This is a genomic window from Ruegeria sp. AL12 (assembly GCF_056540885.1).
Genome location: NZ_JBQFXN010000010.1, coordinates 1 through 54,231, shown reverse-complemented (window position 1 = coordinate 54,231; position 54,231 = coordinate 1). Strand labels below are relative to the sequence as shown.

Annotated in this window: 61 protein-coding genes, 1 tRNA gene and 1 pseudogene (1 of these 63 only partly in view); 32 read left to right on the top strand and 31 right to left on the bottom strand. The window is 57.5% G+C overall.

From position 1 onward, the window contains the following. Both ACR0C6_RS18590 and ACR0C6_RS18585 read right to left on the bottom strand, forming a co-directional pair. A protein-coding gene (locus tag ACR0C6_RS18590; protein WP_152457047.1) for a F0F1 ATP synthase subunit A crosses the window boundary here: on the bottom strand, positions 1-275 show its 5' end (the start). 484 nt of this gene lie to the left of the window's left edge; 275 of the gene's 759 nt are visible here — the first part of the coding sequence; it begins with the start codon at positions 273-275; its stop codon lies beyond the left edge, outside the window. Positions 276-277: 2 nt separating this feature from the next. Next, positions 278-610, bottom strand: coding sequence for an AtpZ/AtpI family protein (locus ACR0C6_RS18585; RefSeq protein WP_152457046.1), 333 nt, complete (start codon positions 608-610; stop codon positions 278-280). A 231-nt stretch (positions 611-841) separates the two neighbouring features. Between ACR0C6_RS18585 and ACR0C6_RS18580 the strand changes: the two genes are divergently transcribed. After that, positions 842-1,177: an ArsR/SmtB family transcription factor gene (locus ACR0C6_RS18580; protein ID WP_152457045.1), complete on the top strand. Its 336-nt coding sequence runs from the start codon at positions 842-844 to the stop codon at positions 1,175-1,177. Here the strand turns inward: ACR0C6_RS18580 and ACR0C6_RS18575 are convergent. From ACR0C6_RS18575 to ACR0C6_RS18565, 3 genes are all read right to left on the bottom strand, one after another. Continuing rightward, positions 1,174-1,587 (bottom strand): universal stress protein, encoded by a 414-nt coding sequence (locus ACR0C6_RS18575; RefSeq protein WP_171232703.1) that lies wholly within the window; start codon positions 1,585-1,587, stop codon positions 1,174-1,176. The two genes, ACR0C6_RS18580 and ACR0C6_RS18575, sit on opposite strands and share 4 nt — an antisense overlap. A gap of 126 nt (positions 1,588-1,713) precedes the next feature. Next, the gene (locus ACR0C6_RS18570) at positions 1,714-2,628 is read right to left on the bottom strand and encodes a DMT family transporter (protein ID WP_480620626.1); all 915 of its coding nucleotides are present in this window, start codon (positions 2,626-2,628) and stop codon (positions 1,714-1,716) included. Next, on the bottom strand, positions 2,625-3,503 hold the full coding sequence (locus ACR0C6_RS18565; protein WP_152457042.1) for a LysR family transcriptional regulator: 879 nt from the start codon (positions 3,501-3,503) through the stop codon (positions 2,625-2,627). The genes ACR0C6_RS18570 and ACR0C6_RS18565 overlap by 4 nt, the downstream gene beginning before the upstream one ends. Positions 3,504-3,623: 120 nt before the next feature. Here ACR0C6_RS18565 and ACR0C6_RS18560 point away from each other — a divergent pair, with 120 nt between their 5' ends. Together ACR0C6_RS18560 and ACR0C6_RS18555 are read left to right on the top strand one after the other, a co-directional pair. Continuing rightward, positions 3,624-4,205: an FMN-dependent NADH-azoreductase gene (locus tag ACR0C6_RS18560; RefSeq protein ID WP_171229153.1), complete on the top strand. Its 582-nt coding sequence runs from the start codon at positions 3,624-3,626 to the stop codon at positions 4,203-4,205. Positions 4,206-4,275: 70 nt separating this feature from the next. Beyond that, positions 4,276-5,013, top strand: coding sequence for an aspartate/glutamate racemase family protein (locus tag ACR0C6_RS18555; protein WP_480620624.1), 738 nt, complete (start codon positions 4,276-4,278; stop codon positions 5,011-5,013). On the opposite strand, the gene ACR0C6_RS18550 is transcribed toward ACR0C6_RS18555, so the two are convergent. Next, positions 5,014-5,544, bottom strand: a complete 531-nt coding sequence (locus ACR0C6_RS18550) for a prolyl-tRNA synthetase associated domain-containing protein (RefSeq protein WP_171229155.1) — start codon at positions 5,542-5,544, stop codon at positions 5,014-5,016. Positions 5,545-5,823: 279 nt separating this feature from the next. Here ACR0C6_RS18550 and ACR0C6_RS18545 point away from each other — a divergent pair, with 279 nt between their 5' ends. Continuing rightward, positions 5,824-6,348, top strand: coding sequence for a hypothetical protein (locus ACR0C6_RS18545; RefSeq protein WP_171229156.1), 525 nt, complete (start codon positions 5,824-5,826; stop codon positions 6,346-6,348). Here ACR0C6_RS18545 and ACR0C6_RS18540 read toward each other — a convergent pair. Beyond that, positions 6,345-7,232, bottom strand: coding sequence for a sulfotransferase domain-containing protein (locus tag ACR0C6_RS18540; RefSeq protein WP_480620622.1), 888 nt, complete (start codon positions 7,230-7,232; stop codon positions 6,345-6,347). The two genes, ACR0C6_RS18545 and ACR0C6_RS18540, sit on opposite strands and share 4 nt — an antisense overlap. Before the next feature lie 251 nt (positions 7,233-7,483). Here ACR0C6_RS18540 and ffh point away from each other — a divergent pair, with 251 nt between their 5' ends. From ffh to ACR0C6_RS18480, 12 genes are all read left to right on the top strand, one after another. After that, positions 7,484-8,980, top strand: a complete 1,497-nt coding sequence (gene ffh / locus ACR0C6_RS18535; RefSeq protein WP_480620620.1) for a signal recognition particle protein — start codon at positions 7,484-7,486, stop codon at positions 8,978-8,980. Beyond that, positions 8,977-9,534 (top strand): GNAT family N-acetyltransferase, encoded by a 558-nt coding sequence (locus ACR0C6_RS18530; RefSeq protein ID WP_480447445.1) that lies wholly within the window; start codon positions 8,977-8,979, stop codon positions 9,532-9,534. Before ffh ends, ACR0C6_RS18530 begins: the two co-directional genes overlap by 4 nt. Next, a complete protein-coding gene (locus tag ACR0C6_RS18525; RefSeq protein WP_171120321.1) occupies positions 9,531-10,082 on the top strand; it encodes a GNAT family N-acetyltransferase in 552 nt (183 codons plus the stop codon). Before ACR0C6_RS18530 ends, ACR0C6_RS18525 begins: the two co-directional genes overlap by 4 nt. Beyond that, positions 10,079-10,618, top strand: coding sequence for a GNAT family N-acetyltransferase (locus ACR0C6_RS18520; protein ID WP_480447444.1), 540 nt, complete (start codon positions 10,079-10,081; stop codon positions 10,616-10,618). Before ACR0C6_RS18525 ends, ACR0C6_RS18520 begins: the two co-directional genes overlap by 4 nt. Beyond that, on the top strand, positions 10,615-10,911 hold the full coding sequence (locus tag ACR0C6_RS18515; protein WP_152457032.1) for a chorismate mutase: 297 nt from the start codon (positions 10,615-10,617) through the stop codon (positions 10,909-10,911). Before ACR0C6_RS18520 ends, ACR0C6_RS18515 begins: the two co-directional genes overlap by 4 nt. Positions 10,912-10,951: 40 nt before the next feature. After that, positions 10,952-11,341: a 30S ribosomal protein S16 gene (gene rpsP, locus ACR0C6_RS18510; protein WP_010437590.1), complete on the top strand. Its 390-nt coding sequence runs from the start codon at positions 10,952-10,954 to the stop codon at positions 11,339-11,341. 12 nt (positions 11,342-11,353) lie between these two features. After that, positions 11,354-11,989 carry a 5,6-dimethylbenzimidazole synthase gene (gene bluB / locus ACR0C6_RS18505; protein WP_480620617.1) on the top strand — a complete coding sequence of 212 codons (636 nt, stop codon included), beginning with the start codon at positions 11,354-11,356 and terminating at the stop codon, positions 11,987-11,989. A 6-nt stretch (positions 11,990-11,995) separates the two neighbouring features. Next, positions 11,996-12,145, top strand: coding sequence for a hypothetical protein (locus ACR0C6_RS18500; protein ID WP_480447442.1), 150 nt, complete (start codon positions 11,996-11,998; stop codon positions 12,143-12,145). Then, positions 12,138-12,641, top strand: coding sequence for a ribosome maturation factor RimM (rimM, locus tag ACR0C6_RS18495; protein WP_152457030.1), 504 nt, complete (start codon positions 12,138-12,140; stop codon positions 12,639-12,641). The genes ACR0C6_RS18500 and rimM overlap by 8 nt, the downstream gene beginning before the upstream one ends. Then, entirely contained in the window at positions 12,641-13,456 is an 816-nt protein-coding gene (locus tag ACR0C6_RS18490; RefSeq protein ID WP_171642307.1) for a hypothetical protein, read from the top strand. The genes rimM and ACR0C6_RS18490 overlap by 1 nt, the downstream gene beginning before the upstream one ends. Continuing rightward, the gene (gene trmD, locus ACR0C6_RS18485) at positions 13,453-14,256 is read left to right on the top strand and encodes a tRNA (guanosine(37)-N1)-methyltransferase TrmD (protein ID WP_480620615.1); all 804 of its coding nucleotides are present in this window, start codon (positions 13,453-13,455) and stop codon (positions 14,254-14,256) included. The genes ACR0C6_RS18490 and trmD overlap by 4 nt, the downstream gene beginning before the upstream one ends. 139 nt (positions 14,257-14,395) lie before the next feature. Then, positions 14,396-14,821: a hypothetical protein gene (locus ACR0C6_RS18480; RefSeq protein ID WP_117869920.1), complete on the top strand. Its 426-nt coding sequence runs from the start codon at positions 14,396-14,398 to the stop codon at positions 14,819-14,821. Here the strand turns inward: ACR0C6_RS18480 and ACR0C6_RS18475 are convergent. Further along, positions 14,818-15,618 (bottom strand): glycoside hydrolase family 25 protein, encoded by an 801-nt coding sequence (locus ACR0C6_RS18475; protein ID WP_171229166.1) that lies wholly within the window; start codon positions 15,616-15,618, stop codon positions 14,818-14,820. The genes ACR0C6_RS18480 and ACR0C6_RS18475 overlap by 4 nt on opposite strands. 370 nt (positions 15,619-15,988) lie before the next feature. Here ACR0C6_RS18475 and rplS point away from each other — a divergent pair, with 370 nt between their 5' ends. The 3 genes from rplS to ACR0C6_RS18460 all read left to right on the top strand — a co-directional run bounded on the left by rplS (position 15,989) and on the right by ACR0C6_RS18460 (position 16,998). Beyond that, positions 15,989-16,372 carry a 50S ribosomal protein L19 gene (gene rplS / locus ACR0C6_RS18470; protein WP_152457026.1) on the top strand — a complete coding sequence of 128 codons (384 nt, stop codon included), beginning with the start codon at positions 15,989-15,991 and terminating at the stop codon, positions 16,370-16,372. Positions 16,373-16,383: 11 nt separating this feature from the next. Beyond that, positions 16,384-16,605 (top strand): 50S ribosomal protein L31, encoded by a 222-nt coding sequence (gene rpmE / locus ACR0C6_RS18465; protein ID WP_050605278.1) that lies wholly within the window; start codon positions 16,384-16,386, stop codon positions 16,603-16,605. 165 nt (positions 16,606-16,770) lie between these two features. Next, a complete protein-coding gene (locus ACR0C6_RS18460) occupies positions 16,771-16,998 on the top strand; it encodes a hypothetical protein (protein WP_152457025.1) in 228 nt (75 codons plus the stop codon). Here ACR0C6_RS18460 and ACR0C6_RS18455 read toward each other — a convergent pair. Both ACR0C6_RS18455 and ACR0C6_RS18450 read right to left on the bottom strand, forming a co-directional pair. Next, positions 16,995-18,602, bottom strand: a complete 1,608-nt coding sequence (locus ACR0C6_RS18455) for an MFS transporter (RefSeq protein ID WP_480620612.1) — start codon at positions 18,600-18,602, stop codon at positions 16,995-16,997. The two genes, ACR0C6_RS18460 and ACR0C6_RS18455, sit on opposite strands and share 4 nt — an antisense overlap. A 77-nt stretch (positions 18,603-18,679) precedes the next feature. Continuing rightward, positions 18,680-19,567, bottom strand: coding sequence for an AEC family transporter (locus ACR0C6_RS18450; protein WP_480620610.1), 888 nt, complete (start codon positions 19,565-19,567; stop codon positions 18,680-18,682). A 217-nt stretch (positions 19,568-19,784) separates the two neighbouring features. Here ACR0C6_RS18450 and ACR0C6_RS18445 point away from each other — a divergent pair, with 217 nt between their 5' ends. Further along, a complete protein-coding gene (locus tag ACR0C6_RS18445; RefSeq protein WP_152457022.1) occupies positions 19,785-20,594 on the top strand; it encodes a division plane positioning ATPase MipZ in 810 nt (269 codons plus the stop codon). Positions 20,595-20,627: 33 nt separating this feature from the next. On the opposite strand, the pseudogene ACR0C6_RS18440 reads toward ACR0C6_RS18445, so the two are convergent. The 11 genes and pseudogenes from ACR0C6_RS18440 to ACR0C6_RS18390 form a co-directional block, all read right to left on the bottom strand. Then, positions 20,628-20,864: pseudogene (locus ACR0C6_RS18440) on the bottom strand (XdhC family protein); the annotation flags it as partial. Positions 20,865-20,981: 117 nt separating this feature from the next. Then, positions 20,982-21,434 carry an SRPBCC family protein gene (locus tag ACR0C6_RS18435; RefSeq protein WP_480447436.1) on the bottom strand — a complete coding sequence of 151 codons (453 nt, stop codon included), beginning with the start codon at positions 21,432-21,434 and terminating at the stop codon, positions 20,982-20,984. Between the two features lie 103 nt (positions 21,435-21,537). Further along, positions 21,538-22,323 carry an XdhC family protein gene (locus tag ACR0C6_RS18430; protein ID WP_480447435.1) on the bottom strand — a complete coding sequence of 262 codons (786 nt, stop codon included), beginning with the start codon at positions 22,321-22,323 and terminating at the stop codon, positions 21,538-21,540. Then, positions 22,320-23,507: a vWA domain-containing protein gene (locus tag ACR0C6_RS18425; protein ID WP_171229171.1), complete on the bottom strand. Its 1,188-nt coding sequence runs from the start codon at positions 23,505-23,507 to the stop codon at positions 22,320-22,322. Before ACR0C6_RS18425 ends, ACR0C6_RS18430 begins: the two co-directional genes overlap by 4 nt. Further along, positions 23,504-24,379 (bottom strand): AAA family ATPase, encoded by an 876-nt coding sequence (locus ACR0C6_RS18420; protein WP_480620608.1) that lies wholly within the window; start codon positions 24,377-24,379, stop codon positions 23,504-23,506. Before ACR0C6_RS18420 ends, ACR0C6_RS18425 begins: the two co-directional genes overlap by 4 nt. Before the next feature lie 59 nt (positions 24,380-24,438). After that, positions 24,439-26,865: an aerobic carbon-monoxide dehydrogenase large subunit gene (locus ACR0C6_RS18415; protein WP_480620606.1), complete on the bottom strand. Its 2,427-nt coding sequence runs from the start codon at positions 26,863-26,865 to the stop codon at positions 24,439-24,441. Next, a complete protein-coding gene (locus ACR0C6_RS18410; protein ID WP_171229174.1) occupies positions 26,862-27,356 on the bottom strand; it encodes a (2Fe-2S)-binding protein in 495 nt (164 codons plus the stop codon). Before ACR0C6_RS18410 ends, ACR0C6_RS18415 begins: the two co-directional genes overlap by 4 nt. Positions 27,357-27,367: 11 nt before the next feature. Beyond that, positions 27,368-28,222 (bottom strand): FAD binding domain-containing protein, encoded by an 855-nt coding sequence (locus ACR0C6_RS18405; RefSeq protein WP_480620604.1) that lies wholly within the window; start codon positions 28,220-28,222, stop codon positions 27,368-27,370. 148 nt (positions 28,223-28,370) lie between these two features. Next, complete coding sequence (locus tag ACR0C6_RS18400; RefSeq protein WP_480620602.1) at positions 28,371-29,345, bottom strand: MHYT domain-containing protein; 975 nt, start codon at positions 29,343-29,345, stop codon at positions 28,371-28,373. A 438-nt stretch (positions 29,346-29,783) separates the two neighbouring features. After that, on the bottom strand, positions 29,784-31,034 hold the full coding sequence (locus ACR0C6_RS18395; RefSeq protein WP_171329921.1) for an adenylate/guanylate cyclase domain-containing protein: 1,251 nt from the start codon (positions 31,032-31,034) through the stop codon (positions 29,784-29,786). Between the two features lie 60 nt (positions 31,035-31,094). After that, positions 31,095-31,547 carry a MarR family winged helix-turn-helix transcriptional regulator gene (locus tag ACR0C6_RS18390; RefSeq protein ID WP_171120356.1) on the bottom strand — a complete coding sequence of 151 codons (453 nt, stop codon included), beginning with the start codon at positions 31,545-31,547 and terminating at the stop codon, positions 31,095-31,097. 57 nt (positions 31,548-31,604) lie between these two features. Between ACR0C6_RS18390 and hmgA the strand changes: the two genes are divergently transcribed. The 7 genes from hmgA (at position 31,605) to ACR0C6_RS18355 (ending at position 38,511) form a co-directional block, all read left to right on the top strand. Continuing rightward, complete coding sequence (gene hmgA / locus ACR0C6_RS18385; protein WP_170344769.1) at positions 31,605-32,960, top strand: homogentisate 1,2-dioxygenase; 1,356 nt, start codon at positions 31,605-31,607, stop codon at positions 32,958-32,960. A gap of 217 nt (positions 32,961-33,177) precedes the next feature. Continuing rightward, the gene (fahA, locus tag ACR0C6_RS18380; RefSeq protein ID WP_480620600.1) at positions 33,178-34,434 is read left to right on the top strand and encodes a fumarylacetoacetase; all 1,257 of its coding nucleotides are present in this window, start codon (positions 33,178-33,180) and stop codon (positions 34,432-34,434) included. Between the two features lie 87 nt (positions 34,435-34,521). Beyond that, the gene (locus tag ACR0C6_RS18375) at positions 34,522-35,472 is read left to right on the top strand and encodes an MBL fold metallo-hydrolase (protein ID WP_039541551.1); all 951 of its coding nucleotides are present in this window, start codon (positions 34,522-34,524) and stop codon (positions 35,470-35,472) included. A gap of 135 nt (positions 35,473-35,607) precedes the next feature. Then, a complete protein-coding gene (locus ACR0C6_RS18370; RefSeq protein ID WP_480620598.1) occupies positions 35,608-37,218 on the top strand; it encodes an FAD-dependent oxidoreductase in 1,611 nt (536 codons plus the stop codon). A 5-nt stretch (positions 37,219-37,223) separates the two neighbouring features. Continuing rightward, a complete protein-coding gene (locus ACR0C6_RS18365; protein ID WP_171120365.1) occupies positions 37,224-37,421 on the top strand; it encodes a DUF2783 domain-containing protein in 198 nt (65 codons plus the stop codon). Positions 37,422-37,432: 11 nt separating this feature from the next. Continuing rightward, entirely contained in the window at positions 37,433-38,071 is a 639-nt protein-coding gene (gene maiA, locus ACR0C6_RS18360; protein ID WP_480620596.1) for a maleylacetoacetate isomerase, read from the top strand. Positions 38,072-38,157: 86 nt separating this feature from the next. Then, a complete protein-coding gene (locus ACR0C6_RS18355) occupies positions 38,158-38,511 on the top strand; it encodes a DOPA 4,5-dioxygenase family protein (RefSeq protein ID WP_152457005.1) in 354 nt (117 codons plus the stop codon). Here ACR0C6_RS18355 and ACR0C6_RS18350 read toward each other — a convergent pair. Then, positions 38,490-40,118: an acyl-CoA synthetase gene (locus ACR0C6_RS18350; RefSeq protein WP_480620594.1), complete on the bottom strand. Its 1,629-nt coding sequence runs from the start codon at positions 40,116-40,118 to the stop codon at positions 38,490-38,492. The genes ACR0C6_RS18355 and ACR0C6_RS18350 overlap by 22 nt on opposite strands. 221 nt (positions 40,119-40,339) lie before the next feature. Here ACR0C6_RS18350 and ACR0C6_RS18345 point away from each other — a divergent pair, with 221 nt between their 5' ends. Further along, a complete protein-coding gene (locus ACR0C6_RS18345; protein ID WP_480620677.1) occupies positions 40,340-41,731 on the top strand; it encodes an aminotransferase family protein in 1,392 nt (463 codons plus the stop codon). A gap of 90 nt (positions 41,732-41,821) precedes the next feature. On the opposite strand, the gene ACR0C6_RS18340 is transcribed toward ACR0C6_RS18345, so the two are convergent. From ACR0C6_RS18340 to ACR0C6_RS18320, 5 genes are all read right to left on the bottom strand, one after another. Further along, a complete protein-coding gene (locus ACR0C6_RS18340; RefSeq protein WP_480620592.1) occupies positions 41,822-42,997 on the bottom strand; it encodes a S41 family peptidase in 1,176 nt (391 codons plus the stop codon). Positions 42,998-43,123: 126 nt separating this feature from the next. Continuing rightward, complete coding sequence (rplT, locus tag ACR0C6_RS18335; RefSeq protein WP_152457001.1) at positions 43,124-43,489, bottom strand: 50S ribosomal protein L20; 366 nt, start codon at positions 43,487-43,489, stop codon at positions 43,124-43,126. A gap of 14 nt (positions 43,490-43,503) precedes the next feature. After that, positions 43,504-43,704, bottom strand: coding sequence for a 50S ribosomal protein L35 (gene rpmI, locus ACR0C6_RS18330; RefSeq protein WP_010443552.1), 201 nt, complete (start codon positions 43,702-43,704; stop codon positions 43,504-43,506). Positions 43,705-43,887: 183 nt separating this feature from the next. Beyond that, complete coding sequence (locus ACR0C6_RS18325; RefSeq protein WP_171229184.1) at positions 43,888-45,438, bottom strand: alanine/glycine:cation symporter family protein; 1,551 nt, start codon at positions 45,436-45,438, stop codon at positions 43,888-43,890. Between the two features lie 13 nt (positions 45,439-45,451). Next, positions 45,452-45,889, bottom strand: coding sequence for a universal stress protein (locus ACR0C6_RS18320; protein WP_171229185.1), 438 nt, complete (start codon positions 45,887-45,889; stop codon positions 45,452-45,454). Positions 45,890-46,087: 198 nt separating this feature from the next. On the opposite strand from ACR0C6_RS18320, the gene ACR0C6_RS18315 reads away from it, so the two are divergent. Then, positions 46,088-46,549 carry an Lrp/AsnC ligand binding domain-containing protein gene (locus ACR0C6_RS18315; RefSeq protein ID WP_480620590.1) on the top strand — a complete coding sequence of 154 codons (462 nt, stop codon included), beginning with the start codon at positions 46,088-46,090 and terminating at the stop codon, positions 46,547-46,549. 12 nt (positions 46,550-46,561) lie between these two features. On the opposite strand, the gene pyk is transcribed toward ACR0C6_RS18315, so the two are convergent. Next, entirely contained in the window at positions 46,562-48,007 is a 1,446-nt protein-coding gene (gene pyk / locus ACR0C6_RS18310) for a pyruvate kinase (protein WP_480620588.1), read from the bottom strand. A 142-nt stretch (positions 48,008-48,149) separates the two neighbouring features. Between pyk and ACR0C6_RS18305 the strand changes: the two genes are divergently transcribed. The 3 genes from ACR0C6_RS18305 (at position 48,150) to ACR0C6_RS18295 (ending at position 49,616) form a co-directional block, all read left to right on the top strand. Then, positions 48,150-48,887 carry an N-formylglutamate amidohydrolase gene (locus ACR0C6_RS18305; RefSeq protein WP_480447420.1) on the top strand — a complete coding sequence of 246 codons (738 nt, stop codon included), beginning with the start codon at positions 48,150-48,152 and terminating at the stop codon, positions 48,885-48,887. An 87-nt stretch (positions 48,888-48,974) separates the two neighbouring features. Beyond that, entirely contained in the window at positions 48,975-49,214 is a 240-nt protein-coding gene (locus tag ACR0C6_RS18300) for a DUF6868 family protein (protein WP_152456995.1), read from the top strand. Between the two features lie 87 nt (positions 49,215-49,301). Next, positions 49,302-49,616, top strand: coding sequence for a DUF1244 domain-containing protein (locus ACR0C6_RS18295; protein WP_152456994.1), 315 nt, complete (start codon positions 49,302-49,304; stop codon positions 49,614-49,616). Between the two features lie 127 nt (positions 49,617-49,743). On the opposite strand, the gene ACR0C6_RS18290 is transcribed toward ACR0C6_RS18295, so the two are convergent. From ACR0C6_RS18290 to ACR0C6_RS18280, 3 genes are all read right to left on the bottom strand, one after another. Next, a complete protein-coding gene (locus ACR0C6_RS18290; protein ID WP_480447419.1) occupies positions 49,744-50,343 on the bottom strand; it encodes a carboxymuconolactone decarboxylase family protein in 600 nt (199 codons plus the stop codon). A 368-nt stretch (positions 50,344-50,711) separates the two neighbouring features. After that, complete coding sequence (locus ACR0C6_RS18285; RefSeq protein ID WP_480620586.1) at positions 50,712-53,360, bottom strand: AsmA family protein; 2,649 nt, start codon at positions 53,358-53,360, stop codon at positions 50,712-50,714. Positions 53,361-54,043: 683 nt separating this feature from the next. Then, positions 54,044-54,120 (bottom strand) — tRNA-Met (locus ACR0C6_RS18280). Positions 54,121-54,231: the final 111 nt, after the last annotated feature.

Below are 54,231 nucleotides of genomic sequence, written 5' to 3'. Positions count from 1 at the left end.
CCTTCCTTGCCGCAGATGTCTTCCAGCATCTTGTAGATGAAGCCATAGGCCAGCTCGGCCACCGACTGCATACGGGTCGGAACGATGGCGCGTTTCGAGGTGGGCAGTACCAGCAGAGCGATTATGGCCAGCACTGCAAAGAACAACCACAGGGTCACGTTGGTGACCGTGAACATGCCTACTGCACCGTCGCCGAACAGCGGCTTGACAATGAACTGATCCATCGGGTGGAATACCAGGCTGCTGCCTTCTGCTGCGGTGGTCTCGGTTGCCACGTTCAGTCCCTCTCGTCCTTCTCGGCAGCCGTTGCCGCCGTTTGTTTCTCTTGAACCTCTTTCGCGCTGCGGAGCATAACCTTCACGCCCGCGACAAGGCCCAGCAATGTAAACAGCACCAGAAAGATCGGGATCGTCCCGAGCAGGCTGTCCAGCCCGTATCCGATGCCAAATCCGATCCCCAGACCGGATACCATTTCGATGACCATCCGCCAGGCAAGCTCACCACCGGACACGTCAGCATCCGCACGAGGCTTTGGCGCTTTGGCCTTTTTCGCCGCTTCGATCTTGGCCTCAAGCTGCGCCATACGCTGCTTTTGGTCATCATCGGTCACGGGCGTTTCCCTCGTACAATCTTGGGCATGGTGCTAAGGCGCGAAGCGCGCAGAGTCAACGACCTTGAATGCCCTCATTGACGCAGCCTAAAGCATTGAAAATTTGATGATTTTCAGAAGTCACAGGGCGTGTCATTAGTTTCGAGGGCCACCGTTGTGCCGCCAAAGCCCAGAATCCGCATATTCAACCAAATGGTTGACCAATCCCGGCGGCTATGGTTGAGCGGACTCATGTCCAACGATCTCGACACCGTCTTTGCAGCCCTCGCCGACCCCACCCGCCGCGCCATTCTGGCGATGCTGCTGGAGGATGACATGGCGGTGACGGATGTGGCCGAACCGTTCGAGATGTCGTTGGCGGCGATCTCCAAACACCTGGTCATACTGACCAAGGCCGGTCTGATCAGTCAGGAAAAACGCGGGCGGGTAAAATGGTGCAAGCTGGAACCCGACGCCTTGCGCGCCGCTTCGGTCTGGATGCAGGGATTCGGACAATTCGAGCCCGTCAATCTGGACGCGTTCGAACGGTTTCTGGAAACTGAACTGCCAAAGTCGGGCGAGGCCTAGCGCACCACAAAGACTGACATGCTGGCGTGTTTCGCCAGATAACCGGCGTGGCTGGAAAAAATATAGTCGGTGATCCGGGGCGCGTGGGTGCCGACAATGACCAGATCTGCGCCGATCTCCTCGGCCGCGCGGGTCAGATCGCTGTCCACCTCAGCGGCAACGTCGACCGAGTGGATTTTGCGCATCGAAACGTCTGATCCACTTTCTGCGGCCAACTGTTCGGTGAACCCCGCCAATTCCTTGTCGATCTCGGCCTCGGTTTCCGAGGATTCACCCATATGGGCCCCGGTGACGCTGACCAGAGTGATTTTGGCGCCCTGCCACTTTGCAACCTGCCCGGCAACATCGGCTGCTTTGCGAACTTCGGGCGGTAGATGCCGGTCAACCGGCAACATGATATGTTTGAACATGATCTCCTCCATTTGCCTGCCAAAGAGGTTATGGAAGGGCCCACAGGGGTGCCTTGATCTGGCTCAACAAATTCCACCACTGGAATGCATCTAGGGTCTGCTGGGTTTTTCAAGCGAAGACGTGGCTTATTCCATGGCGCGGCGCACTTGCACCGAGGGCGGGACTTCCTCTTTCAACAACATCAGCAGGGCGATGATTGTCAGCGCCACACCACCCAGGATCAAACCGGTTGGCACGCCTTTGCCCAGCGCAATCTCCCACAGAATGACCCAGCTGGGAACCAGGTAGGTATAGGCCATGACCTTGGCCGACGGCAGCCGCAAGGAAGAAAACTGCACCAGCACGAAGCTGGCTGCCGTTGCAAAGAACGAAATGTAGAACAGGCCGATCCAGACAATAGCGGGAAGCCCGGCCCAATCGGTTGCCATCAGGTCCGACCAGCCGAACGCGACCAACAACAGACACCCGGCGACCAGCGTTCCGAAGGTGAATACCACGGCGGGCTCTCCTCGGTTCAGCTTGCGGATCATGGGCGTATAGATCGCATGGGCGACGCAGCCCCAGAAATAGATGATTTCGCCGCCACCGATTTCAAAGGCGCGGAACATTTGCCAATCGGCCCGGAAAATCACCCAAAGCGCCCCCACGGCGCCAATGGTCAAGGCCAGCGCCATGCGCGGAGTCGTGATTTGGCGCAACAAGACCCACCCCGCCATGGCAGAGACAACTGGTGTCAGGGTGAACACCGCTGCCGCACTGACAGGTGGGGCGGTTTGCAACCCATAGAACATCAGGACGAAATAGGTGGCGAACAAAGCCCCAAGCACCAGATAGCGCCAAGGGGCCTGCGCGGCGCTGCGCGGCAGGCCGGTTGTCGCCAGTGCGGCCAAACCAATCACGGCAGCAGCAATCGCAAAGCGAACCGCATTCAGGGCGGCTGGCGCGATTTCGTTGGCGATCATGGACCCCAGCGAAAAGCTGCCTGCCACAAGGGCTGAAAAGACAAGCATGGCCAGATGGCCACGCATCTGCGGGCTCATGGCTGCCAGCCTTTGGCTTCTTCTTTCAGAAAGCTCAGAAAGGCCTGTACCTTGGTGGTGCGGTGCAAGTCCACGTGGGTCACCAGCCACAGATTGCCGAACCATTCCGGCAGCGGATCAATCACCTCGACCAGATTGTCGTGGCGGGCAGCCTCCCAACGGGCCATGAAGCCGATGCCGGCACCGGCCAGAACCGCCTCGCGCATGCAGAAGTTGTTGGTACAGCGGAAGGTGATGCGGTCGGCGGGTACCGTCGCGCGCAGCCAGCGTGTGAACGGCGCGCGGCTGGTTTCGTCATCGGAACTGACGAAGTGATGGCGTGCAAAATCTTCGATTCCGGATGGCTTGCCGAACCGTTCGATGTACGAGGCGCTGGCATAAAGACCAACTTCCTCTTGTCGGAAAGGCTGGACGACATTGTCGGGTTGATCGGGGGCCGATCCGGCGCGGATCGCCACATGCGCCTCACCGTATTCCAGCCGGAACAGCCGATCGCCCGTCAGGTATCGCACGATCAGGTCCGGATGCATCTTTTGAAACGCGGTGAGCGTCGGCACCACCAACGGGGCAAGAGACCCCAGGGAAGTCACGACCAATTCACCCGAGACATCGTCTCCGCGTCCCTTCATCCGGCCCACAAGCTGGTTGAACTGATCTTCGGTCGCCTGGGCCACGCGCAACAGATCGTCGCCTGCTTCGGTCGGCGTATACCCGCGGGCATGGCGCTGGAACAGTTTGACACCCAATCGCGCCTCGATCGCATCTATGTGGCGGATCACGGTGGCGTGGTGAACGCCCAAAACCTCTGCCGCGCCGCTGACCGTCCCCATGCGTGCCACCTGATAGGCGGTTCTCACTTCATCCCAATTATCCATGGCAATGTCGTCACTGTGCAATTTCCAACAATAACTGTTGATGTATCCGAGTTTTGTTCATCAACGCAATAATCATATTGGGCGCAGACCAAGATTCATCTGACCGAAAGGACCAAAACAATGACCAAAACGATCCTTCACATCGACTCATCCGCCCGCCGCGTGAACTCGACCACGCGCGATCTGTCTGACCGTGTGGTCAAGCAACTGGGCGCAGACCGTATCATCCGCCGCGATCTGGCCACCCCCCTGCCCCTGCTGACAGAAGACTGGATCGCCGCCAATTTCACCCCCGCCGACCAGCGCGACGATCTACAGCGCGACCGGCTGGCCCTGTCGGACGAACTGGTCTCCGAACTGCAAGAGGCCGACACCATCGTCATCGGCCTGCCGATCTACAACTTTTCGGTGCCTGCCGCATTCAAGGCCTGGGTCGACCTCGTGGCGCGCGCGGGCCTGACCTTTTCCTACACGGAAAACGGCCCCAAAGGCCTGCTGGAAGGGAAACGTGCCATTCTGGCCATCGCATCGGGCGGTGTTCCTGTCGGATCCGAAGCTGATTTCGCCACCAATTACGCGCGCCACGTTCTGGGTTTCATCGGCATTCATGACGTTGACGTCATCGCCGCGGATCAGATGGCCGTGAACCCGGATGCGGCGCTGGAAAGTGCCCACAAGGCGGTCGCGGAGCTTGCTGCCTGATCGCCTCTGGCCAACGAGCGTGGAAACGTCCAGTCTGCATGCGAGCAAACAGGCAGACTGGATGGGCCACATGAAGAAAATCGGCATTCTGGGCGGTGTGGGCTGGGCCTCGACCGTCGATTATTACCGGGCGATTGCCGAAGGGGCCGGGCGTTATCACGCGGAACGCGGCCATGGTTCGCCTTTGCCGATCCCACCAATGACCATCGAATCCGTTACGCAGGCCAGAACGCGCGCCCTGCGCGGTGTCGCCGGTGATGAGGCAAGCTGGGCGGATTTTGACGCGGTGTTCCGCGACGCCCTGCTGACTCTCGAACGCGCCGGGTGCGATTTTGGCATTATCGCGTCCAACACCCCCCATGCGCGGCTTCACGCGATACGGCAGGGTGTCTCGATGCCGATCCTCAGCATCTTTGACGCAACCGCCGAGGCGACGGCAGGTACCGGCGCATCACGGGCTCTGGTCCTGGGAACAACCGTGACGATGCAGGCCACCAACTATGCGAACCGACTGGCCGCCGAAGGCATTACCGCGAATGAACGGTTGCCCGAACCCGAGATTTCCCAGATGCAGGCCATGATCGACAGTGATTTCTATGGTGGTGCGTCTGACGCGGCCCGCGCCCGTCTGCTGGCGTTTTGCGACAAGCACGCCTGCCCCGGAACCGCCATCCTGCTGGCCTGTACCGAGCTTCCACTGGCTTTCCCCAACCACCTGGACGATCCGGTGTTCGAAGCTGACGGGCATCTGTTCGTCAACCCGTCAGCCGCGCATGTTGCCGCCGCATTGAAAGAAGCGCTGACGTAATCAGGGCAACCACGTGACCGCGCAGCCGGTGCGATCGAAAAAGGCCATCATGTCGGCCCGCGTCAGGGCTACGGTGCGGTCGTTGACAAGGGGGTGCATGTAAATCACCTCGGCCTGCTGTGCCGCCGCATCCATGAAGAACCTGACATCATTCTGAACACCGTTGATCATCGCCAGCGGGCTGACCGCGCCGGGGCGTATGCCGAGATTCTGAAACAGCCGGTCCGCCGAGCCGAAGGACAGGTTGCCTATGCCCAACTCGGCCCCCAAAGCCTTGAGATCAATCTCGCGACTTTGTTCCAAGGTCACCAGATAATTGCGCTTTTTCTTGTCGCGCAGATACAGGTTCTTGACCCTCAGCGCGTTCTCTCCGGGTGTCATGAACTGGTCTTCGACCGCCTTTGCATCCTCGACCGTACGCAATGGCACATGGGTATGAAGGCGATAAGTCAGCCCCCAATCTTCCATCTGCGCAAGCAATGCGTCCGAACTCAGCGGCAAAGTGTCCTGATAGGTGGATGAAGCGTCCATGAAGCCCTCGCTTTTTTGGGATTGCTCATCGCGCAACAAAACTTGGAATTCAAGCGCGAGACATACAATTGCGCGGGTGATACCCGCCCGAATGAAGATCGCGCGCATCACAGGCGCAGTCTGTGTCTGGCATGCCGAACCTGGCCTTGACCCCGCCAACCACACTGCCCGAGATCAAGGACGGCGCTGCCCTGGCCCTGCGCGTTTCAGCCTGATTTCACGCAAGACGGTGATGAAACAAACTGGAACAGGGTGTTGGAACGGTGCTAGCGTACCGCCATGAAAGTGACCCGAAACACCCCGAACCAACTGATCATCGCCAATACGCCCTGGTTCATCGGTATCACGCTGGTCATTTTCATTCTGGCCTTTGTCGGCCCCGGTATTTTTCTGATGAGCACGGGCGGCGAAGGCATCTGGTTCGGCCTGATCTTCGCCCTCGGCGGAGGCGGTCTTGGGTTTGGTGCGTTTTGCGCTTTCGTAAGACGGGTTCAGATCATTCTGGATCGGCACAAAGACAGTATCCTGATCCGCCGCCAATCGGTTTTTGGGTATGAAGCGGTCGAACACAAACTGTCCAACCTGTCCCACGCAGAAATCGAAAGCACGACATCCCGTGGCAAAAACGGCACCTCGACGCTGTATCGCCCGGTCCTTGTTCTTGAGAAAGGCATGAGCGCGGGTCGCCATCCCATTGTCGAAGCGTTTTCCAGCGGCTCCGGCTCTCACCGGTTGGCCGAGGCGGTGAATGACTGGCTTCCATCTAAGACCGGCCAAAACCGTCGTGAAGTCGGGACGAATTAAGAGGCCAGGCCGCGTTCCAGCCACAAGCGTTCTTCGGCTGAGACCAGCCGGGACATGCAGGCGTCATATCGCGCCATGTCCTGCTCGGTCAGCTTGCCTTCCCACTTGTTGCTTGTGCCCGAAGAGAAGAACTGCGCAAAGTCGTGAAACCCACTGGTGAATCCGGGGGTTTGCTCCAGACGTATGGCATTGTTTTTCATCGATCCGAAACTGCCGGCCTCGGCGATGTCCTTGACCAGGTCCGGGTCAATTTCGATGTCCATGATCCGTGCAAGCCGCGCGACCTGTCCCGGAAGATCCCGGCTGAGCTCGGCATAGTGCAGAAAATGGATGTTGGGCAGGTCGCGATACATCCAAAAGGAATGGAAGTGATGAATGATCGATCTGAGGGTCAGGTCATCTGTGCCCTTGGACGACGCGGGCCGGTTCAAAAACATGTCGAAAGCCTCCGACCGATCGTCGGGGAACAGGTAATCAAGCCAGTTATGCTTCATATTCTCGACATGGCGGCGCATTGAAAAATGAACGTCAACCGGATGACGGTGAACAACCAGATATTGCGCATTTGGCGAGAATGCGATTCCATCAAGCGGGGTATGTGTTTTGATACAGCGCCGATGGCTTTGCGCGCTCAGTTCATCCGCCTGCGCGACCCGATCGCGAAAACTGCAATCAAGCCACGGTGAGACCCTGTTGTCGTACACGCCGGGGTCGGCCGTTTCGGTGATGAGCATGCGCACCAGTGTTTGCGTCCAAGTGGTGCCGCATTTGGGTGGTGTGCACACAAAGACGTCGCTGGGCCGTATCTCGAATCCGGACCAGATATCGGTGTTGGTGACTTCGCCGACATAGTCGGTCGTCTTTCGCGGCGGACCGTTCTTCATTGCCCCCTCCCTCTGCTGCATTCACGCAGAATAACCCGCAATGTGACACCCATACAGCTTATCTTGACTCACGCGGCCCAGAGGCGTAAATGACGCCCCAACATCCGGAAGCGTTTGATCTTCCGGTCCCTCGAGTCGTTCAGGGATCGCCCCCCACCAGCGAGTTTCGCCCGTGGGGGCGTTTGTGCATTGACCCGTCTGCCCTTAATCTATGGGGCGCCAAATCAGAACCGGCTAAGGAGGCCGCAGGCATGTTTGAAAATCTATCCGAACGCCTCTCTGGCGTCTTCGACCGGTTGACCAAACAGGGCGCCCTGTCTGAAGAAGACGTCAAAACCGCCCTGCGCGAGGTCCGCGTTGCCCTTCTTGAGGCCGACGTCTCGCTGCCGGTTGCCCGGGAATTCGTCAAGAAGGTGCAGGAACAGGCGACCGGTCAGGCGGTCACCAAGTCGATCACACCCGGCCAGCAGGTCGTCAAGATCGTGCATGACGCTTTGGTTGACACCCTGCGTGGCGAGGAAGACCCCGGTGCGCTGAAGATCGACAACCCGCCTGCCCCGATCCTGATGGTCGGCTTGCAGGGCTCGGGCAAGACGACGACCACCGGCAAGCTTGCCAAGCGACTGAAAGAGAAAGAGGGCAAGAAGGTCCTGATGGCCTCGCTGGACGTCTACCGTCCGGCGGCGATGGATCAGCTGGCGGTTCTGGGCACGCAGGTTGGTGTGGACACTCTGCCGATCGTGCCGGGCCAGAAGCCTGTCGACATTGCCAAACGCGCCAAGCAACAGGCGACGCTGGGTGGTTACGACGTGTACATGCTCGACACCGCGGGTCGTCTGCATATCGACGAGGTTCTGATGGACGAGGTCGAGCAGGTCCGCAACGCCGTTGACCCGCGCGAGACGCTGCTGGTGGTTGACGGCCTGACCGGTCAGGTCGCCGTCGAGGTGGCCGAGGAGTTCGACGCCAAGGTCGGCATCTCGGGCGTGGTCCTGACCCGGATGGACGGTGACGGGCGCGGCGGTGCGGCCCTGTCGATGCGCGCCGTGACCGGCAAGCCGATCCGCTTTGTCGGTCTGGGCGAGAAGATGGACGCGCTCGAAACTTTCGAGCCGGACCGGATCGCCGGTCGTATTCTGGGCATGGGCGACATCGTTGCCCTGGTCGAAAAGGCCCAGGAAACGATGGAGATGGAACAGACCGAGCGCATGATGAAGCGCATGGTCAAGGGTCAGTTCAACATGAACGACCTGAAGATGCAGCTGGAACAGATGATCCAGATGGGCGGCATGCAGGGCATGATGGGCATGATGCCGGGCATGGGCAAGATGGCCAAGCAGATGGATCAGGCCGGTCTGGACGACAGGATCCTGCGCCAGCAGATCGCCATGATCCAGTCGATGACCAAGCGCGAACGCGCCAACCCGCAGATCCTTCAGGCCAGCCGCAAGAAACGCATCGCGGCGGGGTCCGGGATGGAGGTCAGCGACCTCAACAAGCTGCTCAAGATGCACCGGCAAATGTCGGACATGATGAAGAAGATGGGCAAGATGGGCAAAGGCAAGATGTTGAAACAGGCCATGAAAGGCATGTTCGGCAAAGGCGGCCCCAGCCCCGAGGAGATGGCCGCAGGCATGGATCCCAAGGCGCTGGAACAGGCGGCCAAGGCCATGGGCGGCAAGATGCCCGGTCTGGGCGGCGGCATGGGTCTGCCACCGGGCATGAGCGGGTTCGGAAAGAAAAAGTGACCCCCGCACGCTGTACCCAGCCCCCGTCCGGAAAGGCGGCGATGGCGGCAGCGCAATATCGCGCAGCCCTGCCGGTCATTCAGACCCGGCGGCTTGTACTGCGCGTGCCCACACTGGAGGACCTGCCGGTGTGGACGTCGATCTGCAAGGACAGCTTTGGCGACACCCCGCAAGCCGCGTGGACCGAGTTTTCCTATTATACCGCGGGCTGGCTTCTGCATGGTCACGGCCTGTTCACGGTCACGCACAAGGGTGATGATCGGGCAATTGGCTTCGTCGTTCTGGGCTTGGAATGGGACGATCACGAACCGGAACTTGGCTATATGTTCGGCGCTGAACACCGGATGCAGGGCTATGCCACCGAAGCTTGCGCCGCCGTGCGTGATTTCGGATTTGACCTGCTGGGATCGGGGCAGTTCGTAAGCTATGTTTCGCAATCCAACACCCGTTCGAACGCGCTTGCCCAACGACTGGGCGCAGCGCGTGATGCCGATGCAGAAAGCGCCTTTGGGCCAACCCAGCATGTCTGGCGCTACCGCGAGGTGCAGGCATGACATTCGCGATGCCGATCCCGACGCTGGAAACCGAACGCCTGATCCTGCGCGCACCGTCCGAGGCCGATGTCGATGCGGACACTGCCTTCTTTGCAAGCGATGCGGCCAAGTTCGTCGGCGGCCCTCTGCGCAGGGATGAGGTTTGGCGGGTTGTCGCCTCGCTGCTGGGGCACTGGGCCTTGCGCGGCTATGGGTATTGGAGCGTCGATGAAAAAGACACCGGCACCTATGTCGGGCGGATCGGGCTTTGGTTTCCCGAAGGCTGGCCGGAACCCGAAGTTGGCTGGACCCTGTTGAACCACGCCACCGGCAAGGGCTATGCGACCGAGGCCGCGCTGACTGCACGTGCCTACGCCTATGATGTATTGGGCTGGGAAACCGCGATCTCACTGATCGATCTGGACAATCACGCCAGCAAGGCCGTGGCCAAGCGTCTGGGCGCGCAGTTCGAGTATCACTATGACCACCCCAAGTTCGGAAAATCCGAAATCTGGCGGCACCCGGCGCCCTCGGATCTGGTGAATGGCGGAATGGAGGCATACGCATGACCTCTTTCACCATTCCCACCATTGAAACCGAACACCTGATCCTGCGCGCGCCGCATCTGGACGATCTGCCCGCAATGACCGCATTCTTCGCGACCCAGCGCAGCCATATGGTTGGTGGTCCCAAGGACGCGCTTGGAAGCTGGAGCTCTCTTTCGAACAGATTGGGTCATTGGGCGCTGCGCGGTTATGGTCTGTGGCATCTGACTGAAAAGGCCAGCGGCGCATTCGTGGGATGGGCAGGTATGATCTACGTACCCGGCTGGGCGGAGCCCGAGCTGGGCTGGACGCTGATGGCAGAGGCCGAAGGCAAAGGTCTGGGCTTTGAGGCCGCAGCGGCTGCACGCGACTATGCCGCCCGGCATCAGGGCCTTAACGGTGTGATTTCCTACATCGCCCATGCCAATGACCGCTCGCGCGCTTTGGCCGAACGCCTCGGCGCAACGCTGGAGATTGAGAGAGCCGAGCTTTTGGGCAAGCACGCTCAGATCTGGCGCCATCCGCAGATTGACTTGACCACCGAAAGGACCGGCCAATGACCAACCCCGTGACACAGGCTGCCACGCTGTTGAAAGAGCATCGCGAAAGCATCGACAGGCTGGACGCGATCCTCGTCTATACGCTTGGCGAGCGGTTCAAGCACACGCAGGCCGTTGGCAAGCTCAAGGCCGAACACGACCTTCCCCCGTCCGATCCCTCGCGCGAAGCTGCGCAGATCGCACGGTTAGAAGACCTGGCGAATGAGGCCGACCTGGACCCCGATTTCGCCAAGGCTTTCCTGAATTTCATCATTCAGGAAGTCATCCGACACCACAAGAAACACCAGAATTGACTGGGAAATCCCAGTAACGCCATTCAAAGGAGATACCACCATGGCAATGAAAATTCGTCTCGCCCGCGGCGGCTCGAAAAAACGTCCTTTCTATCGCATCGTTGCGGCTGACAGCCGTATGCCGCGCGATGGCCGTTTCATCGAGAAACTGGGTACCTACAACCCGCTGCTGCCGAAAGACAGCGAAGAGCGCGTGAAAATGAACATGGAGCGCATCCAGTACTGGCTGGATCAGGGCGCACAGCCCACCGACCGTATCGCACGTATGCTGGAAGCGGCCGGTGCCCGTGACAAAGCCGAGCGCAACAACCCCAACAAGGGAACTCCGGGCAAGAAAGCCCAAGAGCGCGCCGAAGAGAAAGCCGCCAAGGCCGCTGAAGCAGCCGAAGCCGCTGCTGCTCCGGCAGAAGAAGCTGCAGCAGAAGAATAAGCAGGCGCACGCGTGCGGGATCACCCCTTTACAGACGATTTTCGCACGCAGTTCGACCTGTTGTTGCGGCTCCGGCGGGATGTGCGCCGGTTTTGCACCGACGCGATTGACGAGGCAGTGCTGACGCGCTGCCTCGACGCATTTCGACTGGCCCCTTCAGTGGGGCTCAGCGAACCCTGGCGCGTGATCCGCGTCGAAAGCGAAGCGGCAAGGGCCGCAGCGCTGAAGAATTTTCGCACCGCCAATGACCACGCTTTGGCGGGCTACTCGGGGGACAAGGCGCAGCTATACAGCAGGCTGAAGCTTTCCGGGATGCAGGAAGCGCCCGTGCAACTGGCCGTCTTCTGCGACGACAGCACCGAAAAAGGGCTGGGACTTGGCGCCGGCACGATGCCCGAGATGCGGCGCTACTCTGTCGTGTCCGCGATCACTTTGTTCTGGCTTGCACTTCGGGTCGAAGGGCTGGGGCTGGGCTGGGTTTCCATTCTGGATCCCGACCAGATGAAGCGCGATCTGAATGTTCCTGAAACCTGGCGCCTGATCGGGTATTTCTGTGTCGGTCGGCCGGAACAGATGTCGGATACACCTGAACTGGAACAGGTCGGCTGGGAAACCCGGGCGCAGGGCCTGACGATCGAAACACGGTAAGGCCACATGATCGGATTGATACGACTTCCCATTCTGCTGTTGATCGCCTTTATTGTGGGCGTGTTCTTCGAGCGCAACAACCAGCGCGAAGCCTGCAACGGGCTTGGCGAATGGAGAAACGGGATATGTTTGACGACTGGGGCAGCCAATGAGTGATCTGATCTGCGTCGGCAGCATCGCGGGGGCTTACGGTGTGCGAGGCGAGGTGAGGCTGAAGAGCTTTTGCGCCGTTCCCGAAGATATCGAGACCTATTCGCCGCTGACCGATGAAGCGGGCAAAGAGCGTTATCCTGTGGTATTGACGCGCACCATCAAGAACGGATTCGCGGCCCGCCTTGGTGGCGTTGAAACCAAGGAACAGGCGGATGCCCTGAATGGGTTGCGCCTTTATGCAAGGCGCGATCAGCTGCCGTCGCTGCCCGATGATGAATTCTACCACAACGATCTGATCGGGCTAGATGTCTATGACACCGGAGGCACCCTGCTGGGCAAGGTCAAATCGGTGCAGAACCACGGGGCAGCGGACTTGTTGGAATTGCACGGGCCGGGGTTGAAAACCACGGTTTTGCTGCCTTTCACGATGCAAGTTGTACCCACGGTGGATCTGGAACAAGGCCGTATCGTGGCCGATCCGCCCGAAGGCCTGATATAATGCGTCGGGTCCTGCTGCATCTGGGCCTGCACAAGACAGGCATGACCGCAGCACAGTCCTTCCTCCATGAAAACCGGAAACTGATCTGGCCACGCTTCGCGTTGGTTCTGCCCTACAAGACGCGCAACAGCGGCTTGAGCGAGAGCGCCACGCGTCACTCGCTTTACCGGCTGGATTCCACATTGGCGGGTTTTGGAAGCCACCTGCACGCGTTTCTGGACGATCTGGATTTCGGCGCACGCCGGGGGTTGATCCTGAGCGAAGAGAATTTCGCAGGCTTGCGCCCCAGCAGAAACAAGCGTGAAGGTTACGGTGCCGCACCGGAACTGGCGGAAACTCTCGTCAGCGTCGTGCGGCGTCGGTTCCTGGGTCATGAAACCGACATCACGATCTACATATCCTTGCGCGCCCGCGATCAATGGCTGCGGAGCCTGTGGGCACACGACTTGCAGAAATCACGCATGGTGCAGAACTTGCACGCCTTTTCCTCCGACCTTGCCCATTTGCCATCGCTTCAGGAAACCGCTGATGCCGTCCGGAATCGGTTGCCATCCGTCACGGTCAGAACAGAGTGGATGGAGGCGTTGCAGAACCACCGCCTTGGTGCAGGTGCGCCCTTGGCCGAATTTCTGAACCTGCCACCCGAGCTTTCGTCACAACTTGTCGGGCCTGCACATGGCACGCCAACATTTTCAGACGATGTGCTACAGGAAATCCTGGCGCTGAACCGATCCTCGCTGGACGACGCCGCCATGATCACCCAGAAGAAAGCACTGATTCAATCCGCACAGAACGAACTGGCCCGCCAGACATGACAGAGAAACCCAGCAGATCCCATGGCCGCAAGGCGATCCGTCCTTCCCTGAAACCACGCGATCTGATGACTCCGAGCCCTGATCTGCACGGGGTCTGGAAAGCCAAGATCATCACTTTGTTCCCGTCCGCCTTCCCCGGTGTTCTTGGCGAAAGCCTGACAGGTAAGGCCTTGCAGGAAGGGCTTTGGCAACTGGAAACAGTGGATCTGCGACAGTTCGGTATAGGCAAACATCGCAACGTTGATGACACCCCGGCCGGGGGTGGCGCGGGCATGGTTCTGCGTGCCGATGTTCTGGGTGACGCGATCGAACATGCGATGGCAGGCATTCAAGGGAACTGGCCGCTGATCTACCTCAGCCCGCGCGGACGTCGCATGGACCAGCGCATGATGCAGAATCTTGCCCGTTGTGACGGCATGACCCTTCTGTGCGGTCGTTTTGAAGGCGTGGACGAGCGCGTTTTGGAACATTATGGCGTGCAAGAGGTGTCGTTGGGTGATTTCGTCATGACCGGCGGCGAAATCGCGGCACAAGCCCTGATCGATGCCACGGTACGGCTGATTCCCGGAGTGCTTGGAAATCAGGCTTCGACCGAAGAAGAAAGTTTTGCCTCGGGTTTGCTGGAGCACCCCCAGTATACCCGCCCCGCAGATTGGAAAGGGCGCCCGATCCCCGAGATTCTGATGTCGGGCCATCATGGCCGGATCGCGGAATGGCGGCAAAAAATGGCACAAGACATCACGCGCTTACGGCGTCCTGATATCTGGGCAGAATACGTCAAAGCCAGATCAGAATCCTAGGGCTAGACCCGCTCGTTGTGGCCGGGATGCCTCAGTTTCGATGTTTGTCAGAATGCCATTTGAAGTTGAACGCACCTGAACTTATTCACTTCCATGCCCCATTAGTTTTTGGGTAATAAGAAGTGAAATAAAAGGCATTATGAAAAAGTTATTGCTTGGCACGTTACTGGTTGCCTCCGCCTGTACCACCAAACCGCTTGGGATGTCGGTTCCGACGCAAGCCGGTCACAATCTGCACTCTGCGAAGGTTGCCGTTGACTCCTGCTCTCAGGAAGCTGACGAGGGCGGCAACAGCGCCGTAATCGGCGGTTATGCAACAAATATCCTGCTTTGGGGCATCATCATCGGGCCTGCGGTCACCGCGCCATTTCAGGACGAACTGCGCCAACAGGGCGAAATCGATCAGGTTGATCGCTGCCTGCGCGCACGCGGTTTCGAGCGGCGCGAACTGACCGCGGGTGAATCGTTCTGGGTGCGCAACGCCTTTGGTGATGAACGCGAACGGCGGCTGGACCACTTGGTCGGGGGCGGCACTATCGAAACCTACGGAACGTCACAAAACTAGCGGCGCGCTTTCCAGCTGGCCCAAGTTTCTGGGGTGCCGTTGAACGTGTTGATGTCCACCCTGCCCTGAACCCCCGGCACCAGCCCGGTGCCGGTGTATTGCCAAAACCGCCAGACTGTGCGGGGATAGACCTGACGCGGATGGCCTGCGACGGATCGCAACCAGAACTCGGTTTTGGGCAAACGCCCGATATCAGTATCCGCAAAGAAATCCACTGTCGTATAGACGATGGGACGCCGGCCATAATGCCGTTCGAGAATGTCCAGAAAGCGCTGCGCTTCGGCGCGGACGGTTCTGCCATCGGGCCGCAACGTGCAGGTCTTGGAATGCGGCGTCCACTCCATGTCAAGAACATGCGGCAGATCTGCCCCTTTCGGGACGTTCTGAATGAACCAACGTGCCTGTTCCCGGGCCGATCGGCAGAAATAATAGTAATGATAAGCCCCCCACGGCACGCCCGCTGCCTGAGCACCGCGCCTGTGGTCGTCGAATAATGGATCCGCCACATCGCCGCCTTCGGTTGCTTTCAGAAACGCAAAGCTTACGCCCGAAGCTTTGGCTGTGCGCCAGTCTATCGGTCCCTGCCAGCGCGAGACGTCAAGCCCGTGGATCGGATACAATCCGGGGTGACGGCCTTCCCACTCATGCGGATCGGCGTCCCCAAAATCAGGATAGATTACGGACGGCGCTGTCCTGTCCACACCCGGCGTGGGTTCCACGACCTGCGGTTTCGGGCCGCCGCGCCCGCACGACATAAGCAAAGCGGCTGCAATCGTCAGCATAAGTGCAATTCGCATCATGGGGTCCTGTCTGAAAATTCTGCTCTTTCAATTTCCTTCAGAATGCCTGATCTGACCGCTGTGGCAACGGTGGGATTTTCGAAAGGCGGATTCCCACTGCTTCGCCATACGATTTGTTCTTGATCCCGGCACTCAATACCCTTAAACGACCGCAATCCGGTGCCGCATTCTGCGACTCCGGTGTTGTGGTTTGATTATCGGCTTCAAGCCCGGCTTTCTTCGGCGGGGATATGTCAGATCAAACCAGACCAAAGGAACATTCGATCTGACCTCTGGCGGGCTGCATGCAGGACCCGGTGAAGACCAAGAGCTCTCAGGCCGTGCCCAAACTTCGTGGGCCAACCACGAGCATATAGGAGTACCTGCGATGGATCTTATCGCACAGCTTGAGGCGGAACAGATTGCCGCCCTGGGGAAAGACATCCCCGACTTCAAGGCCGGTGACACCATTCGTGTCGGCTATAAGGTGACCGAAGGGTCGCGCACCCGTGTGCAGAACTACGAAGGCGTCTGCATCGCGCGCAACAACGGCAATGGCATTGCCGGTTCGTTCACCGTTCGCAAGATTTCGTTCGGCGAAGGCGTGGAGCGTGTGTTCCCGCTGTATTCGACCAACATCGACAGCATCACCGTTGTCCGCCGTGGCCGCGTTCGTCGCGCCAAACTGTACTATCTGCGCACCCGCCGCGGTAAATCCGCGCGTATCGCAGAGGTTACGAACTACAAGCCCAAGGCTGGCGCCGAAGCGTAAGGAACGGAAAGATGAAAAAAGACATCCATCCCGATTATCACGTCATCGACGTCAAAATGACCGATGGCACGGTTGTTCAGATGAAATCCACCTGGGGCGCCGAAGGCGACCAGCTGGCTCTGGAAATCGACCCCTCCGTGCACCCTGCATGGACTGGTGGTTCGTCGCGCCTGATGGACGCCGGCGGCCGCGTGTCGAAGTTCAAAAAGAAATACGAAGGTCTGGGCTTCTAAGTCTGACTTGTTTCGATTTCGAAAGGCCGTCCCATGGGGGCGGCCTTTTTTCTGGAAGCTTCCATGTGTCTTATGGACGCGAAACCGGACAAGGTGCGTTTTTGCAAAGACCCAGTGATGTTACACTCCGTGTGAACAACCCTCAGCTTCCACGGAGACCCGGACATGCCCCAGTACAACGACATGATCGAGCTTTCAGTCGATGATATGGATCTGATTGAAACGGCGTTGCGCGACTCGATCGCTTCGTTGTCACATGCCGCTTCGGATGAACCAGAGGACAGCAGGACCGACCGGGAAGACACGTTGCGGCGTATTCACGAACTTCTGGGCAAGCTACACGATCAGAAGGTCTTTTTTCGCCCTCAGAAAGGGGTCTACCTCGGCGGTTAGGAACTTGGTTGTCGCGGATTGCGGGTCAATTCCGCCGCACTGTGTACAGGGGGAACCGGCCCGCGCAGCAACATCAGCGCCAGCGTCATTCCGGCAAGCGCCGCAATCGCGGCAACCAACATGGCATTGTCAAAGGCGTTGTCCTGCACATCCCGCAGGGCCTTCGCCAATGTGTCTCCCGCAGACGGATCCATCCCCGAGATCAATTGCTGTATCTGGTTCGGCGTTCCATGTGCCAGCGCATGGGCCAGATCCGCGCGCTGGGTTGACCCGGCAGGCAGCGCGTCGATCACCTCGGACAGACCTCGGCGTCTGGTGATCGCTTCGGCCAGACCGCCCACCACGGCACCAAGGGTTGCTCCGAAATAGAGACAGGCGTTGATGACCCCCGAACCCTGCCCCACATGCTGCTCGGGCAGTAGGCGCAGGCCCAAGCGTGGCAACAGCGAAAAGCAGATGCCCAACCCGACACCGACGATCAGCAGCTTCCACCAGATTTCGGAAAACTGCGTTGTGTTCGTTGTTGTCATCAGCAGCAGGAACCCGCAGGCCATCGCCCCAAGGCCAATGGCGATCGGCCATTGAAAACTGTAGGGGGCAAGAAAGCGGGGTGCGGTGACCGAGATCACAAACATGCTGAGGCTGAGCGGCATGATCGCCAGACCCGCATCGATGGACGAATACCCAAAGGCATCGGGCGATTGGACGAATGTATTGAAATAGACGAAGAAGCAGAACAGCGTGAACCCGGTAAAAAACATCCCCGCCGCAGCCATCAGATAACGCGGATGGCGAAAGTACCGCAGCTCGATCAAAGGGTCGTCGCTGCGGCGGGATACGATGACAAGGGCAATTGTCGACACGGCCGCCACGACCAGGGGCACCAGTGTCAAAGGCGAAGTCCACCCGCCGCTTTCCCCATTGCTGAGTGCAAAGGACAATGGCCCGAGGAAAAACAGAATGGCAACGGCCCCGGCATAGTCGAACTTTGCCCCGGCAAGACGGGTATCGGGAACGTATTTCCGTTTGCTGACATGCAGCCCGATGGCAAAGGCCACAGCCAGCAGCACCAGGTCGGCTGCAAAGACCGCGCGCCAGCTGACATAATGGCCGAAAGCGCCACCGACGATGGGCCCGACACCGATCGCCAGACCGACAATCGCCCCCCAGACGCCGGTAACGCTGGCGCGCTGCTCTTCGGGCGTGGCCGCCGTCAACAGTGACAGGGACGTGCCGAACAAAGCAGCCGCGCCCGCGCCTTGCGCGCCGCGTCCGATAAGCAGCATGGCCCCATCCTGCGCCAACAGGGCAAAGGCAGACCCGATTGCAAAGACGATCATGCCGAAAAAGAACACGCCCATCTTGCCTGTAATGTCACCCAGCCGGCTGACGATGCAGACAAGCGTGGCGCTGGTCACGGAATACGTGGCCATCACCCATTGCAAACCTGACGGGGTCAAATCGAACTCGGCCCTGAGATTGGGCAATATGGTGGTCACAGCAGTGGTGTTGAACCCCACGACCATCATGCAGATGGCCGTCATGGCCAGCACCACACGGGCGCGGGACTGCGGAGATACACTGGCCGAGCTCTCATCACCCATAAAACACCCACTGACCAAGATTGTTGAATACAAACATCGTCAGTTTAACGATTTCTGGCCCTGCGCATAGGGTTGCGTCAGACCCAGTAAGACAGCGCAACGGGCAGCACCAGCACAGTGCTGAGCGTCGAAACAAGAATGAACCCCGCTACATCCGGCCCGTATTCCGGAACATGCTGGTCGATAAACAGATAAGTCGCCACGGATGAAGGCATCAGGCAACACAGGATCAGCGCACCCCGCTCGGTTCCCGTGAAACCAAACAACCAGATCAGAACACTGGCAATTGCAACCGCCATCGCCAGATGCAGGGCCGTCAGCAGAACCGCGCGACCCAGGCTTTTCACACGCAGCGTCGCGAGCGTATGCCCCAAGGTCAGCAGCATGAGCGGGATCGACAATCCACCCAAGATGTCAAAGGACTTTGCGACCGGTTGCGGCAGGCTTTGCCCCGTTGCCATCAGGATCAGGGCGAGGCCCACGGCATAGATAATCGGGGACGTCGCCAGTTTCCTTGGCGAGAATTCTCCGGCCGGGATCCACATGCCGACGGTAAAGATGCTGATCAGCACAACCACCAAGAACGCCATGGTATAGGCCATACCTGCGTCGCCCAGCGCCAGCAAAGTGATTGGCAGGCCGATGTTGCCGACATTGCCGTGCATCAACGGCGTCAGAAATGCCCTCACCGGCAAGCGAAGAACCTTTAGCACGACATACCCCAACACCCCGAAACCGGCCACCGCAAGGGCAGCGGCCGTCATCATGTCAAGAAACGTGCCCACGGCCAGTTTGGTGTTCGACAGATGAGAAATGATCAATGTCGGATAGCCTACTTTTGAAACGATCCCACCAATGACCTTGTTGTCGAAAGGCGCCTGAATCACGGCAAGAACATAGCCAATTCCAGCGCAGATCAGGACGGGCAGAACCACGTTCAAAACGTTCAGGAACAGGTGCTCCAAGCAAAAATCTCCTTGCCGAAACCGTTTGTCGACAGTGAATCAGTGCCATTGCAATGGCAAGCGCTCTGTGTAACCCGTGCGCAGCGTTGGGTTTTCCCGAATAGAGTCTGATATTGCCCGAAAGCGCCGCTTGAGGTTCTTTCCTTCGCCGCCGACACAACATATAGTGGCTGACAACAACGTGTAGTGAAGCACGGCGGGACTTGGGAATACAAGCATGGCACATATCATTGTGGTCGGGAACGAAAAGGGTGGCGCAGGCAAATCGACCGTGTCGATGCATGTGGCGACCGCGCTGGCCCGATTGGGACACAAGGTCAGCACGTTGGATCTGGACCTGCGTCAGCGCAGTCTGGGACGTTACTTCGAGAACCGCAACAATTTCCTCAAAAGCTCGGACCTGACCCTGCCCAGCCCGCGCCATCACGACCTGCCCGAGATCGATGCCGCGACGTTGAAACCGGGCGAGAACATCTATGACCATCGCCTGTCTGCTGCCGTATCCCAGCTGGAAAGCGACAGCGACTTTATTCTGATCGACTGCCCGGGTTCTCACACCCGTCTGAGTCAGGTGGCGCATTCGCTGGCCGACACGCTGATCACCCCGTTGAACGACAGTTTCATTGACTTCGACCTTTTGGCGCGGATCGACTCGAAGGGAGAGAAGATCCTTGGCCCGTCCGTCTATTCCGAAATGGTCTGGAACGCTCGTCAACTGCGGGCACAGGCGGGGCTGAAGCCGATCGACTGGGTCGTTGTCCGCAACCGGGTCGGTACGCAGCGCATGGTCAACAAGGAAAAGATGCAGCGCGCGATCGAAATGCTGTCCCAGCGCATCGGCTTCCGCGTCGCCTCGGGCTTTTCCGAGCGGGTTATCTTCCGCGAACTGTTCCCACGCGGACTGACCCTGTTGGACCTGAAGGACATCGGCGTCAAACAGCTGAACATCTCGAACATCGCCGCCCGGCAGGAACTGCGTGACATGATGAAAGAGCTGAACCTGCCGGGTGTGGAGATTGATTTCTGAGCAGCTGTCCCGGCGGCCGCTATGCGGACTTTTTTAGGCAGTAGGAATGCTTTTTGGTTCTGGACTTGCATTCAGAAACAGCTGCAAAGACGTCCCGCATGGAAGCTTGAGATCAAAGAAAGAAGAGCCTGCAACGTTTCGGATCGTTTTGGCTGTGCCGCCCGTTTCAAGCACCGAGACCACCTTTAGTCGGATGTCCCGGTCGATGCAGCCATTGGACATATAGCCGACCATCCTCCCGCTTGAAGAGACAACGGCGAGCGAACCTACTTCGCGCGCCGTTCAGCCCTTGATACTGATCGATGTGATCAGAACAAACAGCTTACCAACGTTTAGCTGGTCAACTGCATGGCCAAGGACATCAACCCGGTGTTCAGGATGTGTGGATCAAGAAACGGGTTCTTCCGACATGACGTCTGCAAAGGACTTGAAGAATTTGGCGGCGAGTTTCTTTGCTGTACTCTGGATAAGACGGCTCCCAAGTTGCGCCAGCTTGCCGCCGATCACGGCCTTGGCTTCGTAGCGCAGAATGGTCTGAGACCCATTTTCGGTCAGTGTGACGTCGGCTCCGCCTTTTGCATGTCCAGCCGGGCCACCATTGCCTTGGCCATCCAGCGAAAACGTCTCTGGCGCGCCATCGGTTTTGAGCACCACATCTCCGCTGAATTTCGCTTTCACGGGGCCAACTTTGAGTACAACTTTGGCTTCAAGTTCGGTGTCGGATTTCTTGATCAGTTCTTCGCACCCGGGAATACAACGTTTAAGTATCTCGGGGTCGTTCAAAGCTGCGTAAACCACATCCCTAGAGGCATCGATGATAATTTCGTCGGCCAGTTCCATGGCGGTTCCTTTCTTTGTTCAGCAACAGGGGTATTTAATCGTGGCAAGCACCTCAGCCTGCTCTGTAGATGGCTTGAAACCACGAGTTAAGATTTTGAAAAGTTTACGCATTTGGGTTCCTTTCTACGGAATTCCTGCGCACGGTGATCAGTTCCGCCAGGATGGAAAGCGCGATTTCTTCAGGTGTGACAGCACCAATGTCCAAACCAGCTGGGGCTGAAACCATCGCGAGTGTGACCTCGGGCACACCAGCTTCGGAGAGCTTTTTAGACAGGGCCGCGAATTTCTTCTTACTGCCCACAAAGGCGACATAGTTTGCTTCACAAGCAAGCGCGTCGCGCAAGGCGTCAAGATCACCCTGCCCTTGCGTCGCCACGACGATCGCACTCATCTTTCCAAGTGCATTCTCCTCATCCACGGCACGTGAGATTGACCAGTGAAAATGCGGTGCGATTTGTGCCAAAGCCTCTGCGACCGGCGAGTTTCCGAGTATTGTCAACTCTGGCATCGGAAGACAGGGCTCAATAAAAATGTCGATGGTGCCACGAGAGGGACAACCGTTGCGCGCATAGAATACGCCCTCCACCATTGCTCCGGCACTGACGCCGATATCGTTCAAAAAGTCTTCCGGCGCGACCGACACAAGCTTGGGTGCGCCGGTTTCGAGGGCTTCCAAGGTGGCTCGCCTCACAGCGCCACGGGTGCAGCCGCCACCAAGAAACCCGTGCAATATGGTGCCATCCGCACCAATGATTGCCTTTGCGCCGGGTTTTGCCGCGGTGGTTCCGGCAGTGCGCACGATTGTTGCAAAGGCAAAAGGTTGTTCCTTGGCGCGCAGGTATTGGGCTGTCTCTGCCAGGTCAGATGAAAACAACTCAGCGGGGGTCATAGCGATACCAACTCCTTCTCCAGCGCGGCGAGGTCCGCCAGTGTGTTGGCGGCGGAAAAGAGGTCCAAATGAGGCAAGGCTGCCGTCATGCCCGCTGCGACGGGTGCATAGTCGCGCCAGCCTTTGAGCGGGTTCAGCCAAAGAATGCGGCAGCCGCGTTTGCGCAGCTTGGTCAGCGCCGCGTCAATGTGGTCAGGGGAAGAGGTGTCATAGCCATCCGAGAGGATCATCACGACTGAACGCCCATCGACAAAACGGCGCGCGTAGGTAGATGCAAATCGATCTAGGCTTTCCCCGATTTTGGAACCTCCGCCGAACCCATCCGCCATCAAGGACATCCGTCCGATGGTGCGCATCGTGTCCTTATCGCGCAAAGCTTCGGTTATCCGCACGAGGCGTGTGTGAAACAGGTATGCGTCGGCGGTTGGATCACCGCGCATCAGGCCGGCCAAAAAGGCCAGGAATACTTGCGCATAGACGGTCATAGAGCCGGAAACATCGCATAGCGCTACGATTTTACGGCTACGATCAGGGCGTTTGCGCTTGATGAGTCGGATGGGTTCGCCCCCTGTCGCCAGGCTGCGCCGGATTGTTTTGCGGAAATGCAGTCGATCGCCCTTGCGGGCAGCGATGCGGCGGCGGGAGCGGCGGTCGCGCAGCGCTTGTCCGAGGCGGCGGGCAACTTCTTCGGCCTCGGCAATCTCTTCTGCCCGTACCAGATCACGTAGATCGCGCCGGGACAGGTTGCGCATTTCGGTGGCGATCAGCTTACCGTCGCCATCACTTTCGGCATCACCGTCACCTCCGTCTGGCGCTGTCGCATCGCCAGCGCCGCCAACGTCTTCTCCTTTGGCATCTCGTGACGAATGTACGCTGTCGTCGCCCTTGGGGTGGGTCGACATTTTCGGCATGACCTTTGTTCGCACGCGACCGGCATCCATCCAGAAACTGTCAAACAACAAATCAAACCTCTGCGCGTCGTCCTTGCATCCCGTGCAGACGGCCTTGAGTGCGCAACGCGCCTCTTCAGGGTTGGCTGCCTCAACACAGGTCAAGGCCGTCAGAGCTGCTTCGGTTTCCTGCACGCCAAGGCGCAGGCCATTCTCCCGCAAATGGGCCAGGAACCCTGCCATGCGCGCCGTGGCGCCGGGATCGCGGCCAGCAAAGCGGGTCACGCGGGTCATGCGGCCTTCCCCGCGATGCGTTGCGCCACTTCGCGGGTTATATGTGCGCGATCGCTCTGTGTTTTTAGAAGTGTCGTGAGTGTGGCTTGGAGGGCTGCCGGGTTTTCCGTGAGATCAGCAATCCCTAACCCCATGAGCGCGGCGGCAAAATCCAGTGTCTCCGCGATTCCGGGCACCTTCTCAAGCTCTTCCTTGCGCAGCGTCTGGACGAACCCGATCACCTGATCGGCCAGCAGCGCTTCTATCCCAGCACACCGGGCTTTTAGGATCGCGAGTTCCGTTGTCCGGTCGGGATAATCGACATAACTGAAAAGGCAGCGACGCCTCAGCGCGTCCGACAAGTCGCGGGTGCCATTCGAGGTCAGTATAACTGTTGGCACGGTGGTGGCTTTGATGGTGCCAAGCTCCGGAACGGTGATTTGGTAATCAGCGAGGATCTCGAGCAGGAAAGCTTCGAACTCTTCGTCTGCGCGGTCGATTTCATCGATCAATAAAACCGAAGAAACGTCTTGCGTGATCGCCGACAGTAAGGGGCGCTCCAACAAATACTCCCGCGAGAATATCCGATCCTCGACCGCCTTGCCGGCCTCGCCTGCTTCAGAGGACGCACGGATCGCCAGTAGTTGTCGTTGGTAATTCCACTCGTAGATCGCCTGAGAGGCGTCCAGACCTTCATAGCATTGCAGGCGGATCAACTGCGTGTTCTGGGCCGCAGCCAGTACTCGGGCAACTTCGGTTTTTCCTACGCCCGCCGCACCTTCCAGCAGTAGAGGGCGGCGCAAAGACAAAGCCAAATGCAGCGAAACCGCCAAATCGTCTGAGGCGACATAGTTCTGTTCTACAAGTGCAGATTGAAGATCGGTCCAGGTCATCAGAGCCTCAAGTGGTTTATGAAGCGCGCGCAGCCATCCCTGCCGCGCGCGCCGGAAGCTTAGCCGTGAAGGCCCAGTTCGTTTGCTGTCCTCCATATCCGCCAGTGATCGTGCGGCATATGGGTGTGACGCAGGCCAAAGGCACGGAAGGCATCATTCACCGCGTTGGAGAAACAGGGCACGCCGCCCACATGGGGGCTTTCGCCGACTCCTTTGGCGCCAATTGGGTGGTGCGGGCTGGGGGTAACGGTGTGATCGGTCTCGTAATTCGGCACTTCCCATGCGGTCGGCAGGAAGAAATCCATCAATGTGCCGGTCTTGACGTTGCCCATCTCGTCATAGGCGATCTCTTGCCCCAGAGCGACGGCCAGCGCCTCGGTCAGACCACCATGCACCTGGCCCTCGATGATCATCGGATTAATGCGGGTGCCGCAGTCATCCAGCGCATAGAAGCGGCGAATGTCGGTCACGCCGGTGTCCACATCAACGTCCATCACGCAGACGTAGGCGCCAAAGGGATAGGTCATGTTCGGCGGGTCATAGTAGCTGACCGCCTCCAGACCCGGCTCGATGCCCGGAATGGCCCGATTGTAGGCGGCAAAGGCGATTTCCTTCATCGTCTTGAACTTTTCAGGCGCGCCCTTGACCACGAAACGATCCACGTCGAATTCGACATCATCGTCATGCACTTCCAGCAGGTAGGCCGCGATCATCTGTGCCTTGGCGCGGATCTTGCGCCCTGCCATCGCGGTCGCGGCACCGGCTACCGGCGTCGAGCGCGAGCCGTATGTTCCAAGACCGTAGGGCGCGGTATCCGTATCACCCTCTTCGATGGTAATACTGTCCGCCGGCAGACCGATCTCGGTTGCGAGGATCTGTGCAAAGGTCGTGGCATGGCCCTGGCCTTGCGAGATAGTGCCAAGGCGTGCGATCGCTGAGCCGGTCGGGTGAATGCGGATTTCACAGCTGTCGAACATGCCAAGACCAAGGATATCACAATTTTTGACGGGTCCAGCGCCGACGATTTCGGTGAAATGCGTCAGGCCGATGCCCATCAGCTTTCGGGTTTTGCCCGCCTTGAAATCCTCGATCCGTTGAGCTTGTTCTGCACGCAGCCCTTCGTAATTGACGGCCTCTAGCGCCTTGTCCCAAGCAGTGTGATAGTCGCCGGAATCATACTCCCACCCAAGCGCGGACTGATAGGGAAACTGCTCTTTCTTGATGAAGTTGATCCGGCGCAGCTCGGCCGCGTCCATGTTCAACTCTATCGCCAGAACCTCGATCATACGTTCGATGAAGTAAGCGGCTTCGGTTACACGGAAGGAGCAGCGATAACTGACCCCGCCCGGCGCTTTGTTGGTGTAAACGCCGTCCACTGCCAAATACGCAGTCGGAATATCGTAAGACCCGGTACAGATGTTCATAAACCCAGCCGGGAACTTGGTCGGGTCGGCACAGGCGTCAAAGCCACCATGGTCTGCGGTCGTGTGGCACCAGAGACCGGTGATTTTACCCTCTTTGGTGGCACTGATCTTACCTTTCATCCAGTAGTCACGGGCAAAAGCGGTGGTCATCAGGTTTTCCATACGGTCCTCGACCCATTTCACCGGAACGCCGGTGACAATCGAGGCCACGACCGAGCACACATAGCCGGGGTAAGCCCCAACCTTGTTGCCAAAGCCGCCACCGATGTCGGGCGAGATCACGCGGATATTGTGCTCTTCAATGCCCGAGATCAGGCTGACCACTGTGCGAATAGCGTGAGGCGCCTGGAACGTGCCGTGCAGCGTGAGCTTGCCGTTGACCTTGTCCATCGAAGCCACGCAGCCACAAGTTTCGAGCGGACATGGGTGCGTGCGATGGTAATACACCATCTCTTCAGCGACCACGTCAGCCTCCCCCATTACCTGCTCGGTCGCATCCTTCTCGCCAACCTCCCAGGTAAAGATGTGGTTAGGGTGTTTGCGTGGGCCGTGGGCCCCATCTGGAATCGCTCCACCTTCGCCCATCAGGTCTTCGCGAAGAACCACGTCGGATTCCAATGCTGCGTGGGGATCGGTCAAAACGGGGAGTTCTTCATACTCCACTTCGACCAGCTCGACTGCATCGGCTGCAATATAACGGTCCTTTGCCACCACAAATGCCACTTCCTGACCTTGGAAGAGCACCTTGCCGTCAGCCAAAACCATCTGCTTGTCGCCCGCCAGCGTCGGCATCCAGTGCAGACCAAGAGGGGCGAGGTCTTCGGCGGTCAGTACGGCAATCACACCGTCCAGCGCCAAAGCGGCCTCGGCATTGATCGACACGATCTTGGCGTGGGCATAGGGCGAACGCACGAAATCACCATGCAGCATGCCGGGCAGTTTGATGTCGTCAACGTAATTGCCTTTGCCTTGGGTAAACCTGGCATCTTCAACGCGCTTGCGTTTGCAACCCATTCCTCCCAGTGCGTCGGCGCGTTCTTCGCGGGTCAGTTCCTTGTTCATTGTGCCGCCTCCTTCGCAGAGTTCATCTCGGCCGCGGCGGCGAGGATAGATTTGACGATGTTCTGATATCCGGTACAGCGGCAGAGGTTGCCCGCCATGCCAAAGCGCACCTCTTCTTCAGTTGGGTTCGGGTTTTCTTCCAAAAGCTTGGATGCGCGGGTGATCATACCCGGTGTGCAGAAGCCGCATTGCAGACCATGGTGTTCTTTGAAAGCTTCCTGCAGCACGTGCAGGCTGTCCGGGTTGCCAAGCCCTTCGATAGTGGTGATTTCGGCACCGTCAGCCTGTGCTACGAACACGGTACAGGACTTCACCGATTTGCCGTTCATGGTCACGGTGCAAGCGCCGCAATGCGAGGTCTCGCAACCAATGTGCGGACCGGTCTTGCGCAGTCGTTCGCGCAGGGTGTGGATCAGCAGTTCGCGCGGTTCAGCCAGGAACTCTTGCTCCTCGCCATTCACTGTAAGAGTGAAGTGTTTCTTGTTTGACATGATCTCTCTCCTCAGGCTCTGGCCCAGGCGTTTTCGATCGCGCGGCGCAAGATAATCGCCGCTGCGTGACGTTTGAATTCAATGGGACCGCGGTTGTCCTGTGTGGGGTCAATGTCGCCCAACATCGCGTCCACCGACGCTTTGATTGCCGCATGATCCACGGACGTGCCGACAAGCGCAGCGCCAGCTTTTTCAGAATGAACCGGTGTATCGCTCAGATTGGTCATCGCGATGGAAGCCGAGGTGCAAGTCCCATTTTCTTTAGTTAAAAGGACCGCAGCAGCCGCGGTAGCGTAGTCGCCGATTTTGCGCTTTTGCTTTTCATAGGCGTAACCGCCCTTTGGTGCATCGAACTCCACCGCTGTCAGGATCTCTTCATCCTCACGGTCAGTCATATAAGCCGCTTCGTAGAAATCGCGGGCCGCGACTTTGCGTTCACCATCCGGCCCGACCAAGGTAAAGGTCGCGTCCAGGCACTGCATCAAACCCGGCATGTCATTGCCCGGGTCGCCGTTGGCGACGTTGCCGCCAACCGTGCCCATGTAGCGCACTTGCGGGTCAGCGATCTGGAATGAAGCCTCTCGCATGATCGGAGCAGCCAACGCCAATTGAGCGTTGTCGATGATGTCATGTTGCGTCGTCATCGCGCCGATGCGGATGCTATCCCCCTCAATGGAGATGCCGCTCAATCCCTCCACATCCTGCAAGTCGATCAGATGTGGCACTTCGGCCATGCGGAGTTTCATCATGGGTATCAGACTGTGCCCCCCTGCGAGGACCCGTGCGTCATCTCCGTGCTCCACAAGTACGGACAGGGCGCCCGCCAAATCCCTAGGTCTATAATATTCAAAGGCAGCTGGAATCATTGCCTCTCCTCCCTGCAGCAACTGTTCTGGCTGTTAGAGAAGCTCGCGCGATGCCGGGTTGTAGACCCGAGAAAACACTTTGTTTTCGCTAATTTTGCACGAAATGCGCTTCAGGACGCACGAGTTGCGCTGCCGGAATTACCACGCGTTACCCAAAGGCGGTCAGTGCTGCTTTCAGGTTTGATCGGCTGACCGGCACCGGGGGAAGATCGGCCTCACCAAAGGTGCATTGTCCCTTGTCTTTGGTCCGTTCAAACCGCGCGACTTTTTTGGGGTTCACAATATAGCTGCGGTGCACGCGCAAGAAACCAGTTGGCTCCAACCGTTTGACCGCTTCAGTGATCGGCCAGACGCAAAAGTACTTTTCCGTTCGGGTGTAGACCTGCGTGTAGTGACCATCCGCCCTGACGAATGCAACGTCAGGCGCGGCAATAAAGACCTTGCCTCCGTCTCTTTCACAGGGGATGCGAATGGGTGGGGTCTGATCTGGTGAAGGCTCTTCTTGGGCCACGCCTGTCATCGGGATCTCTGTGGCTTGCGTAGGCACAAGATAAGTTGTGCCGACCCACAAAAATGCGCCGAAGATAACAAAGCTCGACAGGATCACCCCAACGGCCATGACTTCGTTGCTGATGACGGGCCCAAACTCTCGGATATCTTTCAAGGCTACAAAATTGGTTCCGGCCATGGCCAGGAAATGCACTGAAAAGACAGCTACGCCAAAACACAGCGTGCCGATCGCGATGGTCCTGTTGGAACGCTCATTATAGGCAATGCCGATCGCCAGAATGCACAGGACAATAGCCAATACCGACGACCCGAGCACCCCTTGAAGGGTATAAACGGGTTTGCAAAGCTGCATGCCAGCCATTCCCACATAGTGCATCGCCAAGATGCCGGCGCCTACGATTGCTCCGGCAGCAATGATGATCCCCCTGGAACGCTCAGTGAAATGCAAAAGAACAAGCGCCAAAGCGACCATAAGGATCGCAATAAGCGCAGATGCGAGCGTGATTGCGGCATCATAGTAAAACAGGATGGGCAGCCTTAGGCCAAGCATAGCCACGAAGTGCATTGACCAGATCCCACCACCCAAAGCAACGGCACCCAACGCGATGGCCAACCTACGTTGTGAAAGCGACTTTTCGGACAAATCCCTCGTCAAAGACAATCCCGTGGCCCCAGCAACTAGCGCCACAACGAACGATGTAACCACCAACCAAGGGTTATGTCCAAAGTCCAGAAATTCCATGGGCCGGACAATGCCGCAGCGGATTTCTTAATTCAATCTTTGCCTTTACCTGGCAAAGGTTCATCCGGCGGAAACAAATTCCTGCACGGCCATTGCAAACAAGGACCAGAGTCTACCTCAGCGTTTATCGCTCATTGGGCAGGACTGCTGTAAGATGAGTCATCGACAGCTTTGGGCTCTAACCAGCTTAATGTTCATATTCACACTATAGTCGAACATCCGGTCCAAACCGCCGCTCAAACCCGGCGGGTTAAAGGCGTTCCATCAAGCCTTTCAGTTTCGGAACCGCTGGAAGGAATAGCCGCAAATTCAATCGGATTCTGATGGCCCGCCGGGACTGTACACCGTAAACAACTCTTTCGGCTCATTCACGCCGCGCAGCATGTAGCGGCCGACCGAGACAAGCTCCTGCGCGCAGGGCTGTGCAGCGCGGGCGACATCGTCCGAGATAAGGATCCTTTGACCCAAAGACCGGTGCATTCCCGCAATGCGGGCGGCCTGGTTGACAGCCGGGCCGATCACAGTGAAGTCCAGCCGGGTCTCGGACCCGATATTGCCATAGAGAATCTCGCCCGAATGTAGGGCCAGCGTATAGTTGGCCACCGGCAGACCTTGCGCGCGGCGCCTTGCGTTCAGTTCATCCATGCGGGACTGCAACAAGGGCACAGCATCAAGCGCGGCACGGGCGTCTTCGTCGATCTCTCCGACATCGAACATTGCCATCAGGCCGTCACCCATGAATTTCAGGATGTTGCCGCCCTTGTCATGCACCACACCCACGGCGACGGCCAGATAGTCGTTCAGCATGTCGATGATCTCATGGCCAGGCAGGTCTTCGGACAGCGTGGTGAAGCCTTCGAGGTCGAAATTCCAGATCACAGCATCGATTTGCTGCAAAGACCCACGCCGAATTTCACCCGACAGAACCCGGCGACCGGCATCCCGCCCCAGATAAACCCGCATCAGATCCTTGGCCAGATCCTGGTTCTTGGCGGATTTGAGCGCCAGGCCCAGATGCGGAAGTACAGATTGTATTTTGTTCAGATCGCTGTCTTCGAATCCGTTCGGTGCGTCGCTGGTCCAGGACATCAGAACACCATCGCTGACCTTTTTCGTGCCGTCGGGGCGTAGTTGACTGGCCCCTTCATATGACAGGCCGGTGGCATAATAATCTGTCGCTCCGATTTCACGCAGATCATTCAACAAAGGAAAGCGGCTGGGTTCATTATGGTCGACCAGTTTGACCCGGATTTCATCCAGATCGTCGTTCAGCAGCGCATAGAGTGGGCTTTGCTGCCAAACTTCGCTGGGCGTTTCCGTGTATTCAAACTTCTCGGATTCACCGCCCGCGCCGTTGTACCAACTGTAACCGGTACCTCCGTAAACCGGATGCAAGGTCGACTGCGCCGCATGAAAGCGCATCAACGGAATACCCATTTCCACCAATCGGGCACAAAACCCTTCCAACAGCTCTTCTTGCCCGGCGCCCTCTAGCCCCTTGTTGACCAGCCATTCGATCAGGGAATGTGAGAAAACTGAAGCGGAATCTGGCAATGTCATTTTGTTGTCCGTATCAAGTATGATCCCCATTTGGGGGCAGGCCGCGTCAATTGCCATAGGTCAGTCCAAACCAGCCAACCTTTGCAGCATTTGTCGCAACAACGCGGCCTCTTCCGGTTTGAACAGGCCTGACAGTTTCGCATCGTAATTGGCAGCAACGCCGCGCAGGTCACGATACACAGCTTGACCTGCTGGTGTTAGTGTCAACCATTCCGCCCGCCGATCCGCTTCGTCCCGTGTGCGTTTCAGGTATCGACGCTGTTCCAGCTTGGCGACAGCGCGGCTGATTTTGGTTTTGTGCATTCTGGCGCGCTCGCCGATTTCCTTGGCGGTCATCTCGCCAAACAAACCCAGATGGAACAATACCCGCCATTCGGTTCTGAGCATCCCATAACGGCCCTTGTAAACTGCCTGAAACTCAAGCGAAGCCCGTTCGGCCGCCTGATTCAGCAGGAAGGGCAGAAAATTTTGCAGATAAAAGTCATCATTTTTTTCGGATTCATCGTGTGTCATGCTTGTTAGTTACAAAATCAACTATTAACCGACAAGCAGCAAACGGAGGAAAACGCAATGAATCGTCCGACTGATCCGCATACGCTGACACAGGCTGCGACGCCTGTCGGAACTCATGCAGGCTATATGCCAGGCTTTGGGAACGACTTTGAAACCGAGGCCCTGCCCGAGGCCCTGCCGCAAGGGATGAACAGCCCGCAACGGTGCAACTATGGTCTTTACGGAGAGCAGCTGAGTGGCACGGCCTTTACCGCCAACCCACCCGAGCGCACCTGGTGCTATCGAATTCGCCCATCCGTAAAGCATTCACACCGTTATGAAAAAATCGATCTGCCCTACTGGAAATCGGCCCCCTGCATTGATCCGGATGTGATCAGCCTTGGCCAGTACCGCTGGGATCCTATCCCGCATTCCGATGAAGGTCTGAACTGGATGACGGGTATGCGGACCATGACGACCGCAGGTGACGTGAACACGCAGGTCGGCATGGCAAGCCACATCTATCTGGTCACGGAATCCATGGTGGATGACTATTTCTTCTCGGCTGATTCCGAATTGCTGGTTGTGCCACAGGAAGGGCGCCTGCGATTTGCGACAGAACTGGGAATCATCGACTTGGAACCCAAGGAGATCGCAATCATTCCACGCGGTTTGCTGTACCGGGTCGAGGTTCTGGAAGGCCCTGCGCGCGGCTTTGTCTGCGAGAATTACGGTCAGAAGTTTGAACTGCCGGGGCGCGGACCAATCGGTGCCAACTGCATGGCCAACCCGCGCGACTTCAAGGCACCGGTGGCCGCTTATGAGGATCGTGAAACCCCTTCTACCGTGACAATCAAATGGTGCGGGCAATTCCACACTACCAGGATCGGCCACAGCCCACTGGATGTCGTGGCATGGCACGGCAACTATGCGCCCTATAAATACGACCTGCGCAACTATTGCCCCGTCGGCGCGATCCTGTTTGACCACCCCGACCCGTCGATCTTTACCGTTCTGACGGCTCCGTCCGGCCAGCCCGGCACGGCCAATATCGACTTTGTCCTGTTCCGCGAACGCTGGATGGTGATGGAAGACACGTTCCGCCCGCCGTGGTACCACAAGAACATCATGTCCGAGCTGATGGGCAACATCTACGGCCAGTACGACGCGAAACCGCAGGGCTTTGTTCCCGGCGGCACAAGCCTGCACAACATGATGATCCCGCATGGCCCCGACAGGGAAGCCTTCGACAAGGCGTCATACTCCAACCTGGGGCCGGACAAGCTGGACCAGACAATGTCGTTCATGTTCGAAACCCGCTTCCCGCAGCACCTGACCCCGTTTGCCGCCACCGAGGCGCCGTTGCAGGATGATTACATCGACTGCTGGACATCGCTTGAGAAGAAGTTCGACGGAACGCCGGGCAAGAAATGAGCCACCCATTGGTTCAGTTTCATTGCCGTCGTCCTGCCCGCGCTGAACATGCCGGAGTTGCACCGGTTGCCGAGCCACCGTGCCTCGGCAACCAGTGTGCAGTGACGCCTCGTGCATATGACGGGCCACAACCGCGGCGGCTTCGTGCTGTTGCTACCGCCGTTCCAAAGCCAAAATCCTTCCGAACCTCTTAGAACATAGAAAACAGGGACATCGTATGCCTCTAATGACATCCTGGGTGGCGACGGCCAATGACGCGACACATCCGTTCCCACTGAATAACCTGCCGTATGGTGTCTTCTCGACCGAAGGTGATGATCCCCGCTGTGGTGTGGCCATCGGTGACATGATCCTCGACGTCACCGCCGCCGAAGCCGAGGGGTTGATCTCCCTGACCGATGAGCCTCTGTTCGACATGCCGTTCTGGAACCCTCTGATGGAGGAAGGTCCGGCCGTCTGGACCGCGCTGCGCGAACGGCTGATCAGCCTTCTGGCCGTAGGTTCAGACGAGCAAGTCAAGGTGGAACCTCTGCTTGTCAAACAAGAAGACGCGGAAATGCATCTGCCCTTCGCCGTCAGCGAATACACCGACTTTTATGCGGGTCGAAACCATGCCTTCAACGTGGGCACCATGTTCCGGGGGCCGGAAAACGCCTTGCCGCCGAACTGGCTGCATATTCCGATTGGCTACAATGGCCGCGCGTCTTCGGTCGTGGTATCGGGCACGGATGTTCGCCGCCCCTGGGGTCAGCTGAAAGCCCCCGATCAGGACTTGCCCGCCTTCCTGCCCAGCCGTCGCTTTGACATCGAGCTTGAGATGGGCGCAATTGTCGGAACACCCTCGGATGGTCCGATCACCGTGCAGGAAGCGGATGACAATATTTTCGGCTACGTGCTTCTGAATGACTGGTCCGCACGGGACATCCAGGCATGGGAATACCAGCCGCTGGGCCCGTTTCAGGCAAAGGCCACGGCAACCTCGATCAGCCCATGGATCGTGACCAAGGCGGCCCTCGAGCCATTCCGCTGTGACACGCCGCCCCGCGAATTCGAACTGCTGGATCACCTCAAGGATTGCGGCCCGATGCTCTATGACATCGATCTGGCGATCACCATGGCACCTGCCGGGCAACCCGCCACGACGATTGCCCGGACCAACTACAACCAGATGTACTATTCCGCTGCGCAGCAATTGGCGCATCACACCACATCAGGATGCCCGATGAACACGGGCGACCTGCTGGGGTCGGGCACGATCTCGGGGCCGACGAAGGACAGCCGCGGTTCGCTTCTGGAACTCAGCTGGGGCGGCAAGGAACCGATCACACTGGATACCGGCGAATCCCGCAGCTTCATCGAGGACGGCGATACCCTGACCCTTAAAGGGGCTGCCAAGGGCGATGGCTACACGATCGGTTTCGGCGACTGTGTGGGCAAGCTGCTGCCCGCGCTCGAGAACCCTTACGAAAGATGACGCACTGATCTTCATCTTTTCCCAAATACTCCCGCCGGAGGCATCCAACCTCTGCCTTCCGCGCAACCGCAAAAGGACAAAACCAAGATGGCCAAAGCATTCGCGTCCCAGGGGGACATGTCGGAAAAAAAGATCAGCTTCACTGAAGTCGGAGAAGGGCTCTATGCCTTTACCGCCGAAGGCGACCCGAACTCGGGTGTGATCATCGGTGACGACAGCGTGATGATCGTCGAGGCGCAGGCGACTCCGCGTCTGGCAAACAAGGTGATCGAATGCGTGCGTTCCGTCACCGACAAACCGATCACGCATGTGGCCCTGACCCACTACCACGCAGTACGTGTTCTGGGCGCAAGCGCGTTCGGCGCGCAGCAGATCCTGATGTCGGACATGGCCCGCGCCATGGTCGTCGAGCGGGGTCAGGAAGACTGGGACAGCGAATTCCAGCGCTTCCCGCGCCTGTTCGAAGGGCATGAAAGCATCCCCGGCCTGACCTGGCCCACCACCACCTTCAGCGATACGATGACGGTGTATCTGGGCAACCGCCGGATCGACCTGATGCATCTGGGCCGCGCGCATACGGCAGGCGACATCGTCATCCATGTGCCGGATCAGAACGTGATGTTCACCGGCGATATCGTCGAATATCACTCGGCCTGCTATTGCGGCGATGGTCATTTCAGCGATTGGGGTGACACGCTGGACGAGATCAAGTGGTTCGATGTCGACGCCATTGCACCGGGGCGCGGCGATGCGCTGGTCGGCAAGGATATGGTGAATGCGGCCATCGAGAACACCCGCGATTTTGTCGAAAGCACATACCGGCCGGCGGCGAAGGTCGCGGCGCGCGGCGGGTCCCTGAAAGAGGCCTGGGACGCAGTCCGCGCTGAATGTGATCCGAAGTTCGCCGACTACGCAATCTACGAGCACTGCCTGCCGTTCAACGTGGCCCGCGCCTATGACGAAGCGCGCGGCATTGACACGCCCCGCATCTGGACCGCCCAGCGCGACCTCGAGATGTGGGAAGCTCTGCAAGGCTGACGAAAAACGGTCGAGTTTGATCCAGATCGTTTTGTGCGGCGGGATTCGATGAAACCATAATCCAAGACCTCCGGCGCCCGTCGCCGGGGGACAGGACATGCAGCACAACGGTGCATCTGTTTTGGGGGGGAGCCCATGAACAAGATCTTTGAAACGCCGCTTTACGGATATGAACGCAGCCCGGATCAGGACAGCCCGACGCCCGTCAGGCACAAGGTCATCGTGATCGGTGCGGGGCCGGTTGGTCTGGCCGCTGCCATCGATCTGGCCCAGCAAGGGGTCGAAGTTGTGGTTCTCGACGAGAATGACAAAGTCAGCTTCGGCAGCCGCGCCATCTGTTTTTCTCAGCGTACGTTGGAAATCGCAGACCGGCTGGGTTGCGGCCAGCGATTAGTCGACAAAGGCGTGCTTTGGGACCGGGGCAAGGTCTTTTTCGACGACCGTCAGGTCTATGATTTCAACCTTCAGCCGGACGAAGGCTATGCCAACCCGGCCTTCATCAACTTGCAGCAATACCATTTTGAAAACTACTTTGTGGAACGCGTGCGCGAGTTGCAGGCAAAAGGCGCACCGATTGAAATTCGCGGGCGCAACAAGGTTGACGCAATCGGTACGCACGAAGATCACGTTCGGCTGGAGGTCGAAACCCCCGAAGGCCCCTATACACTCGAGGCCGAATGGCTGATCGCCTGCGATGGTGCCGCGTCGCCCACCCGGCGCATGCTGGGCATCGATTTCGAAGGGCGTGTTTTCGAAGACAATTTCCTGATCGCGGACGTGATCATGGATGCCGATTTCCCCTCGGAACGCTGGTTCTGGTTTGACCCTCCGTTCAATCGCGGGCAATCCGCGCTTTTGCACAAACAACCCGACAATGTCTGGCGTATTGACCTGCAACTGGGTTGGGACATCGACAAGGAACGCGAAAAGCGCCCCGAGAATGTGATCCCGCGCCTCAAGGCGATGCTGGGCGATGACGTCGAGTTTCAGCTGGAGTGGGTCTCAATCTATACGTTCCAGTGCCGCCGCATGGAGAGCTTCCGCAAAGGGCGTGTCCTATTCGCAGGCGACAGCGCGCACCAGGTCAGCCCCTTTGGCGCGCGCGGTGCCAATTCCGGCCTGCAAGACACTGACAACCTGTGCTGGAAACTGAAACTGGTGCTGGATGGGAAAGCCCCCGAAAGCCTGCTGGACAGCTACAACGCGGAACGCGTGCACGGGGCTGATGAGAACATCCAGAAATCCAGCCGCTCCACCGATTTCATCACGCCGAAATCCGAAATGTCGCGGGTTCTGCGGGATGCGGTTCTGGACCTGAGCGAGAAGTACGAATTTGCGCGTCCGTTGGTGAATTCAGGACGCCTGAGTCAACCTTGCACCTATGACGGCTCGACCCTGAATTCTGCCGACGCGCTGGATGGCCCAGCCGAAACGCGCCCCGGCTCGGCCTGCCCGGACGCGCCGCTGGGTGATGCGTTCCTGTTGCCCAAACTGGCAGGCAAATTCACCCTTTTGACGATTGATGCGGATGCCCCGGAAGTGCTGGAAGAAGACGGAGTCGAGGTCACGCGGTTGGCGCTGTCGGTCAAGGATGACCAGACCCTGGCGCTGAAACGGCGCTATCTGGGCGACGCAACCAGCGCGGTTTATCTGATCCGTCCTGATCAGCACGTGGCGGCACGCCGGGACAGTTATGAAGAAAACAGTTTCCGCCATGCAATCCGCAGAGCCTGTGGCAAGGAGTGAGCGCGATGTCTGACCTGATCCTATCCCCGAATATCGACGATGCTGACGACTTCTATGCCGAGCTGCTGGCCGCGCATGAAGGGCTTGAAAAAGCCGACAGTGACGCGCTGAACGCCCGACTGGTTCTGGTGCTGGCCAATCACATCGGCGACAAGGCGGTGTTGTCTGACGCTATTCGCGCCGCAACCCTGGCCGACAAGTGACGGATTCGAATGTGAGCAAAACCGTCCTTTATGACTATTGGCGGTCCTCGGCCAGCTATCGGGTGCGGATCGCCCTGAATCTGGCCGGGATCGACTATCGCGCGGTTGTCGTCGACCTGGTGGGCGGCGAACACAAGGGCGATGCACATATTGCGCGAAATCCACAAGGGTTGGTTCCGGTGCTGGATATTGACGGGCAGCGGCTGACGCAGTCTCTGGCCATTCTCGACTATCTCGACAAGACACGTGAATTGAACCTTCTGCCCGACGATGCAGCAGGGCGCGCGCGCGTGCAGGCGCTGGCCTATGCGATTGCGGTGGACATTCACCCTGTTTGCAACCTTTCAGTTGCTCGCCATGCGACCACCCTCAGCAAAGATCCGACCGACATGCCCGGGGAGTGGATGCGGCACTTCATACGGCCGGGGTTGCAGGCCTTCGAGGCCATGTTGGGTGAGTTTGAACAAACCCCCTATTGTGTCGGTTCACAGCCCGGCCTCGCCGACATCTGCCTGATCCCGCAGATCTACAATGCGCGCAGGTGGAAGGTCGACCTGTCGGACATGCCGCGTCTGCTGGGTGTCGAAAAGGCCTGTGCCGATCACCCCGCATTTGTCGCGGCGCATCCTGACAGGCACGCACCCCAATAAGCTTGCACAGGTCCTGTGTGCCGGTGTGCCTAGGCGTTCGTCGCAATCGGACTTAGCTTTGTTTCATCAAAGCAAAAGAGGTTCTGATGCCCGAGATCACCGGATACCACGCCCATGTCTATTTCGACGCCGACACGCAGCACACGGCGCAACAGGTCTGCGAAGAGGCCGCCCGTCTGTTCCCCGTCCGGATGGGACGCATGCACAGCCGCAATGTCGGCCCCCACCCGCGCTGGAGCTGCCAATTGAGCTTTGCGGCTGATGCCTTCGATCAGGTCACTCCGTGGTTGATGCTGAACCGGCGGGGCCTTACCGTTTTCACCCACCCGGAAACCGGCGACCATCTGGCCGATCACCGTGATCGCGCGATTTGGATGGGTGAAATGCTGGATCTGGACCTGTCGATCTTCGACACGCTTCAGCCCAGCGCCCGCGCCTGATCCCGCAGAACGAATTTCTGCACCTTGCCGGTTGAAGTCTTCGGCAGGGTGCCAAACACCACGGTCTTGGGCGCTTTGAAATGGGCCATGTTGTCCCGGCAAAAGGCAATCAGCTCTGCCTCGGTCGCGGTTGTACCGGGCTTCAGCTCGACAAAGGCACAGGGGGTTTCGCCCCATTTCTCGTCTGGCCGGGCCACAACCGCCGCTTCCATGACTGCCGGGTGTTTGTAGAGAATGCCCTCGACCTCGACGGAGGAGATATTCTCGCCGCCTGAAATGATGATGTCCTTGGACCGGTCTTTGAGCGCGATATAGCCATCCGGATGCATGACGCCCAAATCGCCGGATGCGAACCAGCCGCCCTTGAAGGCCCCATCGGTGGCATCAGGGTTCTTGAGATACCCTTTCATCACCACGTTGCCCTGCATAAAGATCTCGCCCATGGTTTCACCATCCGCAGGCACGGGCTCCATCGTTTCGGGATCGGCCACCATCAGGCCAGACAGTGCCGTATACCGCACGCCCTGCCTTACTTTCAGGGCAGCACGATCTTCGGGTCCCTTGTCGTTCCATTCATCCTTCCAGGCACAAACGACCGAGGGCCCGTAAGTCTCGGTCAGGCCATAAACGTGCGTGACCTCGACCCCCATCGCCTCCATCGCTTCGATCACGGCGGCCGGCGGCGGAGCGCCCGCGGTCATAACCTTGATCTGATGGTCAAAGTCTTTCAGTTCATCCGGCGCGTGGGCCAGCATGTTCAAAACGATGGGAGCACCGCAGAAATGGGTGACCTTCTCATCACGGAATGCCGCATAGATCGGCTCAGCACGCACGGCGCGCAGACAGACGGACACGCCCGCATTGGCGGCCATGGCCCAAGGGAAGCACCAGCCGTTGCAGTGAAACATCGGCAAGGTCCACAGATAGATCGAATGCTTGGGCATATCCCAGTCCAGCAAATCCGATTGAGCATTCAGCGTGGCGCCGCGGTGGTGATAAACCACGCCCTTTGGATTGCCCGTTGTGCCGGACGTATAGTTCAGCGTGATCGCGTCCCATTCATCCTCGGGCAGTGACCAGCCAAATTCGGGGTCTCCTTCTGATATCAGGGCGTCATAGGTCAGACTGCCAAGCCTTTCACCGCCTTCAAAGCTGGGATCCTCGATGTCGATTACCAGAATATCATGATCAACCTGCTCCAGCGCCTCTTTCACGACGCCGGAAAACTCGGGGTCAACCAACAAGACCTTGGCTTCGGCGTGGTTCAGGATGAAAGCGACTATCGGAGCATCCAGACGCGTGTTGATGGCGTTCAAAACGGCACCCGCCATGGGCACACCAAAATGCGCTTCGTACATCTCGGGGATGTTTGCGGCGATAATTGAAACAGTATCACCCTTTCCGATACCCCGCGCATTCAGGACCCCCGCCAGCTGACGGCACCGGGCATAGGTTTCAGCCCAGGTATACCGCCGCTCACCATAAACGACCGACGGGTAATCAGGATAAACCTGCGCCGTGCGCTCAATGAACGAGAGGGGCGACAAGGGTGTGTAATTCGCCCGGCATTTGTCCAAATGACGCTCATAGATATTGGTCGCTGCCAACTGCTGATCCTCCCTGCACTCGGTTTGCGCGACTTGAGCATAAACTTGGTGCTCTGACAAATCCGTAGTATTACGGTACCCTTATTGACTGGCAATACGGGATGGTGCGATCTGGCCCTACTTAGATCCGGCCATTCGCGGTGATCTGAAGCATCTTAAACATATGCCGGGGCACGCCATTTCCGCACCCCGTGCACCGCACCTCACTGAAAGGACTTGTCATGGACGGCACGTTCAACGAAAACGATCTTTCCCGCGTGGTCGAAGCCGACCGCGCCCATATCTGGCATCATCTGATCCAGCACAAACCCTTTGAAACCAATGACCCCCGCATCATTGTCGAAGGCAAGGGCATGCGCGTCTGGGACCAGAAAGGCAAAGAGCATCTGGATGCGGTTTCCGGCGGCGTCTGGACCGTCAACGTCGGCTATGGCCGCGAATCGATCTGCAAGGCCGTTTACGACCAGCTGATGAAGCTGTGCTATTTCGCCAATTCGGCCGGCTCGATCCCCGGCGCGATCTTTGCCGAGCAACTGATCGACAAGATGCCCGGAATGAGCCGCGTGTATTACACCAACTCAGGGAGCGAGGCGAACGAGAAAGCCTTCAAGATGGTGCGCCAGATCGCACACAAGAAGTACGGCGGCAAAAAGACCAAGATCCTGTATCGTGACCGCGATTATCACGGCTCGACGCTGGCAACCATGTCGGCAGGCGGTCAGGACGAGCGCACCGCACAATACGGCCCCTTTGCACCGGATTTCGTGCGCGTGCCCCACTGCATGGAATATCGCAAGCACGAACTGGACGGTGCCCCCGAAGAGAATTTCGGCGAATGGGCGGCAGACCAGATCGAACAGGTCATCCTGCGCGAAGGCCCCGACACCGTTGGCGCGCTGTGTCTTGAGCCGGTGACCGCAGGTGGCGGCGTGATCGAAGCGCCCGAGGGTTACTGGCAGCGCGTGCAGGAGATCTGCAAGAAATACGACGTGCTGCTGCATATCGACGAGGTTGTCTGCGGCGTGGGCCGCACCGGCACATGGTTCGGTTATCAGCAATACGGCATCAAGCCGGATTTCGTGACCATGGCCAAGGGCGTGGCCTCGGGCTATGCCGCGATTGCCTGCATGGTCACCACCGAGGAGGTCTTTGACATGTTCAAGGATGATGCTTCGGACCCGATGAGCTATTTCCGCGACATCTCGACCTTTGGTGGCTGCACTGCCGGTCCGGCGGCTGCGATCGAAAACATGCGCATCATCGAGGATGAAAACCTTCTGGGCAATTGCGCGGCCATGGGTGACCGCATGATGGGCAACCTCCAGGCGCTGATGGAAAAGCACAAGGTTATTGGCGACGTGCGCGGCAAGGGCCTGTTCCTGGGTGCCGAGCTGGTCGCAGACCGTACCAGCAAAGAGCCTGTGGACGAGAAACTGGCGCAGGCGGTTGTGTCCGACTGTATGAACCAGGGCGTGATCATCGGTGTCACAAACCGCTCGATCCCAAGCCGCAACAACACGCTGTGCTTCTCGCCCGCCCTGATCGCCACGGCCGATGACATCGACCAGATCACCGACGCGGTCGATGGCGCGCTGGGGCGTGTGTTCGGGTAAGTTACCTCAATGAATTTACAAAAGCCGGCGCTGAATGCGCCGGTTTTTTTGCGTTCGCGTGGCATCTACGCGGGCTTTCCTGCCATTCGTCTAATTTCTCAGACTTCTGAGAATTCGTTGATAGAACGCGCCGTGTGCATCTTCAGCGGTAGGTTCGTTGATCAATTCCCAATCCAAATCCAGTGTTCCAGCCGGAACTAGTTGCCGCGCGATCTCGGCTGGTGTGGTTTCATCGCTGGTTCCGTTCTCCCAATCATGAAAAGCCGATGAGTATCGAACGACCGCCCCGCTGGTTGGCAAATCGAGCGAACCTCCCTCGGCAAAAAACGTCAACCCGTCACCCATTTCTTCCCCTATGAGCTTGAGCCTAGGTCCCAATCGATGTTTGAGGATGGCGACAAAAACTATCGCAGCCGAAAACGTGAATTTATCGACAAGCACAACAACCTGCCTGCTTGCGTTTTCACAGATGGCGTCGATCAAGGGCATCGTTTTGAGAAAGTCGCCACCGGTGTTTCCACGAATGTCAATCAAGAGTTTTTTTTCCAAGCAAACGCTTACTTGTTCTGCTGCACCTGAGATGGCTTTCGGCAGCGCACCTTCTCCTGAATCGAGAAAACTGGGCAACAGTATCGAAAGCCCAAGTCCCCGCCAGCCCTTAGTCTCCACAAGTCTCTCGGGTGTCCAAGCCGGATCGGCCCGGCCATGCTCATTTCTCGGGTAGAGCGTTGATGCAGGAACCGTATGACCGTTTTCCACTTTGAATCCGGATATCTGACCGTTCTCGTCTTGCACGCGATACTCGGTCGTTTCGTCTTTTGAGGAAAAACCGAGACGAGCCAAAGCATAGGGCCACACGAGTATAATCGATCCGATTACCCGTTTCCTTTGGCGCGTTCCTGCCAGAAATGTTTCTGAGGCGGCTTCGATTTGACTTAACGGTGTGCCGTTGACTGCAACCAGCTTTCCTCTGGGCGCCGTTGTTTCTGGTGCCGTACCAACTAACTGGATGGCAGTTCCGATGCTCACGAATCTCAGCGGGAGCACCGAGATGGCATCATTCGGAATCAGCCGTGTGTGCCCGTTGTCGGGAAGTGCCAGTAGGCGCATTGTTGAAAACAGAAAGGCCTCTTTTAGACCTTCTGAAGCGTATCTTCGGGCATCACTAATGCAACTGTCTATCGCCGTCTGTTCGATCCGCCGAAAGCTGGGATCGCGTGGCAAGGCAGTTTCTAAAACTTGCTCAAAGTCTTGTACCAGCGACATAGTTTAAGGTGCGCACGACTGCTGGACGATGTCCAGAGTGTGCTTAACACCGACGTCCAATCTATGGAAAGCAAAAAAGCCGCCCCAAATGGGACGGCCTTTCTTTCACTGTCTCTCGAAAGAGGATCAGGCGGTCAGAGCTGCCTGAGCTTTGGCGACGATCGCGCCGAACGCTTCCGGTTCGTGCACGGCCAGGTCGGCCAGAACTTTGCGGTCCACTTCAATGCCGGCCAGGTTCAAGCCGTTGATGAAGCGGGAATATGTCAGGGCCTCGTCATGCGAACGCACAGCAGCGTTGATCCGCTGGATCCACAGGGCGCGGAAGTTGCGCTTGCGGTTCTTGCGGTCGCGGGTTGCATACTGGTTGGCCTTGTCGACGGCCTGACGGGCAACCTTGAAGGTGCTCTTGCGGCGGCCATAGTAACCTTTGGCGGCCTTGATGACCTTCTTGTGACGGGCGTGAGTTACGGTTCCACCTTTAACGCGGGACATCTCTTAATCTCCTCTTAGCGGTCGTAGGGCATGTAGCCCTTGACGATCTTGGCGTCGGGGGCGGACAGGGTGGTGTTGCCACGGGCGTCGCGGATGAATTTCTTGGTCCGCTTGATCATGCCGTGCCGTTTGCCGGCCTGGCCAGCAAGGACCTTACCGGTCGCAGTCACCTTGAAGCGCTTTTTGGCGCTCGACTTGGTCTTCATCTTAGGCATTTCCGTCTCCTTTTTCGGGTTCGGTTCCAGACGCGACTCGGCATGCCATCTCGGCCGGTCACGCGATCAGAAGCGCCGTTTACGCAAGTTCGGTCATACTGGCAAGAGGGTTTGGATCAGAATCTGCGCTTTTTGCCGGCTGATCGGGCACTGGGGCGACATAGGCCGCCCCAGTGATTGGGTTTAGTGTTCGAATTTCCGGATTTCACCGGTTTTCAGGCGCTCGGAATACGAGGCCAGCTCCTGACGCACCACTTTCATCAGGAAGTAGAGCGCAAAGACGTTGACCACCGCCATCGCAAAGATCGCCGCATCCGAGAAGTCGATGACCGGGCCAAGGTTGGCTGCGGCACCGATGACGACGAAGATGCAGAAGATGATCTTGAACACCAGCTCTTTGGTGTGGCCCTCACCGAACAGGTAGGTCCAGGCCTTGAGGCCATAGTAGGACCAGCTGATCATGGTCGAGAAGGCAAACAGGATCACCGCAACCGCCAGGATATACGGGAAGAAACTGAACGCGCTGCCGAAGGCGGCAGAGGTCAGGCTGACACCCGAGTTGCCGTCAACAGTGGCAATCGCCGTGCCGGCCTCATTCAGCATGTAGTTTCCGGTTTCCGGATCGATGATCAATTGCTGGGTGATGATGATGACCAGAGCGGTCATTGTGCAGATCACCACGGTGTCGATGAACGGTTCCAGCAAGGAAACGAAGCCTTCCGTGATCGGTTCCTTGGTCCGAACAGCCGAGTGCGCAATCGCTGCCGAGCCAACACCCGCTTCGTTCGAAAACGCCGCACGTTTGAAGCCTTGGATCAGCGCCCCGACCATGCCGCCTGCAACACCCAGGCCGGTGAAGGCGCCGGCGAAGATCTGACCAAAGGCCCAGCCGATCATATCCGCATTCATCAAGATGATGACCAAAGCGGTCAGAACATAGAGAATGCCCATGAATGGCACCACCTTCTCGGTCACCCGTGCGATAGACTTCAGGCCGCCGACGATGACCATGAAAACAACCGCTGCGAAGACCAGCCCGGTAATCCAGCCCGGATAGTCACCTACGATTCCCGCGATCTGCTGATGCGCCTGATTGGCCTGGAACATGTTGCCCCCACCCAGCGCGCCAAGGATACAGAAGATCGAGAACAAAACCGCCAGGATCTTGCCACCCGGCAAGCCCAGTTCGTTGAACCCTTTGGACATATAGTACATCGGGCCACCCGAAACGGTGCCGTCTTCGTACTCGTTGCGGTACTTCACGCCCAGCGTACATTCGGTGAATTTCGACGCCATCCCCAGAAGACCCGCCAGGATCATCCAGAAGGTTGCGCCCGGTCCGCCGATGCCGACGGCAACAGCAACACCCGCGATATTCCCCAGACCGACCGTACCGGAAAGCGCCGTGGCCAGAGCCTGAAAATGGCTGACCTCGCCCGCATCATTGGGGTCGGAATAGTCACCTTTGACAAGACTGATTGCGTGGCCAAAAAACCGCATCTGCACAAAAGCAAAATACAGCGTGAAGACCGTCGCAGCGATCACCAGCCACATCACGATCCATGGGAAACTGGTCCCGGGGAATGGCGCGAAGATGAAGCTGACGAATGGACCGGTCAGATCAGCGAAAGTCTGGTTGATTTTTTCATCAAGCCCCGGAGCTTCTTGCGCAAAGGCAGGGCTGGCAACAATAGCGGCTGCCATTGAGGCGCCGAGTTGTTTAAGCATTCTCATTTTGTCCCTCCCTTCAGTTCACAACCGTGACCGGAACATCGGCATGCATCACAAGGTTCTGGGTCGAGCTGCCGAAGATACGTTTCTTGATCCCGTCCGCCGAAGACCGGCCGACAACGATCTGCGAGCCGCCCATTTCCATTGTAATGGCGTTCAAGGTCTCGGCCACGTCGCCGTGGCGAACAACACCCTGCGCTTCAAAACCAGCCTCTCTGAGGGCCTCAACGGCAGGTGTCACGATCCGCGACGTTGCCAGATCAACCTCTTCTTCCCGTCGCTTGTGACGCTGCGCGTTTTCTTCCGGTGTCTGAAAGGTGTAAGGGGACCATTCAATCACATAAGCGACCACCAGTTCACACGACCCGATCAACTTTGCCAAATCCTTGGCAAAGGCAATCACGCGCTCACCGGTCTCTGTCCCGTCGAGTCCTATGACAATCTTTGTTGTCATGTCGTTCCTCCATTATTTTTCATTTGGCCGAGGCCCGTGCCCCCGGCAGGGCAGCCGGAACTTGGAACTTTCAATAAGACCGCCCTTTGGTAAGTATCAGGAATTTTCACTAGGAATTGGGGATTTTTTTGGACTATATTCAGTGGAAATTGTCGTTTTACACTAAAATAACAGGAAGTTTTACTGATTAGTAGAGAATTGGACAATATCGATCAACGCATCCTGAACGAGCTTGAGGCCAATGGCCGGCTCTCAATAGTTGAGCTTGCGGCGCGCGTAAACCTTACGAATACGCCGTGTTCCGAACGTGTGAAACGGCTGGAAAAGAACGGCTATATCAAGGGCTACAGCGCCATCGTCGACAAAGAGAGAATGGGGCTGGCCCTTCTGACCGTCGTACAGGTTTCGTTGACCGCAACGGCCGAGCAATCCCTAGAAAAATTCAACGAGGCCGTACGCGATGTGCCGGAAATCGAAAGTTGCCTGATGGTGGCAGGGTCGTTCGATTATCTTCTGACTGTCCGCACCCGCGATATCGCGCATTTCCGGATGATACTGGGTGAGAAAATCAACAAGCTGCCCGGGATTCACCAAACCAGCTCTTTCACGGTCATGGAGGCCGTGAAAGAGCCGGTTGGCCAACGGGTGTCCGGACCTTGATACCCGTTCCGGTTATTCGGGATCCGTGCTGTAGATCAGTCGCTCGTCACAGGGCGCCACGCGCAGAATGTTGGTGGTACCCGGTACGTTGAACGGCACTCCGGCGGTGACAACGATCTGGTCGGTTTCACTTGCAAAGCCCCCTGCCCTTGCGGCGCGCGCTGCGTTTACAACCGCGCTTTTGAACCGTTCAAGCTCGGGCGTCATGACGCAGTTGCATCCCCAACTCAGGCAGAGTCTGCGCGCCGTTCCCATCAGCGACGTCATCGCGATAATCGGAACGCCGGGACGTTCGCGCGCGGTCAATGCGGCTGTCGTGCCACTTTGCGTAAAGCAGCAGATCGCCTTGATATCGGTTTTCTCGGCTATTTCACGCGCGGCGGCAACAATCCCGTCCGCAACGGTGGTTCCCTTGGCGGTACGCGACGCCGCGATGATCTGCGTATATGTCGGGTCGGCTTCGACTTCGATGGCAACCTTGTTCATCGTCTGCACCGCTTCGATCGGATAGGCACCGGCTGCCGATTCCGCGCTGAGCATGATGGCGTCGGTACCTTCGTAGATCGCCGTCGCAACATCCGACACTTCGGCACGGGTCGGCATCGGGCTTTCGATCATGCTTTCCAGCATCTGTGTGGCGACGATGACGGGCTTGGCTGCCCCGCGGCATTTACGGACCAGTCGTTTCTGGATCGGAGGCACGGCAGAAACAGGCAGTTCCACGCCCAGGTCGCCGCGTGCCACCATGATCCCGTCCGACGCATCAAGGATGTCGTCAAACGCCTCAACTGCGGCAGGTTTTTCAATCTTGGACAGGATCGCCGCGCGACCATCCGCAAGCGCACGAGCCTCGAAAACGTCCTTGGCGCGCTGCACGAAGCTCAGCGCCAACCAGTCCACACCCAGTTGGCAGACAAATTCCAGATCCTCTCGGTCCTTGGCCGACAAAGCCGCCAGCGGCAGTACCACATCAGGAACGTTGACGCCCTTGCGGTTCGAGATCGTGCCACCCACCTCGACCGTACAATTTGCAAAAGCCTGCCCGCAGTCCTGAACGATCAGTCGGATCTTGCCGTCATTCACCAGCAGGCGGGCGCCCGGCTCAAGCGCCGCGAAAATCTCGGGATGCGGCAGGCAGACCCGGTTGATGTCGCCCGCAGCAGGGTCGAGGTCGAGACGGAAGGACGCACCTTCTTCCAGCTCCTCTGCCTCATTGGCAAAGACACCAACGCGCAGCTTGGGTCCCTGAAGGTCGGCCAGAATGGCAATCGGGCTGTCCAGATCCTTTTCCACCTGCCGAATGATCTTGTGCCGTTCGCGGATCTCATCATGGCTGCCATGGCTCATGTTCAGACGAAAGACATCCGCGCCAGCCTCGTGCAGGGCACTAATCGTGTCATAGTCATTTGACGCTGGCCCCAGCGTCGCCACGATTTTCACATTTCTCAGGCGTCGCATTGGCATAGACCTCCTTACGTCATCTCAAGTTTGCAGATCAGCTTCCGCAAAATGTTACCGCAAACATCATCTCGATGCTTATTGCGCAATTCCCTTTTCAAAGCAACTGCCCTACACCAGCGGCAAACAAGATGACAGGCTGATGACATACACTCCATTTTTCGTCCACGGTGCGGATCGCCCGTCTCGCTGGCTGATTACATGCGACCATGCAACCAATACTGTTCCCCCTGACGTAAATGGCGGCGATCTCGGTCTGCCGCGCGAGGATATGGAACGCCACATCGCCTATGATGTCGGCGCGTATGAGGTGTCGAAACACTTGGGTGAGATCCTGAACGCGCCGGTGATTGCCGCCAACTTCTCGCGGTTGGTCATCGACCCGAACCGGGGTGAAGACGATCCCACGCTGTTGATGAAGCTCTATGACGGGTCAATCATCCCCGGAAATCGCCACGCAGATGAAGACGAGCGCGAACGTCGCCTGAATATGTGCTACCGCCCCTACCACGAGGCACTGGCACAAATGGCGGCCCTGCCCCATGCTGTGATCGTTTCGATGCATTCCTTCACCCGCCAACTGCGCGGTCGTGAGCCGCGCCCATGGCACATTGGCGTGCTGCACACCTCGGACGAGCGGTTCTCTGGCCCGCTGATCGAAAGGCTTCAGGCCGAGGATGATCTGTGCGTTGGCGTCAACGAGCCGTATACCGGAGTTCTGCCAGGGGATGCGATTGACAAACACTGTACCGCGTTTGGACGCCCCAACGCACTGATCGAGCTGCGCAACGACTTGATCGCAGACCATGCGGGGCAAAGGGAATGGGCCGAGCGATTGGCGGTGATCCTGCAAGATGCATTGGAAGCCAGCGACCTTTGACCGCAAGTCCTGCGCGTACTTTACCCTGCGTCACGCTGTTGTTAGCACGGCCTTCATGTCCCATATCAACTGGGAAAGGGGGTCATCATGACACAAGAGTTTTTGACGACGTTTTTTGGTTGGATGGCCGTGCTCAATATCGCGGTGCTTCTGTTTACCACCCTGATGGTTCTGCTTTTGCAGGATTGGATTGCCGACATTCACGGCAGGATGTTTCGGATGGAACGCCCGGATGTGAAACGCGCCTATTTCAGGTATCTTGCGAACTACAAAATCCTGACGCTGGTTTTCTGCATCGTGCCTTGGCTAGCATTGAAATTGATGTGAAAAGGCGCTTCGGCACGTCCGTTTCTTGTAACGGGTCCACTGGATTGTTAGGTCAGAAGCAACTCATTCGCCATCCGGAGCCAGATCATGGACAAGCAAACCGAAATTGAACTTCAGGCTGCTGCATTTCGCCGGTTGCAAAAGCACCTGATGGAAGACCGCACGGACGTTCAGAACATCGACATGATGAACCTCGCCGGGTTTTGTCGCAACTGCCTGTCGCGCTGGTATCAGGAAGCGGCAAACGAAAAGGGAATCGAACTGGGCAAGGATGAAGCCCGCGAGATTTTCTACGGCATGACGATGGATGAATGGAAATCGAAATATCAAACCGAGGCCAGCCCCGAGAAACAGGCCGCCTTCAAGGTTGCGTTCGAAGAAAACGTCGGCACGAAAGACTGACAACGCAGAGCTCAAAAAGGCCCGCCGATCCGGCGGGCCTGTTGATTTGGATTACCGTTTCAAGCTGTTGTGCCACGCCCGCCATACGCTTTTGCGAGGCCCCTGGCCCAGACCGACAGATCAGAAGTCATGCGAAAAGCCCGTTTGCCTTGCCAAAATCAAGGTAGCACCATTTGCTACGCAGGTTGTCGAGCACGTCATCATCGACGGATTTTGTATCTGAATGATACTCGGTAATTCCGGTGCCCTCCAACACACGATTCATCAAGTTGAACAAACCACAAACTTGTATAGCGTCAAACAGCGCATTCTCGGACCAACCGGCATCGTAGACTGCTTTTGCATCGGCTTCAGTCATGCGGGAGGGGCTGGTTGTTAGTTTTCCGGAATAAGCCAGAATGGGTTTTAGACTGTCGTCGATATCCGCGCTTTCAAGATCATCCATCAAGTCCTCGATGGTGCTGACATCAATGCCGAAAGCCTTGGCATGCACGGTGTGCGCGCCATGAAAAAAAGCGCAGGCGTTCAATCCGGAGACATAGGCTGCAATGATCTCTCGTTCCGCGATGCTGAGTTCACTGTCGCCCCGCATGACACGATTTTGGTACTCTGCCAGAGGTCCAAGTTTCTCCGGGAAAGCGCGATAGACGTGGCCCAGATTCGCGTCTTCGGGCATGGACGGAAACAGGTTTTTCATTTCAACCTCGCGAAAATCAGTATCTTGCATCCTAGCTGGGCTCCGGGCTTTCGCAAACAAGCAACCTTTTGCATGTCGCAAGGCGGCATGGGGTAGTTGGTGTTATCCCCGAGTATTGCAGTCAATTGCCGCGTTGCACGGTGTCAGAGTGCGCAAACTGTTGGCTAGCTTTAGGCATGCATGGAGTGCCTGGACCTGTTTTGGAAGCTGTGGAAGCCTGTGACTGATGATCCAGCCATTGCCGCAAACACGGGGGTTCCGGGTGACCACAAGACATTGAACATCTAGCGTGGTTTGGCCTTCAATCAACGCTCCTTGCCCAAAACAGACATCTTTAGCAGTCACATTACGATCCTTCACGAACTCTGGGTTCGGGCAGGTACCGAGCCGCTCGCCCACTATTGGAGCTGCAAAATATCCGGAACACAGAGTTTTCTTTTGGCCGGCATTTTATCCGCACCATCAGATCGTTTCAGCCTTTTCGGCCCATCCTTGACCTTGACGTTCGGCTTGGACAATGGACCCCTCAAAGTCACTGGCCAGGGGCTTTTTGAAAGGGGTTCGCCAATCTTTCGGGGTTGCAGGTTCAAATCCAGAGATTTTCCCGCCACATTAACATCGCCAAAGACAACAACCTGGACATGATCTGTTTCCAGGGTGGTTTGTTTTGTCGAAAAATTTCCATTTGAAATATTGATCGGCGCGCGCAAGCATACGATTGGCGCAACCTTTTGTTTTTCTTTTGTAAATACCCAAGGCAAGACCCCAAGGCCCGCCAGATCCAGAAGCTGCGTTTCGATCGAGCCGTCCCGCATTGAAACTGTGGCGCTGCCATTCATGGTGTTGGCAAAGTGTTTTGGTGAATCAGTTCCGCCGGTCACCGAAAAATCAGCATAGATCGTACCGCTGGCGCCCTTTTTGAAGTTCAGATTGTGGAGGATGTCATCCAGCTGCCAGCCGCCCGCCTTGCCGGTCAAAGTAAGCAGATGCGCGTCATTCGACAGATCCATTTGCCCGCTGACGTCGAAATGGGCGCCTCCGTATTCAAACTTCAACGGCCCGGCCTTAAGCTCTTCTTCGTTGAGAGTCAGATCACTCTGCAAACTGCTTATGCCTCTGGCGCCTTCGATATGCCGAAGATCAATATCAACATCCATATCCATACCGGACAAGAGAATTGAACGGCCGATAGGTTCAAGCGTCACATCTCTCAGCGGACCGGTAGCACTGTCTTCTTGATCGGCATCTTCCTCGTCTGCCTCTGAACCGCCTAACTTCCTCAACTGTGCGACGGCCTGAATGATGGTACGGATCTGATCTACCTTGATCAGCTCACTTTCAATAGTACCCCGCAATACAGGGGCACTTGTTGCATCATCAAGATCGGCCACGATTTGCAGGACAGAGTCGGCTACCTCGACAGCAGCATTTGCGTTCCAATCAGTGCCCTGGCTGACAAGCCCGATTTCAAACCGCGCAGGACCGGTTTCGACACGTTCAAGTGACAGCGCCTCCAACAGATCCGCCCCGGATGGGACATCGACATCAATTGCAAGATCCAGATCCTCGAATTTGAGCACGTTCTTGACCTTGCCATGCACCTCGAGATTCCAGACTTCCGTTTCGCTTGTCTGGCCATCCAGATTCGTTAGAGACAGCTGATTGATGCCGCCGTTCAAATGAAAGTTGCCGGAAAACCTGCCAAGCTGGTCGTCCGGCCCCAACAACTCTGGAGAGATCAGACTGCTTGCCGGAATATCCATCAGACCTTCAGCTGATATGCCTTGCAACCTCAGCGCATCATCGACCGATCCGTTCAAAATGACAAACGGATCAGCGGGGTTCCCAATTCTCAGGTTGATGCTTCCAACACGCAAGGCGCCTTCGGGTGTTCTGGATAGCTCGGAAAACTTGATTGGAGGCGGGCCTTCGCCCGAGGTGTCCAATGTGAACCCGTTGGTTTTGATAACCATTTGTCGCTGAGGAACCTGCCCAGGAACACTGTCCATTACCATATCAACCGCAACAAGTTTAAGATCATATCGTGATGCGGCGGAGGCTGGTTCAGCATTTTCCGGGTACAACCGAATACGTGTTGTCAGCGATACATCTTCGGGGTTTCCCAATTCCCCGATTTGCCCGTTCAGCGAGAGGCTTTGACCACCATCCAACTCCGCCAGCACGGCCAGATCATCGATCCGGGAAGTGCCGTTGGCCGTTTGGAACGTGGCGCCAATACGCCCAGAGCCTTCCAATACTCGATCAAGTTTCAGGATGCCGAGAAGCTGACCAAGTTCCACAATCTCTATCGTCGTCCTCACCTCAAGCCCGGCTTCCGTAGGGACTTCTTCGGCAAGAATAGAGACTTGTTCAAAAACCGCTGTTATCCGAAACGGGTCTTCCGCTGGAAACGTTCCGCTGAGCTCAAACCTCTCGCCGTTCAGCGAACCTTCCCCAGCCGCAGAGGCCGTGTTGGTTTGATCGTCACGCTTCAAAAGCAGTTCAGGAAGCTGCAGATTCAGTTCAAGCCCATTCAATTCATTCTGATAAAAAATGGTGATGTCGGTCAGGTCAACTGTGCGGTCCGACAGAATTCCGGCGACCGGTAGCGTCGGAGGTTTTGCGGTTTGCGAAGCTGCTGCATTCGGTTGAGAAACAGAGCGCCAATTTCCAACGCCATCCTTGTCAGTGATCAGGTTCAGGTGAAGACCCGAGACAGAGAGGCCACTTAGAGAAAGCTTATTGTTCCAGAGGTCACGCGCGGAAACCTCGAATTCAAGTTTGTCGATTGCCGCCAGCTTCGCATCTGCTTCCGGCGCCCCGGGTAGTACCAACCCCGCCGCTGATATCTGCAACTGCCGACCCAGACCGAGACGCACTTCATCTTCTATTCTGACATCCTGACCAAGTTTCTTACTGATCAGGCTCTCAACAAAAGTGGCCCTGACAGAAGAAAACAACGCGGAGGACAGGAATAGCCAGGCCGCAAAGACAGAAACAAGCGCAACAGCGCAACAAATGAAAACACCTTTGGCAACGTATCTCACGCTTCTCTCCCAAGGTTCCAAGTCATCTTGAGCATCCTCATCAGACTGGTCCAAGTTGATTGTTAGTGCATCATCGGCCTGTAATCCATTGAGATGATGGATTTAGGTGCACTAAAGCGATAACCACATTGGCTGAGTGAGCAGTTTTTTGTTGCGATGTCTTCTCGATAGTTCAATCGGTGTTCATGCGGCGAGCGGGTCGTAAATGACTTCGCCGTTTGAGCGGGTCACATTTAAAAGAAGCGAAGAGTTGTCATCCTCAGCAATATCGTCGGAAGCGCCGATCTATCCGCAGTGTCGACATGCTTGTTGTCGGCTCCAAACCAAAAAGCCAATGGAAATCGGTACGCGAGCGTCTTTAACGTTAATATCACTCAGTATGGTGTTAAATCATGGATTAAGAGCATTTATCCAAATCTAATAGATAAGATTTGGCCCTTAGGAATCGTTTTATGCGTCTTTTGTGTCTGTGAGTTTCGTTTTGCGAGGCTGTCGCGGAGAAGCCATTGATCCATTGGATCAGTTGGATTGATTTTGGTTTGAGGGTTTGTTTTGGGAATTGCGACGCAGGTTACGGGAGTAGGATTTGAACCTCTGACCTTCAGGTTATGAGCCTGACGAGGTTTGATCGTTAAGCAAACAGTCCAGTTGACTGTTTGTAGATCGAACGGGCTGCTGGAAGTTGGTTGCGGGGAGAGGATTTGAACCTCTGACCTTCAGGTTATGAGCCTGACGAGCTACCGGACTGCTCCACCCCGCGCCAGTGTCAGTTATTGTGTCATCGTGTTAGAGAGATGTGGGCTTTTACTAGGTTTGGCGGTGACCTACTCTCCCGGGGCTTAAGCCCAAGTACCATTGGCGCGGCAGTGCT

Excerpts from the sequence above, each read along its gene's own strand:
- ACR0C6_RS18580 (WP_152457045.1), top strand. The coding sequence starts at position 842 with ATGTCCAACGATCTCGACACCGTCTTTGCAGCCCTCGCCGACCCCACC.
- ACR0C6_RS18575 (WP_171232703.1), bottom strand. The coding sequence starts at position 1,587 with ATGTTCAAACATATCATGTTGCCGGTTGACCGGCATCTACCGCCCGAA.
- ACR0C6_RS18570 (WP_480620626.1), bottom strand. The coding sequence starts at position 2,628 with ATGAGCCCGCAGATGCGTGGCCATCTGGCCATGCTTGTCTTTTCAGCC.
- ACR0C6_RS18565 (WP_152457042.1), bottom strand. The coding sequence starts at position 3,503 with ATGGATAATTGGGATGAAGTGAGAACCGCCTATCAGGTGGCACGCATG.
- ACR0C6_RS18560 (WP_171229153.1), top strand. The coding sequence starts at position 3,624 with ATGACCAAAACGATCCTTCACATCGACTCATCCGCCCGCCGCGTGAAC.
- ACR0C6_RS18555 (WP_480620624.1), top strand. The coding sequence starts at position 4,276 with ATGAAGAAAATCGGCATTCTGGGCGGTGTGGGCTGGGCCTCGACCGTC.
- ACR0C6_RS18550 (WP_171229155.1), bottom strand. The coding sequence starts at position 5,544 with ATGGACGCTTCATCCACCTATCAGGACACTTTGCCGCTGAGTTCGGAC.
- ACR0C6_RS18545 (WP_171229156.1), top strand. The coding sequence starts at position 5,824 with ATGAAAGTGACCCGAAACACCCCGAACCAACTGATCATCGCCAATACG.
- ACR0C6_RS18540 (WP_480620622.1), bottom strand. The coding sequence starts at position 7,232 with ATGAAGAACGGTCCGCCGCGAAAGACGACCGACTATGTCGGCGAAGTC.
- ffh (WP_480620620.1), top strand. The coding sequence starts at position 7,484 with ATGTTTGAAAATCTATCCGAACGCCTCTCTGGCGTCTTCGACCGGTTG.
- ACR0C6_RS18525 (WP_171120321.1), top strand. The coding sequence starts at position 9,531 with ATGACATTCGCGATGCCGATCCCGACGCTGGAAACCGAACGCCTGATC.
- ACR0C6_RS18520 (WP_480447444.1), top strand. The coding sequence starts at position 10,079 with ATGACCTCTTTCACCATTCCCACCATTGAAACCGAACACCTGATCCTG.
- ACR0C6_RS18515 (WP_152457032.1), top strand. The coding sequence starts at position 10,615 with ATGACCAACCCCGTGACACAGGCTGCCACGCTGTTGAAAGAGCATCGC.
- rpsP (WP_010437590.1), top strand. The coding sequence starts at position 10,952 with ATGGCAATGAAAATTCGTCTCGCCCGCGGCGGCTCGAAAAAACGTCCT.
- ACR0C6_RS18500 (WP_480447442.1), top strand. The coding sequence starts at position 11,996 with ATGATCGGATTGATACGACTTCCCATTCTGCTGTTGATCGCCTTTATT.
- rimM (WP_152457030.1), top strand. The coding sequence starts at position 12,138 with ATGAGTGATCTGATCTGCGTCGGCAGCATCGCGGGGGCTTACGGTGTG.
- ACR0C6_RS18490 (WP_171642307.1), top strand. The coding sequence starts at position 12,641 with ATGCGTCGGGTCCTGCTGCATCTGGGCCTGCACAAGACAGGCATGACC.
- trmD (WP_480620615.1), top strand. The coding sequence starts at position 13,453 with ATGACAGAGAAACCCAGCAGATCCCATGGCCGCAAGGCGATCCGTCCT.
- ACR0C6_RS18480 (WP_117869920.1), top strand. The coding sequence starts at position 14,396 with ATGAAAAAGTTATTGCTTGGCACGTTACTGGTTGCCTCCGCCTGTACC.
- ACR0C6_RS18475 (WP_171229166.1), bottom strand. The coding sequence starts at position 15,618 with ATGCGAATTGCACTTATGCTGACGATTGCAGCCGCTTTGCTTATGTCG.
- rplS (WP_152457026.1), top strand. The coding sequence starts at position 15,989 with ATGGATCTTATCGCACAGCTTGAGGCGGAACAGATTGCCGCCCTGGGG.
- rpmE (WP_050605278.1), top strand. The coding sequence starts at position 16,384 with ATGAAAAAAGACATCCATCCCGATTATCACGTCATCGACGTCAAAATG.
- ACR0C6_RS18460 (WP_152457025.1), top strand. The coding sequence starts at position 16,771 with ATGCCCCAGTACAACGACATGATCGAGCTTTCAGTCGATGATATGGAT.
- ACR0C6_RS18455 (WP_480620612.1), bottom strand. The coding sequence starts at position 18,602 with ATGGGTGATGAGAGCTCGGCCAGTGTATCTCCGCAGTCCCGCGCCCGT.
- ACR0C6_RS18445 (WP_152457022.1), top strand. The coding sequence starts at position 19,785 with ATGGCACATATCATTGTGGTCGGGAACGAAAAGGGTGGCGCAGGCAAA.
- ACR0C6_RS18435 (WP_480447436.1), bottom strand. The coding sequence starts at position 21,434 with ATGGAACTGGCCGACGAAATTATCATCGATGCCTCTAGGGATGTGGTT.
- ACR0C6_RS18430 (WP_480447435.1), bottom strand. The coding sequence starts at position 22,323 with ATGACCCCCGCTGAGTTGTTTTCATCTGACCTGGCAGAGACAGCCCAA.
- ACR0C6_RS18425 (WP_171229171.1), bottom strand. The coding sequence starts at position 23,507 with ATGACCCGCGTGACCCGCTTTGCTGGCCGCGATCCCGGCGCCACGGCG.
- ACR0C6_RS18420 (WP_480620608.1), bottom strand. The coding sequence starts at position 24,379 with ATGACCTGGACCGATCTTCAATCTGCACTTGTAGAACAGAACTATGTC.
- ACR0C6_RS18415 (WP_480620606.1), bottom strand. The coding sequence starts at position 26,865 with ATGAACAAGGAACTGACCCGCGAAGAACGCGCCGACGCACTGGGAGGA.
- ACR0C6_RS18410 (WP_171229174.1), bottom strand. The coding sequence starts at position 27,356 with ATGTCAAACAAGAAACACTTCACTCTTACAGTGAATGGCGAGGAGCAA.
- ACR0C6_RS18405 (WP_480620604.1), bottom strand. The coding sequence starts at position 28,222 with ATGATTCCAGCTGCCTTTGAATATTATAGACCTAGGGATTTGGCGGGC.
- ACR0C6_RS18395 (WP_171329921.1), bottom strand. The coding sequence starts at position 31,034 with ATGACATTGCCAGATTCCGCTTCAGTTTTCTCACATTCCCTGATCGAA.
- ACR0C6_RS18390 (WP_171120356.1), bottom strand. The coding sequence starts at position 31,547 with ATGACACACGATGAATCCGAAAAAAATGATGACTTTTATCTGCAAAAT.
- hmgA (WP_170344769.1), top strand. The coding sequence starts at position 31,605 with ATGAATCGTCCGACTGATCCGCATACGCTGACACAGGCTGCGACGCCT.
- fahA (WP_480620600.1), top strand. The coding sequence starts at position 33,178 with ATGCCTCTAATGACATCCTGGGTGGCGACGGCCAATGACGCGACACAT.
- ACR0C6_RS18375 (WP_039541551.1), top strand. The coding sequence starts at position 34,522 with ATGGCCAAAGCATTCGCGTCCCAGGGGGACATGTCGGAAAAAAAGATC.
- ACR0C6_RS18370 (WP_480620598.1), top strand. The coding sequence starts at position 35,608 with ATGAACAAGATCTTTGAAACGCCGCTTTACGGATATGAACGCAGCCCG.
- ACR0C6_RS18365 (WP_171120365.1), top strand. The coding sequence starts at position 37,224 with ATGTCTGACCTGATCCTATCCCCGAATATCGACGATGCTGACGACTTC.
- ACR0C6_RS18355 (WP_152457005.1), top strand. The coding sequence starts at position 38,158 with ATGCCCGAGATCACCGGATACCACGCCCATGTCTATTTCGACGCCGAC.
- ACR0C6_RS18345 (WP_480620677.1), top strand. The coding sequence starts at position 40,340 with ATGGACGGCACGTTCAACGAAAACGATCTTTCCCGCGTGGTCGAAGCC.
- ACR0C6_RS18340 (WP_480620592.1), bottom strand. The coding sequence starts at position 42,997 with ATGTCGCTGGTACAAGACTTTGAGCAAGTTTTAGAAACTGCCTTGCCA.
- rplT (WP_152457001.1), bottom strand. The coding sequence starts at position 43,489 with ATGTCCCGCGTTAAAGGTGGAACCGTAACTCACGCCCGTCACAAGAAG.
- rpmI (WP_010443552.1), bottom strand. The coding sequence starts at position 43,704 with ATGCCTAAGATGAAGACCAAGTCGAGCGCCAAAAAGCGCTTCAAGGTG.
- ACR0C6_RS18325 (WP_171229184.1), bottom strand. The coding sequence starts at position 45,438 with ATGAGAATGCTTAAACAACTCGGCGCCTCAATGGCAGCCGCTATTGTT.
- ACR0C6_RS18320 (WP_171229185.1), bottom strand. The coding sequence starts at position 45,889 with ATGACAACAAAGATTGTCATAGGACTCGACGGGACAGAGACCGGTGAG.
- pyk (WP_480620588.1), bottom strand. The coding sequence starts at position 48,007 with ATGCGACGCCTGAGAAATGTGAAAATCGTGGCGACGCTGGGGCCAGCG.
- ACR0C6_RS18305 (WP_480447420.1), top strand. The coding sequence starts at position 48,150 with ATGACATACACTCCATTTTTCGTCCACGGTGCGGATCGCCCGTCTCGC.
- ACR0C6_RS18300 (WP_152456995.1), top strand. The coding sequence starts at position 48,975 with ATGACACAAGAGTTTTTGACGACGTTTTTTGGTTGGATGGCCGTGCTC.
- ACR0C6_RS18295 (WP_152456994.1), top strand. The coding sequence starts at position 49,302 with ATGGACAAGCAAACCGAAATTGAACTTCAGGCTGCTGCATTTCGCCGG.
- ACR0C6_RS18290 (WP_480447419.1), bottom strand. The coding sequence starts at position 50,343 with ATGCAAGATACTGATTTTCGCGAGGTTGAAATGAAAAACCTGTTTCCG.